Origin of the sequence: Chryseobacterium daeguense DSM 19388 (genome assembly GCF_000430825.1) — a bacterium.
Classification (GTDB): domain Bacteria; phylum Bacteroidota; class Bacteroidia; order Flavobacteriales; family Weeksellaceae; genus Chryseobacterium; species Chryseobacterium daeguense.
Genome location: NZ_AUMT01000004.1, coordinates 287,870 through 345,540, shown reverse-complemented (window position 1 = coordinate 345,540; position 57,671 = coordinate 287,870). Strand labels below are relative to the sequence as shown.

49 protein-coding genes (1 of these 49 cut by a window edge) are annotated in these 57,671 nt (G+C 37.8%); 23 read left to right on the top strand and 26 right to left on the bottom strand.

The genetic code is table 11. The annotated features are described in order from the left end of the window. Positions 1–376 precede the first annotated feature (376 nt). The 7 genes from H560_RS0108205 to H560_RS0108175 form a co-directional block, all read right to left on the bottom strand. A complete protein-coding gene (locus H560_RS0108205) occupies positions 377–1,831 on the bottom strand; it encodes a sigma 54-interacting transcriptional regulator (protein ID WP_027379596.1) in 1,455 nt (484 codons plus the stop codon). Positions 1,832–1,951: 120 nt separating this feature from the next. Further along, positions 1,952–3,094 carry a vWA domain-containing protein gene (locus tag H560_RS0108200; protein ID WP_027379595.1) on the bottom strand — a complete coding sequence of 381 codons (1,143 nt, stop codon included), beginning with the start codon at positions 3,092–3,094 and terminating at the stop codon, positions 1,952–1,954. A gap of 210 nt (positions 3,095–3,304) precedes the next feature. Beyond that, positions 3,305–4,153 (bottom strand): cyanophycinase, encoded by an 849-nt coding sequence (locus H560_RS21310; RefSeq protein ID WP_034752398.1) that lies wholly within the window; start codon positions 4,151–4,153, stop codon positions 3,305–3,307. Positions 4,154–4,185: 32 nt separating this feature from the next. Then, positions 4,186–4,386, bottom strand: a complete 201-nt coding sequence (locus H560_RS0108190; protein ID WP_027379594.1) for a hypothetical protein — start codon at positions 4,384–4,386, stop codon at positions 4,186–4,188. Positions 4,387–4,497: 111 nt separating this feature from the next. Further along, complete coding sequence (locus H560_RS0108185; protein WP_027379593.1) at positions 4,498–5,100, bottom strand: DNA-3-methyladenine glycosylase; 603 nt, start codon at positions 5,098–5,100, stop codon at positions 4,498–4,500. A 36-nt stretch (positions 5,101–5,136) separates the two neighbouring features. Further along, on the bottom strand, positions 5,137–5,910 hold the full coding sequence (xth, locus tag H560_RS0108180; RefSeq protein WP_027379592.1) for an exodeoxyribonuclease III: 774 nt from the start codon (positions 5,908–5,910) through the stop codon (positions 5,137–5,139). Between the two features lie 15 nt (positions 5,911–5,925). Then, positions 5,926–6,330 (bottom strand): hypothetical protein, encoded by a 405-nt coding sequence (locus tag H560_RS0108175; protein ID WP_027379591.1) that lies wholly within the window; start codon positions 6,328–6,330, stop codon positions 5,926–5,928. Between the two features lie 498 nt (positions 6,331–6,828). On the opposite strand from H560_RS0108175, the gene H560_RS0108170 reads away from it, so the two are divergent. Genes H560_RS0108170 through H560_RS0108145 form a run of 6 tightly spaced genes read left to right on the top strand, consistent with a single transcriptional unit; the run spans position 6,829 to position 14,115 of the window. Further along, positions 6,829–8,304, top strand: a complete 1,476-nt coding sequence (locus H560_RS0108170) for a hybrid sensor histidine kinase/response regulator (RefSeq protein WP_027379590.1) — start codon at positions 6,829–6,831, stop codon at positions 8,302–8,304. Positions 8,305–8,309: 5 nt separating this feature from the next. Beyond that, positions 8,310–11,921, top strand: coding sequence for a response regulator (locus tag H560_RS0108165; protein WP_027379589.1), 3,612 nt, complete (start codon positions 8,310–8,312; stop codon positions 11,919–11,921). 35 nt (positions 11,922–11,956) lie between these two features. Continuing rightward, positions 11,957–12,301 (top strand): response regulator, encoded by a 345-nt coding sequence (locus H560_RS0108160; RefSeq protein ID WP_316929359.1) that lies wholly within the window; start codon positions 11,957–11,959, stop codon positions 12,299–12,301. Further along, complete coding sequence (locus H560_RS0108155; RefSeq protein ID WP_027379587.1) at positions 12,301–13,131, top strand: CheR family methyltransferase; 831 nt, start codon at positions 12,301–12,303, stop codon at positions 13,129–13,131. Before H560_RS0108160 ends, H560_RS0108155 begins: the two co-directional genes overlap by 1 nt. 14 nt (positions 13,132–13,145) lie before the next feature. Continuing rightward, a complete protein-coding gene (locus H560_RS0108150) occupies positions 13,146–13,718 on the top strand; it encodes a chemotaxis protein CheB (protein ID WP_027379586.1) in 573 nt (190 codons plus the stop codon). A 28-nt stretch (positions 13,719–13,746) separates the two neighbouring features. Then, positions 13,747–14,115, top strand: a complete 369-nt coding sequence (locus tag H560_RS0108145) for a response regulator (RefSeq protein WP_027379585.1) — start codon at positions 13,747–13,749, stop codon at positions 14,113–14,115. A gap of 56 nt (positions 14,116–14,171) precedes the next feature. Here the strand turns inward: H560_RS0108145 and H560_RS0108140 are convergent, their stop codons facing one another. Then, the gene (locus H560_RS0108140; protein ID WP_027379584.1) at positions 14,172–14,474 is read right to left on the bottom strand and encodes a hypothetical protein; all 303 of its coding nucleotides are present in this window, start codon (positions 14,472–14,474) and stop codon (positions 14,172–14,174) included. Positions 14,475–14,694: 220 nt separating this feature from the next. Between H560_RS0108140 and H560_RS0108135 the strand changes: the two genes are divergently transcribed. Together H560_RS0108135 and pelA are read left to right on the top strand one after the other, a co-directional pair. Continuing rightward, on the top strand, positions 14,695–15,879 hold the full coding sequence (locus H560_RS0108135) for a DUF4861 family protein (protein ID WP_034752396.1): 1,185 nt from the start codon (positions 14,695–14,697) through the stop codon (positions 15,877–15,879). A 3-nt stretch (positions 15,880–15,882) separates the two neighbouring features. Then, positions 15,883–16,902 (top strand): pectate lyase, encoded by a 1,020-nt coding sequence (gene pelA, locus H560_RS0108130; RefSeq protein ID WP_027379582.1) that lies wholly within the window; start codon positions 15,883–15,885, stop codon positions 16,900–16,902. 183 nt (positions 16,903–17,085) lie between these two features. On the opposite strand, the gene H560_RS0108125 is transcribed toward pelA, so the two are convergent. From H560_RS0108125 to H560_RS0108060, 15 genes are all read right to left on the bottom strand, one after another. Continuing rightward, positions 17,086–19,563: a glycoside hydrolase family 95 protein gene (locus H560_RS0108125; RefSeq protein WP_027379581.1), complete on the bottom strand. Its 2,478-nt coding sequence runs from the start codon at positions 19,561–19,563 to the stop codon at positions 17,086–17,088. A gap of 184 nt (positions 19,564–19,747) precedes the next feature. Next, entirely contained in the window at positions 19,748–20,650 is a 903-nt protein-coding gene (locus H560_RS0108120) for an alpha/beta hydrolase (RefSeq protein ID WP_027379580.1), read from the bottom strand. 84 nt (positions 20,651–20,734) lie between these two features. Continuing rightward, on the bottom strand, positions 20,735–21,076 hold the full coding sequence (locus H560_RS0108115; protein ID WP_027379579.1) for a cupin domain-containing protein: 342 nt from the start codon (positions 21,074–21,076) through the stop codon (positions 20,735–20,737). Between the two features lie 142 nt (positions 21,077–21,218). Beyond that, positions 21,219–21,953, bottom strand: coding sequence for a rhamnogalacturonan acetylesterase (locus H560_RS0108110; protein WP_027379578.1), 735 nt, complete (start codon positions 21,951–21,953; stop codon positions 21,219–21,221). A 142-nt stretch (positions 21,954–22,095) separates the two neighbouring features. Then, a complete protein-coding gene (locus tag H560_RS0108105; RefSeq protein ID WP_027379577.1) occupies positions 22,096–23,064 on the bottom strand; it encodes a pectinesterase family protein in 969 nt (322 codons plus the stop codon). A gap of 186 nt (positions 23,065–23,250) precedes the next feature. After that, the gene (locus H560_RS0108100; protein WP_027379576.1) at positions 23,251–24,162 is read right to left on the bottom strand and encodes an alpha/beta hydrolase; all 912 of its coding nucleotides are present in this window, start codon (positions 24,160–24,162) and stop codon (positions 23,251–23,253) included. Between the two features lie 223 nt (positions 24,163–24,385). Continuing rightward, positions 24,386–26,053 (bottom strand): glycoside hydrolase family 28 protein, encoded by a 1,668-nt coding sequence (locus tag H560_RS0108095; RefSeq protein ID WP_027379575.1) that lies wholly within the window; start codon positions 26,051–26,053, stop codon positions 24,386–24,388. Between the two features lie 167 nt (positions 26,054–26,220). Next, positions 26,221–27,861, bottom strand: coding sequence for a glycoside hydrolase family 43 protein (locus H560_RS0108090; protein ID WP_027379574.1), 1,641 nt, complete (start codon positions 27,859–27,861; stop codon positions 26,221–26,223). Between the two features lie 250 nt (positions 27,862–28,111). Continuing rightward, positions 28,112–29,371: a glycoside hydrolase family 88/105 protein gene (locus H560_RS0108085; protein WP_027379573.1), complete on the bottom strand. Its 1,260-nt coding sequence runs from the start codon at positions 29,369–29,371 to the stop codon at positions 28,112–28,114. A gap of 11 nt (positions 29,372–29,382) precedes the next feature. Further along, positions 29,383–30,378 (bottom strand): DUF4861 family protein, encoded by a 996-nt coding sequence (locus H560_RS0108080; RefSeq protein WP_027379572.1) that lies wholly within the window; start codon positions 30,376–30,378, stop codon positions 29,383–29,385. A 46-nt stretch (positions 30,379–30,424) separates the two neighbouring features. Beyond that, positions 30,425–30,931, bottom strand: coding sequence for a hypothetical protein (locus H560_RS23305; RefSeq protein ID WP_228372444.1), 507 nt, complete (start codon positions 30,929–30,931; stop codon positions 30,425–30,427). Further along, entirely contained in the window at positions 30,871–31,839 is a 969-nt protein-coding gene (locus tag H560_RS21305) for a pectate lyase family protein (protein ID WP_228372443.1), read from the bottom strand. Before H560_RS21305 ends, H560_RS23305 begins: the two co-directional genes overlap by 61 nt. A 41-nt stretch (positions 31,840–31,880) precedes the next feature. After that, complete coding sequence (locus tag H560_RS0108070; RefSeq protein ID WP_027379571.1) at positions 31,881–32,903, bottom strand: pectinesterase family protein; 1,023 nt, start codon at positions 32,901–32,903, stop codon at positions 31,881–31,883. An 83-nt stretch (positions 32,904–32,986) separates the two neighbouring features. Further along, positions 32,987–34,810, bottom strand: coding sequence for a RagB/SusD family nutrient uptake outer membrane protein (locus tag H560_RS0108065; RefSeq protein ID WP_027379570.1), 1,824 nt, complete (start codon positions 34,808–34,810; stop codon positions 32,987–32,989). A 10-nt stretch (positions 34,811–34,820) separates the two neighbouring features. Next, positions 34,821–37,835, bottom strand: a complete 3,015-nt coding sequence (locus H560_RS0108060) for a SusC/RagA family TonB-linked outer membrane protein (protein ID WP_027379569.1) — start codon at positions 37,833–37,835, stop codon at positions 34,821–34,823. 879 nt (positions 37,836–38,714) lie between these two features. Here H560_RS0108060 and kduI point away from each other — a divergent pair. The 9 genes from kduI (at position 38,715) to H560_RS0108010 (ending at position 49,845) form a co-directional block, all read left to right on the top strand. After that, positions 38,715–39,551, top strand: a complete 837-nt coding sequence (kduI, locus tag H560_RS0108050; RefSeq protein ID WP_027379568.1) for a 5-dehydro-4-deoxy-D-glucuronate isomerase — start codon at positions 38,715–38,717, stop codon at positions 39,549–39,551. 8 nt (positions 39,552–39,559) lie between these two features. Next, positions 39,560–40,342: a gluconate 5-dehydrogenase gene (locus H560_RS0108045; RefSeq protein WP_027379567.1), complete on the top strand. Its 783-nt coding sequence runs from the start codon at positions 39,560–39,562 to the stop codon at positions 40,340–40,342. Between the two features lie 18 nt (positions 40,343–40,360). After that, on the top strand, positions 40,361–41,758 hold the full coding sequence (uxaC, locus tag H560_RS0108040; protein WP_027379566.1) for a glucuronate isomerase: 1,398 nt from the start codon (positions 40,361–40,363) through the stop codon (positions 41,756–41,758). A 303-nt stretch (positions 41,759–42,061) separates the two neighbouring features. Then, a complete protein-coding gene (locus H560_RS0108035) occupies positions 42,062–43,069 on the top strand; it encodes a sugar kinase (protein ID WP_027379565.1) in 1,008 nt (335 codons plus the stop codon). 201 nt (positions 43,070–43,270) lie between these two features. Continuing rightward, entirely contained in the window at positions 43,271–43,930 is a 660-nt protein-coding gene (locus tag H560_RS0108030; protein WP_027379564.1) for a beta/alpha barrel domain-containing protein, read from the top strand. Between the two features lie 164 nt (positions 43,931–44,094). Next, positions 44,095–45,621, top strand: a complete 1,527-nt coding sequence (locus H560_RS0108025; protein WP_027379563.1) for an MFS transporter — start codon at positions 44,095–44,097, stop codon at positions 45,619–45,621. A 174-nt stretch (positions 45,622–45,795) separates the two neighbouring features. Further along, the gene (locus H560_RS0108020) at positions 45,796–47,259 is read left to right on the top strand and encodes a tagaturonate reductase (protein WP_027379562.1); all 1,464 of its coding nucleotides are present in this window, start codon (positions 45,796–45,798) and stop codon (positions 47,257–47,259) included. Between the two features lie 6 nt (positions 47,260–47,265). Next, on the top strand, positions 47,266–48,885 hold the full coding sequence (locus H560_RS0108015) for a UxaA family hydrolase (RefSeq protein ID WP_027379561.1): 1,620 nt from the start codon (positions 47,266–47,268) through the stop codon (positions 48,883–48,885). Positions 48,886–49,242: 357 nt separating this feature from the next. After that, the gene (locus H560_RS0108010; protein ID WP_027379560.1) at positions 49,243–49,845 is read left to right on the top strand and encodes a dual specificity protein phosphatase family protein; all 603 of its coding nucleotides are present in this window, start codon (positions 49,243–49,245) and stop codon (positions 49,843–49,845) included. 313 nt (positions 49,846–50,158) lie between these two features. Here the strand turns inward: H560_RS0108010 and H560_RS0108005 are convergent, their stop codons facing one another. After that, complete coding sequence (locus H560_RS0108005; protein ID WP_027379559.1) at positions 50,159–51,187, bottom strand: LacI family DNA-binding transcriptional regulator; 1,029 nt, start codon at positions 51,185–51,187, stop codon at positions 50,159–50,161. Between the two features lie 293 nt (positions 51,188–51,480). Then, positions 51,481–52,065, bottom strand: coding sequence for a YciE/YciF ferroxidase family protein (locus H560_RS0108000; protein ID WP_027379558.1), 585 nt, complete (start codon positions 52,063–52,065; stop codon positions 51,481–51,483). A 222-nt stretch (positions 52,066–52,287) separates the two neighbouring features. Between H560_RS0108000 and H560_RS21300 the strand changes: the two genes are divergently transcribed. The 4 genes from H560_RS21300 to H560_RS0107980 are packed head-to-tail and all read left to right on the top strand — an operon-like array spanning position 52,288 to position 55,574. Further along, complete coding sequence (locus tag H560_RS21300; protein WP_051289218.1) at positions 52,288–52,797, top strand: CinA family protein; 510 nt, start codon at positions 52,288–52,290, stop codon at positions 52,795–52,797. A 33-nt stretch (positions 52,798–52,830) separates the two neighbouring features. Then, positions 52,831–53,583, top strand: coding sequence for an SDR family oxidoreductase (locus tag H560_RS0107990; RefSeq protein ID WP_027379557.1), 753 nt, complete (start codon positions 52,831–52,833; stop codon positions 53,581–53,583). A 7-nt stretch (positions 53,584–53,590) separates the two neighbouring features. Beyond that, the gene (locus H560_RS0107985) at positions 53,591–55,060 is read left to right on the top strand and encodes an alpha-amylase (RefSeq protein WP_081413948.1); all 1,470 of its coding nucleotides are present in this window, start codon (positions 53,591–53,593) and stop codon (positions 55,058–55,060) included. Between the two features lie 52 nt (positions 55,061–55,112). Further along, positions 55,113–55,574 (top strand): NUDIX hydrolase, encoded by a 462-nt coding sequence (locus H560_RS0107980; RefSeq protein ID WP_027379555.1) that lies wholly within the window; start codon positions 55,113–55,115, stop codon positions 55,572–55,574. Positions 55,575–55,578: 4 nt separating this feature from the next. Here the strand turns inward: H560_RS0107980 and H560_RS0107975 are convergent, their stop codons facing one another. After that, positions 55,579–55,821: a hypothetical protein gene (locus H560_RS0107975; RefSeq protein WP_027379554.1), complete on the bottom strand. Its 243-nt coding sequence runs from the start codon at positions 55,819–55,821 to the stop codon at positions 55,579–55,581. A 131-nt stretch (positions 55,822–55,952) separates the two neighbouring features. Here H560_RS0107975 and H560_RS0107970 point away from each other — a divergent pair, with 131 nt between their 5' ends. Next, a complete protein-coding gene (locus tag H560_RS0107970; protein ID WP_027379553.1) occupies positions 55,953–56,564 on the top strand; it encodes an alpha-ketoglutarate-dependent dioxygenase AlkB family protein in 612 nt (203 codons plus the stop codon). Positions 56,565–56,622: 58 nt separating this feature from the next. Continuing rightward, positions 56,623–57,671 carry the 5' portion of a cytochrome-c peroxidase gene (locus H560_RS21295; RefSeq protein WP_081413943.1) on the top strand. It continues 118 nt past the right edge of the window, so the window shows 1,049 of its 1,167 coding nt (coding positions 1–1,049); the start codon lies at positions 56,623–56,625; the stop codon falls past the right edge of the window.

Below are 57,671 nucleotides of genomic sequence, written 5' to 3'. Positions count from 1 at the left end.
TGTTATAGGCTTGGTAATCGGTTTGGCAGCATTGTTTTATCTGAACACAATTTATGATACTATTTCAAATAAATTACTTTTAATATTGGTCTTGTTTTCATTATCAATAGTAGCATTAAATGTACTGAAGAATTTCATTAGTGTAGAAAACAATAAATTGTTAAGTAATAATGGTGATTTTAGAATCAATTATGAAAATACTAAAAGAGTAATTTTTTTCAAAAATAGTACATGGAATGATTTTTCTATATCAGCTGCTGCTTATATGGATACCTGCATTATTTGAAAAATTGACACACGGAAACTAAAAATAGTTTTTCCATAAAAAAAGAGACTGCTATACAACAGTCTCTTTTTTAGTTTGTTTTAAAAAATCTCAATTCCTCAAATACTGCCCGATCCCCGCAGAATCAAAAGTAAAAGCATTCTGATTTTCAGATTTATCCAGTTTTTTGCTTATCGTTAATGCCCAAAGCACCAGTTCTTTACAGAAATTCTGGTCTTCAATGCTGAAATCGGATACATTTTCTTCTACCACGGTTACCAGTGGGGTGATGCTGTTAAGCTTTTTATAGAATTCCTCGTCTGAATCATTGTAGTTGAGCTCAAGATGATTTTTGTTGAACCACTTGATTAAGTCTGTGTAAGGCGTTTTGATTCCTTCTTTTTCCAGTTTCGAGATGCGTGGGAAGAGGCTTTCAAACTGTGTCATTACCGCTTTGTCGATTAATAATTTGGCTACATAATCGGCGCCTTCCTGTTCTCCTTCATATACAAGCTCTATTTTCCCTGTTATTGAAGGGATTACAGACATAAAATCAATCAGGCGGACTGTTGTTTTATCCGCACCGGATTCTATCAGGCGTAGTTTTGCTCCCGCCATTAAATTTTCCATGGCGCTGATGGTGAGACGGGCGCTCACACCGCTTTTTGCATCTACATATTCACTGTCACGGGCTGCAAAGGCTACTTCTTCCAAAAGGTCTTTTGCTAAATCCGGAACCTGTATTTTTGATTTATCCTCATTTGAAATCACTGCTTCCTGTTCCGTAATCTGTCTCGCAAGAGCGATGGTTTTTGGATAATGGGTGAAAATCTGGGAACCGATTCTGTCTTTCAAAGGGGTTACGATGCTTCCTCTGTTTGTGTAATCTTCAGGATTTGCGGTGAATACAAACTGTATGTCCAAAGGCATTCTTAATTGGAATCCGCGGATCTGGATATCACCCTCCTGCAAAATATTGAACAAAGAAACCTGAATCCTCGCCTGCAAATCAGGAAGCTCATTCAGGACAAAAATACAGCGGTTGGCACGCGGAATCATTCCGTAGTGTAAAACGCGCTCGTCAGAATAGGGAAGCTTGAGGGTTGCTGCTTTTATAGGGTCGATATCACCGATAAGGTCAGCTACATTTACATCCGGCGTGGCCAGTTTTTCAAAGAAACGGTTTGAGCGGTGAACCCAAGAAATCGGGGTTTCATCACCAAGCTCAGCAATAAGATCTCTGGCATATTTTGAAATGGGATGAAAAGGACTGTCGTTGATTTCAGAGCCCTTTACAATCGGCATATATTCATCGAGAAGGCTTACCATGCTTCTGGCAATCCTTGTTTTGGCCTGTCCGCGCAAGCCGAGAAGGTTAATATGATGACCCGCAAGAATGGCTTTCTTTAATTGAGGCACCACAGAATCTTCGTAGCCCCAAAGTCCTTCAAATACAGGCTCTTTAGCTTTAATTTTTGCAATTAAATTAGATTTGATTTCTTCATTAATCGTTTGATCAACATAACCGGAATTTTTTAATTCCTTAAATGTAATATCGTTTTTCATTTTAAATTTTATTATTTCTAATGGTTGAATAGTGGATCGTTAATCCAATTCCATATAATTATTTGAATTTATCTGATCTGATCTGATCTGATCTGAACAGCACCCAGTTTCCAGCTTTTTCTAAATCCTTTTGATCCTGTTTCTTTCGTAATCTTCAAAAATCATTTCTCCCAATCCGGAAAGCCCTGTCAAAAAGGCTTTTCCTTTATTTTGAGCGGTAAAAGCATTCACAAATTGTCTTAAATAAGGATCCTGCGCAATCATAAAAGTAGTGATCGGGATTTTAAGCTTTCTGGCCTGTGCTGCTTTATTAAGACATTGGGATACAATGGTTTGATCCAGTCCTACACTGTTCATATAATATTCTCCGTTGGGAAGCTTGATGCAGCTGGGTTTACCGTCGGTGATCATGAAAATCTGCTTGTTGGTATTTCTTTTTCTCCGGAGGATATCCATTGCGAGTTCCAGCCCGGCCACTGTATTGGTATGATAAGGCCCAACCTGGAGATAGGGAAGGTCTTTGATTTTAATAGGCCATGCTTCGTTCCCGAAAACAATAATATCTATGGAGTCTTTTGGATATTTCCTGTTGATTAATTCCACCAATGCCATGGCCACTTTTTTAGCCGGCGTAATACGGTCTTCACCGTACAGGATCATGGAGTGGCTGATGTCGATCATCAGAACGGTGCTCATCTGGGCTTTGTGCTTGGTTTCTTCTACAATCAGGTCTTCTTCTGTGAGCCGAAGGTCGGAAATCCCGTTATTGATCTGGGCATTTTTCAGACTTTCGGTCATATTGACGGCTGAAAGGTCGTCACCATATTGGAAATTTCGGTTTTCACCGTCCCTTTCATCCCCGATTCCTGTTTTTGATGTGCGGTGATTTCCTGTTCCGCTTTTTTTAAGCTTCCCGAAAATCTGGTCCAGGGCATATTCTCTCAAAGTAGCTTCCAGTTTGGGTGTCAGCACATTTCTGCCTTTCCCTGTTCCTGAATTTCCGTCCTCGGAATCTTTTTCTTCCCGAATATAACCGCGTTTTTTAAGGTCTTCTTCAAAATCTTCAAGGGTATACTCATCACTAAAGATATTGTATTCCTTATCCAGTACGTCCAGCCACTCGAAGGCTTCTTCAATATCGCCGGAAGTATGGGTGAGAAGGTCTTTAAAAACATCGAAAACCCGGTCGAAATGTGATATTTCTTCCGGGATATGCTTGCTGAATGTAAAGCCTTTTTGAAAATTAATATCTTTATTTTTCATAAAATGATCTCGCTATTTCTTTAGTTGGTTTAAACAATAATCTGATCAGGTTTAGTATCTTTTGTATAAGATTTAAACATGATATTATTAGATTTTGTTTAAAGCATACAAGTTAGGAAAATATCATTTCACGACCACCTTATTAAAAATAGAAAAAACTAATTGCATCAATACAAATCAGCATATAATGATTAAGTGTTGTAATGATTATTAACTCTCGGATTCATCACTTCCTGTAAATATATTTTTGCTGAGATCAATCTTGCATTTGTCTGTCAAAATATGGACTTTAAGGTTTTCTGCGTAGATGGGATGACCTTTTTCTACGGTTTTAATATTGGTTTGCCTGATTTCCGACCCGTTCAGAAGCCATACCATCCCGGAACCGTGACAGGTAGCTTTATTTCCTTCCTCGATAAGAAGCGCGGTATCTTCACCTAATCCGATTCCCCAGCAATTTTCGTGTAGAATAACGGCATGAGCCAGCCTCCCGAATCTTGCACGGTGTACAAAATGGGTATCAACAATACAGTTATCAATAAAGCCAAGGCCGGTACCCAGATCAATATCATGTTCCAGCATGGCTTCGCCGTTTTCTGCTTCCAGGATTACAATTTCCGGCATGCACATAGCTCCTGCACTTGTTCCTGCGATGGTGAAACCTTCTTCATTCCGGTATTTTTCCATTAAAAGTTTTCTTACAACAGATTCTTTCAAAACTTCGCAGATCCGCTTCTGATCGCCGCCTGTAAAAAAGACAGCCCTGGCTTCTGAAATTCTTTTGAGATGAAAATCGCTGTGCACCTGCTCATCACATACATCCAGAAAATCAAAATTGGTATATCCTATTTCGTTGAATGTTTTAGTGTAGGTTTCGCGCATCTCTTCAGGTTCGGAGCTTGCGGTGGTAATGACTTCTATCCGGTCATCTTTTGAGGCTGTCAGGAGCTTGAGGATTTCATGTGGTGAAAAATCATGGTTTTTTTCTTTCATTTCTATTTGGTTGTCGTCCCTGTCTTCTTTGCCGCCAATAATTAATAATCTGCCTTTTGGGTTCATTAATTTAATTTTAATACTAATTTTAGCAATAACTATTCATTATCTGTTTTTACATCTGTACTGTCACCCTTTATCCTGAGGGTGTCTGATATTTCATTTAAAGGTTTTATGGTATCTGAAGCTCTGTCATTTACCGTTTCCCTTTTGTTTTCTTTGTCGCGGTATTGTGTTTCAGATTTTGTACAGGCTGTGAGCACGCACAGAAGAAGTGTGCTGGAATAGATGATTTTCATAATTTAAATAATTTGGTTACTCAAACTTAGCAAACAGAAAATATTTTCTTTATGAGGCAAATCACATTGATAAGAGATGGTAGTATATAATATCAAAAAAGCAAAAGAAAACTATAACCTCGGTTTACTTACATATGTATTGCCCTTAACAAAAAAACGAAAGGGCAGAAGCGCATCTTCCTGCGCATACGCAACCCCAATACGCGGACTAGACACAATTTCATTTTCCGAATACTGGATGCCGACATCTTCAATCCAGATTTCTTCGCTGCTCAGATCTTTTTTATTAAAGGCAGCATCTATTCCTAATGCTTTTGCGGCTGAGCCCGGCCCGGATGATATGGATGGCTTTTCCGCGGGCATATTCCGTCTTATCTGTATCGCTTCTTTTCCATGAAAGGGTTCAACTGCGCGGATAAGGACAGCATGAGGATCATCTTCCACAGAAGTTACGACATTGAATAAATAATGAATTCCATAGCATAGATACACATAAGAAACACCGCCTTCGCTGTACAAAGTTTCTGTCCGGCCGGTCCGGCGGTTTCCATAAGCATGAGAAGCTTTATCACCGGCGCCCAGATAGGCTTCCGTTTCTACTATTATCCCGGAGGTTATGACATTATTGATGTTCGTAAATAATACTTTGCCAAGAAGGTCCTTAGCTAAGAAAAGGGTATCAGGATTTCGATAATAGGATAAAGGAAGCTTCAATTTTTTTAGTTTAAATTTAATACTAATTTCTTAAACCTACCTTTCAAGTTCGATCCATGCAGGCGCATGATCACTGCTTTTTTCCCAGCCCCGAACATGCTTGTCCACACCACCGGACTTCAGTGATGGAGAAAGATAAGGGCTCAGGAGGATGTGATCCAGTCGAATTCCTGCATCACGCTGATAGGCTTTGTATAAATAATCCCAGAATGTATAGATTTTTTCATCAGAAAACAGGGTCCTGATAGAATCAAGCCAGCCTTTCTTTAATAAAGTCTGATATGCTTTTCTTACCTCAATTCTGTATAAGGCATCATTTTCCCAACGTTCCGGCTTATGAACATCCAGCGGAGTCGGGATGATATTAAAATCACCGATGACTATAGCGGGAAGTTCCATTTTAATCAGCTCATTCATTCTTTTTTGAAGACGTTTAATCCAGGCCAGCTTATAATCGAATTTTGGCCCTGGGTAAGGATTTCCGTTGGGAAGGTAGAGACAGCAGATCACCATTTGGTTTATAATAGCTTCAATATACCTGCTCTGTACATCTTCATCATCTCCGGGCAGGCTGCGCTGTACTTCCACTATTTCATGACCTCTGGATAGGATGGCCACGCCGTTCCAGCTTTTCTGACCTTTCCAGATTGCCTGATATCCTGCATCACGAATCGCTTCAATGGGAAAACGTTCCTGCGGTGCTTTCAGCTCCTGAAGACAGACAACGTCGGGCTGAGCTTCTTCAAGCCACCGAAGAAGTACCGGAAGCCGGCCGTTGACACCATTTACATTGTAGGTAGCGATTTTCATGGGATGAATTTGCTGTTATGTTCCTGTATTTCTGTAGTGGTTGTTTGATGCGCTGATCCAGTGGAAATTATTGTAGGTATAAAGATCTTTAAAATAAATATCATTGTCAAGATCATAATTTTCCTGTAGAAATGGTTCTGCATACGTATCTGCAGTTTCATGAATGAATTTAGCGGTTTGTGGCGCTGCTTTCTTGATGCAATGACAGTAAGCGTGGTCATTTTTCATGTGCTCATCCAGATTCAGAGTTCGCAATTCTGTGTTTTCTTGGTTTACGGATTCTTCAAATGTATCATGATCCAGTGCGAACCAAGGCTCACCGTGATAAAAGAAATGATCAATGATATCCGGATGACTGCAGTATTTTTTTTCTGAAGGCGTGGCACAAGAATAGCCGTTACATGTGGTGCAAAAAGCCACTTTGATTTGATCGACATAATATTTTGATTTAAGAGTGTGTGTTGGCTATATCAGAAGTTGTGCCATTAGTGCTGGATGTGGTGTATAATTTTCTTTTTCATATTAAAAAGTGGAAAAAGTAAAAATTAAACAGAAGCTAAAAATAAATTAAAATAAAACAAGTAACCCCTGCAAAAAGAGGGGTTACAATTGGAAAAATATATATTTAAGTGAAAAAGTGTTGTCATTCTCTATTCAAACACTATGCCGAGAATCCCGATATATAAGGAAAATTTTCATTAAACATATTTTAAAATAGAAAATATTAAAGCTAAAACCTTGAACTGGTGGGAGAAAAGAGGTTGAAAAATTTATGTTTAAATTTTTCTCACTTATAATTGAAAAACTTTATAAATGTGGTATGTAAGCAGAAATGGTTAAAATATTACTGTTTTTCGGAATTTTGTAAGTAATTTTGAAAGATTTGTAAGTTTAAAATAATTATTGATTTTACGTTTTATGATCCTAATTGTTGATGATAATCAAAGCAACCTTTATTCATTAAAGAAGTTGCTTGAATCCAAAGATTTTCAGGTAGATACCGCAGATTCCGGTGAAAAGGCACTGGGAAAAGCATTGAAAAATGATTATGCTTTAATAATTCTGGATGTTCAGATGCCGGATATGGATGGGTTTGAGGTGGCGGAAACACTGGCCGGCTATAGCAAAACGAAAGAAGTTCCCATTATATTTTTGTCTGCTGTAAATACAGAGAAAAAATTCATAGCCAAAGGCTATGCTTCCGGTGGTATGGACTATGTTACCAAGCCGGTAGACCCGGAAATCCTGCTGCTGAAAGTGAAAACCTTCTACAACCTGCAGGAGCAGAATCTCGCGATGAAAAAAACGCAGCAAAGCCTGGAACTGGAGGTGAAAGGAAGAAGGGAATCCCAGGTGACCATGAAATCCCAGATCGATCATTTTCACCTGATGCTGGAATCTCTGCCCCAAATAGCTTTTACATTAAATGAAAAAGGAGAGGTAGACTTTGTAAACAGGAAATGGTACGAATATTCTAAGTCTGAAAAAGATTTTCCCGAAACGCATCCGGATGATCTCAATATAAAAGAAGAGCTGGAGCGCAGCAAAAAAAAAGGAAATGCTCTTGATCTGGAAATAAGGATCAAAAATCTGGAATCAGGAGAATTCCGTTATCATCTTTTGCGTGTAACTCCAGTACAACATGGAAATGCCATTAAAAACTGGGTAGGAAGTTTTACAGATATAGATGACCAGAAGAAAGTAGAAAAGGAAAAGGACGAATTCCTGAGCATCGCCAGCCATGAGCTGAAAACTCCTCTTACAAGCATTAAAGCCTACATTCAGCTGCTGGACAGAAAACTGAAGCTGGACAAAGAAACCATGGAGGCAAGCTTTGTCATGAAAGCTCAGGATCAGATCGAGAAGCTGAACAGCTTAATTACAGATCTTCTTGATGTTTCCAAAATAGAAAACGGAAAACTGAAAATCAATAAAAAGCCTACCAATCTGGAACATGTGATTCAGAATGCCATTGAAACCATTCTACAGACCCACGACGAAAATAAAGTAAGAATAGAAAGACACGGAATAAAACCCGATATTCTTATTCCTTTGGACGAAATCCGCATAGAGCAGGTGCTCATCAATTTTCTTACCAACGCTATCAAATATTCACCCCAAAATAATCAGGTAATTGTTACCACCTTCGTAGATGAAGAAGAGCAGGAAGTAAAGGTAAATGTTACTGATTTTGGCATCGGTATTCCGGATTTCAAGCAGGATGCCGTTTTCAGGAAATTCTACCGTGTGGAAGAATCTTCACTGCAGTTTCATGGAATGGGGATCGGCCTGTTCATCTGTTCGGAAATCATAAAACAACATCACGGGAACATAGGAGTTTCTAGTAAAGTAGATGAGGGATCTACATTTTATTTCACCTTACCTTTAAATTAATTTCCATGCCTAAAAAAATTATAAGAAACCTTCAATTTGGAGTCGGATTATCTCTGATGATCCTTATCGCAAGCTCGATAGCATCTTATGTAAGCATCCAGAATCAGATGCAGCACCGGGAAAGTCTTTCAAAAAGCAGACGGTCTATCACCGCGGTAAAAGATGTTTTAATTTCGCTGCTGGATGCAGAAACGGGAAACAGGGGCTATCAGCTTACAGGAAGAGAAAGCTTTCTGGAACCTTACAACCGCAGCTTAGAAGAATACCCAAAAGCCATTGAAAGGGCAAAAGCTTTGGATATAACAGATAAAAATCAGCTTGACAGGCTGAATGTTCTGGAACAAAATGTTAACAGCAATATCAATAACCTGCGACAGCTCGTCGAAAACAGAAGAAAAGGCACTGTAATGACCCAGCAGCAGATCCTGCTGAGTAAAATGTACATGGACAAATGCAGGCAGATTGTTCGAGATTTTGTGCAGTATGAAGAAAACCAGCTGGATATTAAGAATAAAGATCTTAATAATTCTTCACGTACTACCGTTTTATTCATCATTTTCTCATCACTGGCAGCTATTGTGGTGACTACATTTTTTTACATAAAATTACGCTCAGACCTTATCCGCAGAGATAAGCTTGAAAAACAGCTGACAGCAAAAGATCTGGAGATCAGCAGACGTGTAAGCGCAATTCAGCAGGTGGCAAACAGGGTAGCCAATGGTGATTACAGTCAGAAAATGATTGATAATGCCCAGGATGACCTGGGAGATGTGGTAGAGTCATTAAATCACATGACAGAGTCCCTGAAAAACTCTTTTGACAAGATTAATAAAAGCGACTGGCGCCAGAAAGGCCTTGCATTGCTGAACGAATCTTTAGTTGGAAATAAATCTGTAAAAGAAGTAGCAGACCAGTCCCTGAATCAGCTGATCAGCTATGGAAACTGTATCAATGGGGCAATGTATCTTTTTGACGAAGGATTATTAAAGCTCAATGCTTCTTTCGGACTGGAACAGAATATGAAAAAGTATTTTGAGCCGGGCGAAGGCATGGTAGGACAGGTTTTTGTAAATGAAGATTTACAGGTTTTTAATGATATAAACCAAGATCACTTTGTAGTAACATTTGCCAGCAGCACCATAAAGATTAATGCATTGCTTTTACTTCCTATTTTGTTTGACGGGCATTGCATCGGGGTAATGGAATTGGGGTCAGCCTATGATTTTGATCAGGATAAAATTGATTATTTTGAAGAGTGTTGCAGGAATATTGGGATTGCGTTAAGTGCCGCTAAAGGCCGCGAAAAAGAACAGCAGCTGCTGGAAGAAACCCAGGCGCAGTCTGAAGAACTTCAGGTACAGCATTCTGAGCTGGAAAATCTAAATACAGAACTTGAAGCGCAGACCCAAAAACTTCAGGCTTCGGAAGAAGAGCTGAAAGTGCAGCAGGAAGAGCTAATGCAGGCTAATGCAGAGCTGGAAGAACGTTCCAGATTATTGGAAGAGAAAAACCACTTAATTGCCGAGCGCAACAATGAAATTCAGAAGAAAGTAGAAGAGCTGGCTTTAAGCACGAAGTACAAATCTGAGTTCCTTGCAAATATGTCCCATGAATTGAGAACTCCATTGAATTCAATTCTGCTTCTTTCCCGTTTAATGGCGGAAAATCCTGATGAAAATTTAAGTGAAGACCAGATAGAATCTGCAAAAGTGATTCAAACCTCGGGAAGCAGTTTATTGACTTTAATTGATGAGATTTTAGATCTTGCAAAAATAGAGTCCGGAAAAATGACACTGGATTATCAGAATATTGCAATTGATGAGGTTCTAAAGGATTTGAAGAGTTTATTTAATCCTTTAATAAAAGAAAAAGGGATAGAATTTAATATTAAAGTAGATGACGATGTAGAAAAGATCATCGAGACAGATCGTCTGCGTGTGGATCAGGTCTTGAGAAACTTATTATCTAATGCGGTGAAATTTACAACAGAAGGAGGTATTGACCTTAGCATTAAAAAAGACATTAAAAATAAAGATTTCATTATTTTCTCGGTAAAAGATACCGGAATAGGAATTGCAGAAGACAAGCAGAAAATTATTTTCGAAGCCTTCCAGCAGGCGGATGGTTCCACAAGAAGAAAATTCGGGGGAACAGGCCTAGGATTATCCATCAGCAGGGAGATCGCGAGATTACTAGGTGGAGAACTGATCCTTCAGAGTAAATTAAATGAAGGCAGTGAGTTCAGCTTCATTATCCCTGTAAAAAAGGCAGTTGCAGAAACGGAAAAGCCGGGAACAGACCAGAAGCTTGTAGAAATTATTCATAAAGATGTGGAAGAGATTCAGCATATTCTGGAAGAAGGCAATCCTGCGTCTCTGCCTGTCAATACGCTTGAAATTCCAGATAATATTGATGATGATAAGAATAATATTACGAAAGATGATGACGTCATTCTGATCATTGAAGATGATACCAATTTTGCTAAGGCTTTATTGAAATATGCCCACCTGCAGAACTATAAAGCCGTTGTAGAAGTGCGCGGAGACCATGCTTTGCCCGCCGCCCTTCAATATCACCCGAAAGCAATTCTGCTGGATGTCCAATTGCCTGTAAAAGACGGATGGCAGGTTATGGATGAGCTTAAATCTAATCCTGAAACAAGACATATCCCTGTTCACATGATGTCTGTGCTTCATGTAAAGGAAGAAAGTCTTATGAAAGGAGCTATTGATTTTATCAACAAGCCTGTAGCACTGGATCAGATGACGGATGTGTTCAAAAAAATAGAGGAAGCACTTCGTAAATCTCCGCAAAAAGTTTTAATTGTTGAAGAAAATGCGAAGCATGCAAGCGCATTGTCATATTTTTTAAGCAATTTTAATATTACATTAGCAGTAGAAAATAATGTGGAAGACAGTGTAAAAGCTTTAACAACAGGCCATGTAGACTGTGTAATCCTGGATGTGGGAGCTTCCAAAGGGAATGAATACCAGATTGTAGAATCTATCAAAAGCTATGACGGACTGGAAAATCTGCCTATCATTATCTTCACAGAAAAAAATTTAACCAAATCTGAAGAGCTTAAAATCAAGCAGTACGCAGATTCTATTGTTGTTAAAACGGCTCATTCTTACCAGAGAATCTTGGATGAGGTTGGCCTGTTTTTGCATCTGGTTGAAGAAAAAAACAGTTCCGTAGAAACAGTCAGAAATAAAGTGTTGGGTTCTTTAACGGAAGTTTTGAGCGGTAAAAAAATTCTTATTACTGATGATGATGTGAGAAATATTTTCTCATTGACGAAAGCTCTGGAAAAGTACAAAGTGGAAGTAGTAGTTGCCATGGATGGTAAGCATGCATTGCAGCAGATCAAGGAGCATCCTGATGTAGATGTTATTTTAATGGATATGATGATGCCGGAAATGGACGGGTATGAATCCATTAAAGAAATCAGGAAAATGCCGATGTTTAAAAGACTTCCGATCATTGCAATCACTGCAAAATCCATGATAGGGGAGCGTGAAAAATGCATTACCGCAGGCGCTTCGGATTATATTTCAAAACCGGTGGATATAGATCAGTTATTATCATTACTTCGTGTATGGTTGTATGAAAGTTAAACAGCTGGAATCTGATGAATAAGAAAATTTTAATAGTGGACGATGATCCGCGTAACATATTTGCACTGAAGCTCACCCTAAAAGCACGTGGTTATCAGATAGAAAGCTGCGCAATGGCTCAGGAAGCTATTGATATCCTCCTGAAGGATACCAGCATCAGTGTTGTTTTAATGGATATGATGATGCCTGAAATGGACGGTTACCAGGCGCTGAAAATCATAAGAAATACACCGTCTATAGCTCATGTACCGGTAGTGGCAGTCACCGCACAGGCCATGCCGGAAGACCGCCAGAAATGCCTGGATGCTGGTGCACAGGATTATGTTTCAAAGCCTATAGATGTCGATCTTTTAATAACCGCCATAGAAAAACTTACCTGATGCTGGAACCAAGTATTGTAAAAGATGAAGAGGTAGAATTCCTGATTAAAGATGTGTATGACATGTACGGCTATGATTTTTCCGAATACAGCAGGGCATCATTTAAACGAAGGGTAAACAGGATCTGTCTCATCGACAGGTTTACAAGCTTTGCAGAGCTGAGGTACACCATTCTCAATGAGCCGGATTATCTGAAGCGCTTCATTGAGGAGATTACGGTAAACGTCACGGAAATGTTTCGTGATCCGCAGTTTTTTAAGGTTTTAAGGGAAACTATTTTACCACAGCTGGGAACATACCCTTTGATAAGAGTCTGGGTAGCAGGCTGTTCAACTGGGGAAGAAGCGTATTCTATGGCGATACTGCTGAAGGAAGCCAATCTGTACCACAAATCACTGATATACGGTACAGATCTTAATCCGTCGGTGCTGGAAACGGCAAGGTCAGGGGTTTTTCCGCTGCAGCAGATGAAACTGTACTCGGAGAACTATATTCAGTCTGGGGGTAAGAAAGATTTTTCAGATTATTATACGGCCAATTATGACAGTGCAAGATTTGATAAAAGCTTACAGGAAAAATTAATATTATCAACCCATAATCTGGTTTCAGACAGCTCATTCAACAGCTTTCAGCTGATTATATGCCGAAATGTGCTGATCTATTTTGACCGTGGTCTCCAGGAAAGGGTTTTTAAGCTTTTTGATAACAGTCTTGAGAACTTGGGTTTTTTGGCTTTAGGAGCAAAAGAAACTTTAAGATTTTCAAAATTAGGAAAGAATTATCAGCTGGTAAGCGACCAGAAAATCTGGAAAAAAGTGGATCATAATTAATTTTAAACAGGTAAATGGAAATTCAAAACACAAGTACAGAACTGGTAGTTATCGGGGGCTCTGCAGGAAGCCTTCAGGTAATTCTTGAAATGATAAAAAACTTAAAGGAAGACATGGCTTTCCCTATTTTGCTGGTCATGCACCGAAAGGCTCATTCCAACAATATTCTGCAGACGCTGCTGCAGCAGTTTTCCTCTGCAGAAGTGATAGAAATAGAAGATAAAACGGAAATAGAAAACAATAAAATATATATTACACCGGCAGATTATCATTTGCTTTTTGAAGATAAGAAAATCATGTCGCTGGACAGTTCGGAGAAGATGAATTATTCCCGGCCGTCAATAGATGTCACCTTCAAATCTGCAGCTGAAACTTTCGGTGAGAATCTGATAGGCGTTTTACTTTCCGGAGCCAATGCAGATGGGGTGGAAGGCCTTTCTTATATCAAAAAAAATGATGGAAAAGTCTGGATCCAGGATCCGGAAACGGCAGAAGTAGATTATATGCCGAAACATGCAGCAGAAGAAATAGCTTATGATCTTATCATTAAGCCTAATAATTTAGCGAAATATATTAATCAATTATAAATAAAGAAAAGAACAAATACATCCTTATATGAGTAAAAAGAAAATTTTGATTTTTGATGATGATACTACAATTCTGGAAGTGATCACCATCATTTTTGAAGAGAATGGTTATCAGGTCGAAATTTCGGAAACCTCCCATGATATTTTAGAAAGAGTTTCACAGTTTCAGCCGGATGTAATCCTGATGGACAACTGGATCCCGAAGATAGGAGGTGTAGAGGCTACCAGACTTCTGAAAAATCATGAAGAATTTAAAAATATTCCGGTTATCTATGTGACAGCCAACAATGATATTGTAGCATTAGCAGAGCAGGCGCAGGCTGATGATTATGTTGCAAAGCCTTTTAACCTGGAAGACCTGGAAGATAAAGTGGCCAAATATCTCCAGGAAGCCTGAAATTATAACTTTTAACGTAAAAAAATCCCTGCAGTTTTTCTGTGGGGATCTCTATTTCATATGATTTCTTCCATCTGCCCGGAACTTGGTTCCTGCAGGTTGTTGATCTGGTACTGCATAAATTCTGCTGTACAGTGTCCGTTATTGATTTCTGCAATCATTGAAGTAAGAAATAATTTGATTTTTGGATGGCTGATCATCTGTTCGGAGAAGGTAGTCGCTATGATTGGCTTTCCCGAAACCAGATTTTGTGTAAATGTATATTCGTCTTTAAGATTTACATCAAAATTAAATTGCTGTTTAACGCTAAGCTCCAAATATCTGTTAATTAAATCTCTGTTTTCTAGCAAATTTTCCATCTTTATGTTTTTAATTTCTTTATATACAATAATTATTATGCCATCATTCACTTTCTGAGGACTAAATTTTAAATAGTTTTTGATTAATTTATTATTCAGATTCTTAAAGGGTCATTTAAATCCAAAAATTGTGTTATAATTATGCTAAATACACATTTTTTTAGGTTTAATTTAAATATATTTTTTACTTTTGAAACATTAACTCAATGAATCAAAAATTATGGTCAGTGTTAAAAAATCTTTTTTTGGATTGGTGTGCGCAATCGGTTGCGCAGGTGGAAATTTATTGCAGGCTCAACAGACAATTGAGGTTACCAATACATTGGATTTCCCAAGAGCAGAAGTGGCTTCTCTTTCTTTGACGGCCCTGAAGCCAATCCTTAAGAAAGTAAGAGAGGCAGATCTCAGGATCAAAGACGAAGATAACAAAAATATCCCAATCCAATGGATTGATTATGATAACGATGGCAAAAAAGATGAGCTTCTTTTTTATGTAACCATAGATCCTAAAAAATCAAAAACCTATAAAGTTTTATCAGACAGCAAGTCTCCGCTTGCGGAAACCAAAGCTAAAACATACTCCAGGCTGGTTCCTGAAAGAGTAGACGATTACGCATGGGAAAATGACAAGGTTGCATTCCGTGTTTACGGCCCGAAAGGACAAAAAGAAGCGGAAGAAGGTATTAAAGGCAGCACACTTTCCAGCGGAGTGGATATCTGGCTGAAAAGAACAGAGAATCTGGTGATTAATAACTGGTACAAAGGATACCTTACGGATCCCCTTTATTATCATAAAGATACAAGAGGCGAGGGCTATGATCCTTACCACGTGGGAAACAGCCGCGGAACGGGAGGTGTCGGGATCTGGGAAAATGAAAAGCTTCAGGTTTCAAAGAATTTTATTGCATCCAGAACCATTGCGGAAGGGCCTTTAAGAACTGTTTTTGAACTTACTTATCTTCCCTGGAGCAATTATAAAGTTCAGGAAACCAAGCGTATTTCTCTTGATATAGGCTCAAACTTTTCGAAATTTGAATCAAATTTTAAAGCTGAAAAACCGGCACCAAACTATACAATCGGGATCAGCCTGCATAAAAATGAGGGCCTTACAAAACTTAACGACAGGAAAGGATTTTACCTTCACTGGGAAAAAATTGATGATGCCTACGTAGGAGAAGGAATTGTAGTAAACCCAAATATTGTGGAAAAATCAGTTTCATTCAGAACAGAAGCCCCGGATGAGAGTAATTTGTTGGTGATCACAACGCCACAACCGAAACTTACCTATTATGCAGGATTTGCATGGCAGAAAAGCGGACAGGTACAGACAATGGATGATTGGGAGAAAATGCTGGACAGACAGTCGCAGATTGTAGCTAATCCTCTAACGATTAAGATTAAATAATTGATGAAAATAAAAATATATTCATTAGCTTTTGGGTTAGTGACCATCGCTGCATCAGCTCAGGTAAAAGACTCTATAGCCGAAAAAATGCTGCTGTATCAGCTGCCGAACGGTGGCTGGGGAAAACATACAAGCGATAAAAAGAACGTAGATTACACTTTACCGGTTGACCAAAAATTAATGAAGATAATCAAGGCAGGAAATAATGACCTTGCTACGATTGATAACAACGCGACGTCAAAGGAAATTAACGGCTTAATACATTCCTACCAGTCCACAAAAAATCCCGAATATCTGAAATCTGCTGAAAAAGGAATTGAATACCTGCTTTCCATGCAGTATGAAAACGGTGGTTTCCCTCAGTATTTCCCAAATTCTGCGATTTACAGAAAACAGATAACGTACAACGACAATGCAATGATTAATGCATTGACGGTTTTATATAATGTTGCAGAGGGTAAAAATGGTTTTGAAGCGGTTGATTTAAAATTAAAAGAAAGATCAAAGACTGCCGTACAAAAAGGAATTCAATGCATCCTGAAAACACAGGTTGTACAAAACGGAAATCCTGCAATCTGGGCAGATCAGTACAATGAAATAACACTTCAGCCTGATAAAGCAAGGGCTTTCGAGCCAATTTCTTTAGCAACTGGAGAATCCGTTGGGATTGTACGGTTTTTAATGATGCAGCCTGTTACCCCTGAAATAGAAAAATCTGTAAAATCTGCAGTCAACTGGTTTAAACAAAATAAAATAGAAGGTTACAGCTATAGTGTTTCCAAAGTAAACGGAAAAGCTGTCCGGACTTTAAAGGAAGAAAAAAACTCTGTGATCTGGGCAAGGTTCTATGACATCAAGACTAATAAACCGATTTTCGGGGATCGTGATGGAAGTGTAAAATATAATTATAATGAAGTTTCCGAAGAACGAAGAAACGGCTACAGCTGGTACGGTGATTTTGCAGAAAAGCTGATCAATAAAGAATATCCAAAATGGATAGAGAAGAATAAAATTGGAAGCTAAGTTTTAGAGTTTAGGAGTGAGAGAGTCTTAATCGTAATAATTTTAAAATTGAATTTAAAATATATAAATTCCCACAGATTTCACAGATAGATACCTATGAATTTAAAAGATATAAATCACACTTTACACAAACATCTGTGAAAATCTGTGAAATCTGTGGTAAAACAACACTATTTAAATAACTTATTTCACCACAGAAAAAGTATAAATCCCACCTTTTTCAGTATTAAAATCAAATAAATGAGTTTCCGGAACGGCAAATCCTTTTAACTGTGCCTGCTCTGAAATTAAAGGAGTTTTAACTGAATTCACCTGATAATATTCATTCGGATTTTCCCCTTTTGCCAATTGTAAATTTACTTTAGTTTTAATTTGAGAATTTCTTGCAATTCTGATTCTCGCGTTTCCGCCTAAAGTGGATTTTACAACCAGTTTCGTCAGTTTAGAATTTTTCCAATCGATATCTATTTCAAAACCGCCTCTCGCTTTTAATCCTTTCACAGAACCATTCGGTAAAGAATCCGGAAGGGCCGGCAAAATATAAATACAGCCGTCATAGCTTTGCAGAAGCATTTCCGCAATTCCTGAAGTACATCCAAAATTTCCGTCGATTTGAAAGGGTGGATGTGCATCAAGCAGATTAGGGTAAGTACCTCCGGATTCTCCCTTATTATCGATAGGAGCAGGAGATAATTGATCTGAAATTAATTTAAAAGCCCTGTTTCCATCCAGCAATCTTGCCCACCAGTTCACTTTCCAGCCCATCGACCAGCCTGTGGATTTATCACCGCGATAGGTCATTGAATTTTTTGTAGCTTCTGTTAGATCAGGATTTCTGAAAGGAGAAATTTGCCCTGATGGGAAAAGCCCGTATAAATGCGAGATATGTCTGTGCTTATCATCGGTTCTGTCCATGTCTTTCAGCCATTCCTGCAATTGGGCGTGCTGACCGATTTGCATCGGCGGAAGTTTACTTAAAGCCATTTTTACTTCATCCGAAAGATTTATATCTTCATTTAAAATTTTTGAAGCATTAATGAAATTATTGAAAACATCAAAAACCAGCTGATTATCCATCGTGGTTCCGGCAGTAATTCCTACACTTCTCATGTACGTATTTTCCGGCGACATGGAAGGCGAAACCACAAGATATTTTTTGGAAGGATCTTGTTGAAGAACATCCAGATAAAATAAAGCAGAACCTTTCAAAGCAGGATAATATTTTTTCAAAAATCCTTTATCTCCGGTGTACAGATAATGATTCCAAAGGTGCTGTGTAAGCCACGCGCCACCCATTGGCCACATTCCGTAAAAGCCGCCATCTACGATTCCTGTAATTCTCCACAAATCTGTGTTGTGATGTGTATTCCAGCCTCTTGCATGATACATTTCTTTGGCAGATTCCTGTCCGGTCACCGATAAATCCTGAATCATATCGAATAAAGGCTCGTGCATTTCACTTAAATTCGTATTTTCAGCGGGCCAGTAATTCATTTCTGTATTGATGTTTACTGTGTATTTGCTGTCCCAGGCGGGATTCAGCTGATAATTCCAGATTCCTTGTAAATTGGCTGGCTGCGTTCCCGGCTGTGAAGAGGATATTAAAAGATAGCGCCCAAACTGAAAATATAAAGCCACCAAATCCGGATCTTTTGAAGTGGCAAACTCTTTTATTCTGACGTCGGTTGTTTTCTTTGCCTGTTCTGTTGTTCCTAAATCCAGACTGACGCGCTTGAAATATCTCTGGTACTTTTCGATATGAGCTTTTAATTCAATATCATACTTTTTATGTAAAGCAGATTGTAAATATTCCGAAACTCTCGCATCCGGATTTCCCGAAATATCGTTATACTTTTTAAAATTCGTAGCAATGGAAACATAAATTACCACTTCATCCGCTCCGGAAATTTCAAGTCGATCTTGAGTCGAGGTTAATTTTCCACCTTTTAAAACAGGAACCGCAACGGTTTTGAAATTGATTTTCCCGATTTTATTATCAACCGAACCACTCGTTCCGGTAATCATCAATTGATTTTTCTCCGTAAAAATTGATTTCTTCAAATGTGGAGTAGAAGCATTAATAGAAAAATTCAGGCTTCCTTTTTTGCTTGAAGACAATTTAATGATGATGACATTATCAACAAAAGAAGAAAAAATCTCACGCCTGAAAGTCACGCCATTTACTTCGTAAGAAACGGTGCTTAAAGCTTTTTCAATATCTAAAGTCCGGGTATAATTTTTAAAATTTTCATGACCTTTAAAATCCAGGAAAAGATCGCCCATTGTCTGGTAAGGCATTCCATAATTCAGGCCTTTTGGAGCTTGTCTGGGGTAGGTTTTATTGGAAAGATTTTGAGCGTCTTCAAACTTATTCTCATTCAACAGTTTTCTGATTTTCCGGATGCTGTCGAATGTATCTTTCGGGACATTATTTCCCGGTTCTCCCGCCCAGATTGTTTCTTCATTAAGCTGAAGATGTTCCTGAGAAGCTCCGCCAAAAATCATAGCTCCTAATTTCCCGTTTCCAATCGGTAAAGCTTCGTTCCAGTTTTCTGCGGGTTTGTTATAAATCAGTTTTAAATTCTGCTGAGCATGAACAGAAACGGAAATAACTGCTCCGCAAGCCAGCAAAAATATTTTATGTTGAATGGTTTTTAGCATTTTTATATTTTGTTAAAAAGATTTTATTATGTTGGAAAAACGCAAAGGTGCAAAAGTTTTAATTGTATAAATGCTTTAAGGGGCAAGGATTTTATCTACGATAAAATTTTACAATGAATATTTAAAAAAGTAGGATTTTATTAGCCTTGCGATTATCTAACAATATTTAATTACTTATTACCCATTACTTATTACCCATAGTTTTAAGCCAGTCAGAACAAAGTTTTTTCCAGTTATCCGTCAGTTCAGATTTATTGGTAATCCCGATTTTATGCTCACCTTCAGGGAAAATAAATAGGGCGCCTTTTACTTTGTTTTTTACCATTTCCTGATAGTATAAAATACTGTTGATTACGGGAACTGTTTTATCATTTTGAGCATGAAATAAAATTGTGGGCGGCGTTTTTTCCGTTACACGATTCTGCATCGAATATTCTTTAATTTTTTCCGGGGAAGCATTTTCACCAAGCAAACTGTTTCGGCTTCCGACATGAGCGAATTCTCCCAAATCAATCACCGGCGAAACAAGAATCGCGAAATTGGGAACCGTAGGAATTGACGCCCAATCCCCTTTTAATTCGGTATAATCTGTAGAAATATTGCTCACCGATGCAGCTAGATGTCCGCCCGCAGAAGTTCCGATGACACCAATCTGTTCCGGTGAAATGCCGTACTGTTCAGCATTTTTTCTGAGATATTTTATGGCTGCCTGAATATCCTGTAACGGAGCGATCTCTTTTTGCTTCAAATCTGGAGAAGTCGGCAGGCGATAATTTAAAACAAATGCGGAAATTCCCTGGGTATTGAACCATTTTGCAATTTGATAACCGCCTAAATCGTAAGTAAGTTTGTAATATCCACCACCTGGAATAACGATGACAGCCATCTGTTTTCTTTCTTCTTTTGGAGGTAAAAAAGCAAAGAGTTCGGTTTCCTTTATCTGTATGATTCTTCCGTCTTTTTCTTCGGTTTTTAACGGTAATCCTTTGGAATTAGGCATTTGTCCTTTTGGCCAGACCATTATTTTTTCCTGAGCGGATAAATGAGCCAAAAGTGAAATTAATACTATTAAAACAGCTTTTTTCATTGCTTGTTAATTTGTGATTATAGTAAAAGTAAGTTTGCTAACCCTTCAAGATTTTTGAAACCTTGAAGGGTTGAATTTTTAGAATTAATCTTTAAGAAAATCCTCTCTAAAAGGTGTAAAAGCATCAATCAATTGTCCTGCTTCCAGACATTTCACGCCATGAAAAATATTCGGCTGCGCAAAAAATCCGTCACCTTGCTGTAAAACTTTAACTTCACCATTAACCGTCACTTCAAACTTTCCCGAAGCAACATAGGTGATCTGTGAATGAAAATGCTGATGCAAAGCTCCAATCGCATCTTTTTCAAATTTTACAATCACCATCATCACCTGAGAATTGTATCCAACGAATTGTCTTGATACTCCATCTCCTAAATCTTCCCACCCGGAATTGCCATCGAAGAATGGTTCTTTTTTGAAATTCATTTTTTGTATGTTTTTATTTTAAGATAATTATTTAACGTATTGTCATTCTGAACGAAACAAAGTGTAGTGAAGAATCTATTTTATGAATAGAGATTCTTCCTTCGTCAGAATGACAAACTCATTGTCTAAGTGTTAATTAAGACTATTTAATATATTTCTCCAAACCTATTTTTAAACTTTTCAAATCTTTCAAAGCCAATTTAGCGACCGTCTCTGCTCCTAATTTAGACAGGTGAGTGTCGTCTGCTTTATCTTTTTCATAATAAGTATTTTCTCCTGCTTTGAAGTGAAGATGCAGCAGCTTTGATTTTTCCGGTCCATAGGCGATTTCCATTTGCTCTGTCAGTAATTGCATATCTACGAAAGGGACCTTCATATCATCAGCTACCAATCGTACTACTAGAGGATATTCTTTATGTGTATCAACCAAAACCCCGTTTTCATTGAAATTTCTTCGGGTAATGGAAGTCATTAAAATAGGTGTAGCACCTTTTTCTCTGGTTTCTCTGACATATCTTTCCAGATTGGCTCTGTATTGGGTATACGGATTGGTAAATTTCGTAGAATCTTTCAATTTTTGATCGTTATGCCCAAACTGGATGATCACAAAATCTCCTTTTTTCAACTGTTTTTCAACATTGTCCCATCTTCCCTCCGTTCTGAAACTTTTTGAGCTTCTGCCGTTCATCGCATGATTCTGGATTTCAATTCCTGTTGTTAAAAACTGCGGCAAAACCTGTCCCCAGCCGTGTTCCGGGTTTTTATCAGGATTGTCTTTATTTGACATTGTAGAGTCACCGATTAAAAATAAGGTAGGTTTTTGTGCAAATGTTAGTATTGACAAAAATAAAAACAGTATACTAAGTTTTTTATTCATTTTTAAATTTATTTTTATTAAGTTTTTATAGATGCTTCGACTTCGCTCAGCATGACACCTCTAATACCAACTGTTTCTTTTAACAGTATTTTGTAGCGTTGTTATGCTGAGCGAAGTCGAAGCATCTCAATAATTTATTTCGTTATTTATTTGGGTTCCAGCCATCAAAAATCTTTTCAATAGTATAATTTTTCAAATCTTTTCTTGTCAATTGATGTGACCAGCTTACACGATTTGTTGCGTTTCCGCCGTCGCCTTTGCTTCCGAATTCTGCGTAATAGGCGGTTTTTTCTTTATCTGGAAACATTTTGTCGCCTTTCCAGGGATTCCAGCCTTCGGGAAGGATGTGTTTTCCCATTTCGGTATTGATGAATACCGTTTTGGCGTGAGGTCTCCACGGTCTTCCCAAATATACTTTTGTGATACCTTCTTTCGCGATTAATTGACAATCAAAAAAGACAAAACCGTATTTTCTATCGGCTTCTGTTGCGGCTGCGGTAATATAAGAATCGGCTAAACTTTTAATGTTACAATTTTTAAAAACAACCGTTGCCTGCCCGAAAATAAAATCAGTCGTTCCTTCAATATAACAGTTTTCAAAGTACTGTCTGCTGTGATTTGTCGCGGAATAAATAGTGTCCTGACAACCTATAATATTTGAATTTTTAATCACAAAACGGTCACCTTCCACATGGAGAGAAACCGCCTGTCCTTCGTTGCAAGAACTGTTTTGAATCGTCAGGTTGCTGATTTTAATATCATCACCCATCACAAGGAAAGTGTGGGAATTAAATGTTGTCATCTTTTCATTAAACGAATCCAATTTTCCTGAGAAATCATTATTAGTGATGATGGTATTGTCTTTATTTTCGCCTTCCAAAGTGATTTTATGTTTTGAAGAAGGAATTACCACTTTTTCATGATATGTCCCTGATTTAATATAAATTAACGCTTCCGCGGGGCCTAAATCTCTGATAGAATTAATCGCCTTCTGAATTGTGGTAAAATCTCCGCTACCATCTTTTGCAACGGTAATTTTGACGTAAGGATCATTTCCTGCAAAGAGAAAATTTGCCATTGAAATGAGAAGAATTAAAAATATTTTTTTCATATACTGAATTATTTTTTAACGCAAAATTTATTTTCATGAAACTTAAATATTTAGAGAGCAAAGGCAAATAAATTTGCTTCGCGAAGCTTTGACGATAACTTAATCAAATCAACTTGTTGATTCATCTTTGCTTCCTATAATATTCATTAGATTAAAATAAATCTTCGTTTAAAATCATAATTAATATTATTTCAAAACCTTATCTAAAAAGTTAACCGTTAAATTCAATGTTTCTGTAAACCAAGGCTCTGCCGACCAGAATGAATGCGGTGTGTCCTTAATTTCATGAAACTCAGTCGGGATATTATAACTCTTTAATTTTTTTATCATATCGTCTCTTCCTGCATGAAAACGGGGTTGAGAACTGTTGATGAAAAGGGTAGGAGGTGTATTTTTATCCACATATTCCAAAGGTGAAGCCTCTTTCCAGATTTTCGGATTGTCTTTTTGCTGATAACCCAGCCAATAGGCATCGTAAGTCCCTTCTTTTCCGGATTCTTCATGAACAAAAGAAACAACGCCGTCTACATTCACGATTGCCTGCAATTTTACCTTTTTCCTGACACCGACTAATGTGGCAATTTGTGCTCCGGCAGATTCACCCAAAACCACCATTTTCTTTTTATCTAAAGAATATTTTTGATAATTTTTCTTTAACCATTGGATTCCAGTTTCAATATCTTCAACTCCGGCAGGATATTTTGCGACATCAGCCAATCGGTATCCTATTGCAATGACCACATAGCCTTTTGAAGCCAGCTCCATCGCCATAAATTTTTCATTCTCTTTACTTCCTGAAATCCATCCGCCACCGTGAACCATCGCTATACCCGGATATTTTTTTGACTGGTCTGAAGGATAATATACATCTGCCTTTAAAGAAATTCCATTGACATTGGTATATTCTACATCATTATCAATTTTGATATTGTCCGGAACAGGTCTGTCAATCGGTGTGATGAACGGATATTTTTTCTGAAATTTTTCAAAAGTACCTTCATTGGTGTAAGGAGTGGCATTCGGTCTTTTTACCTGCCCGAATGCCATTGTCCCCACAAAAAAAATAGAAATATAAGTATGTTTTCTGTTAAAAATCATGTTGTTAATTTTTAAACTTTGATCTATTAAAGGTTGAAAGAGGTAAGCTTTCTTTACATTATCCCGCCCTGTCAGGGCTGAATTACCTCTGCGTTTTTATTCATCGGGCTTCACCCGATGCTGTTGTTATTTCACCGCTTCGCGGCTGATTCTTCTAAAATTCTCAATGACAGGTAATGTTTTAACAACTTAATTTACTCTAATGGTTTAAATAATTGATACACTATTTAACTGCATTTTTCGCCACATCTGTCCCGATAGACAATAAGTTTTTATCAGACGTTACCTCTTTTGGCAACAAAACTGCTCCCGTTTTATTTCCTAAAACCTTTACGTATGGTTTGTTTGCAGATTCAAACTTTACTGTGGGTAGATTAATATTCTTACTGTTGTAAATTGTTGCACCCGTTCCTTCAGAATATTTCAGTTTTACATTTTTCAGCTGAATTCCGTCTGCATCTACAATTGTTAAAGCTTTTCTCGTTTCAAACTGAGAATCTTCAATGACGATATTTTTAAGATTCATTTCGGTTAAGCCAAATAAAGTGATCGCTTCATCAGAATTAACAGCATTGATGTTTTTAAAGAAAATATTTCTGAAAATTGGTGTTTCTTCTGTAACAGGATAGGCTTTTTCCGGCGCTTTGTTTCCTTCTTTTTTCTGTCCGTCCTCTAATACCGGAGAAGCTCCTTCGTAAAACATATTGAATCCAATAACCTGTGTTGGTATGTTGATCATATCAATATTTTTAATGTAAATATTTTCAACAATTCCGCCTCTTCCGCGCGTTGTTTTGAAACGGAGACCAATATCTGTTCCGATGAAGGTACAGTCGGAAACGTGGATATTTCTCGCTCCGCCGGACATTTCACTTCCGATCACAAAACCTCCGTGACCGTGGTACACAACATTGTTTTTGATGATCACATTTTCAGTCGGTATTCCTCTTTTTCTGCTATCTTTATCTTTTCCTGATTTAATACAAATCGCATCATCGCCCACATCAAAAGTATTATCGTAAATCAGAACATTTTTACATGATTCCAGATCTACACCGTCTCCGTTTTGAGAAAACCATGGATTTCTAACTGTAAGATTTCTTAAAATAACGTTGGTACACATCAACGGATGAAGGTTCCATGCCGGAGAATTCTGGAAAGTGGGTCCGTCCAGCAGCACTTTATCGCAGCCTACAAGACTTACCATTACCGGACGAAGAAAATCTTTAACCGTTATCAATTCATCTTTAGAAATTTTATCAGGAACATTGAAACTTGAGCTGCTTTCAAATCCTTTTTTATAGCTTTCCGAAGGATACCAGTTCTTTCCGTCCGCAGATAAAATTCCGCCGGATTTTACGATATTTTTCCATTCAGATTCTGAAACTTTGCTTTTTTTAATGGCTCTCCACGCGTCACCGCTTCCATCAATCACTCCTTTTCCTGTGATGGCAATATTGGTTGCATTTCTAGCTGAAATAGGAGACTGGCATCGGATGGTATTTAGTCCTTCAAAACTTACGTCTACCAAAGGATAATCGGCTTTGTCTTTACTGAAAACGATGAAAGCGCCTTCTTCTACGTGAAGATTGATATTGCTTTTTAATTCGATAGGACCTGTCAGCCACATTCCACGGGGAACGACTAATTTTCCACCGCCTTTTTTACTTAAGTCTTCGATTGCTTTTTTGAAAGCTTCTGTATTTTTTACATTTCCGCCTGCTACGCCGCCATATTGTGTAATGGAAACGGTGTTGGCTGCAAATGAAGTTTCTGCAACCTGAGGCATTTTAAACTCAATGCTTTTATAAATATCCAGATTCTGAGCATAGATCTGCCCTGAAAACATCATGGCTGCTGCTAAACCGATAACTTTAAGAGTCTTCTTCATTTTATTTGTTTTGAGTTTTAATTTTTTGATTTTATTTCAAAATCGGATGTTATTTTTTTTCCACAGATTACACAGATTTTCACAGATGTTTATGTACTTGTATTTGTAAGTTTAAAAATCTATGCACAATCATCTGTACAGATTTGTGTAATCTGTGGTTTAGAAAATTAATTTTTAGTAATTCTAAACCAATCAAAATCAGCATATCCACCGCGAGGTGCCTTGGTTGTGCTTATACTGTATAAACCGACTTTGGCACCAATCCATTTTCCGGGTTTCGCTTGGAAAACATCGCCCACTTTTGTGAAATTTTTTCCGTTTTCGCTGTAACTGAATCGACATAAACCATTCGGTTCGTTCACATTTACTTTTAAATAAGCTTCATTTCCTTTTAATTTTGTTTCAAACAAAACCTTTTCTTCACCGGCTTTATCTGCTTTTTCAGCTCTTCTTAATTGCAAATAAAATCCGTCGGGCTTGTTGGTGATTACAATTGATTCATGATCTAGACCCATCACTAATAAACCTGCTGTTTTTCCTTCTTTGGCATCTTCGGGCGTTAATTTAACTTTAGTAGAAGCCGCAAAATTTGGAGCCGGGAATTTTTGAGTTAATAAATTCGGGACATTCCATAGATTTTTTTCACCTTCAGGAACTTTTATGGAGAATAATCGTAAAAACTTCTGTCCCGGAAGCTTGGATGACCAGACAATATTTTCATTCGCACTCCATTGCCATTGCAAACCTAATTTTTCGCCGTCAAATTCATCGGTTTCTGGTGGCGTAACGATAGAGTAGGATTGTCCTACGTTTGGTTTTTTATAGGTTAAAACCGGTTCGCCGATTCCGTTTTTATTATTATCAATTCCGATGACAGGCCAGTCTTTTTTCCACTTCATAGGCTGTAAGTGAACGATTCTTCCGCCCGCATCCACATCCTGAAAATGATAGAACCAATCTTCACCCGAAGGCGTATCCACCCAGGCTCCCTGATGCGGCCCGTTGATTTTCGTTGATCCTTGTTCCAGTACCACTTTTTCCTCGTAAGGACCGTAAATATTTTTTGATCTTAAAACCAATTGCCAACCAGTCGCAACACCGCCAGCAGGAGCAAAAATGTAGTAGTAACCGTTTCTTTTATACATTTTGGGACCTTCTACGGTTGGATGAGCATCATGGCCGTCGAAAACATGGACGCCTTTATCCAAAACTTTAGTTCCTTCGGGATTCATTTTATTCAATGTTAAAATACTTTTCACCCCGGCACGGCTTCCCGCCCAGCCATGGACTAAATAAGCGTTTCCGTCCTCATCCCAAAACGGACACGAATCAATCAAGCCTTTTCCTTCCATGACCAAAACAGGCTTTTCCCAGGTTCCCAGAGGATCTTTGGTTTTAATCATATAAATTCCGAAATCGGGATCACCCCAATAAATATAGAACTCCCCTTTATGAAATCTGATGCTTGGTGCCCAAACTCCGTCACCTCTTTTTGGGGTGGAGAAATGTTCAGTCGGAAGAACGTCAGGAAGTGCGTAATTCACTAATTTCCAGTTGACCATATCCTTTGAATGAAGAATCGGCAGTCCCGGAGCTTCATTGAAGCTTGAAGCTGTCATATAATAATTTTCACCAACACGAATAGCATCGGGATCAGAATAATCTGCGTAGAGGATCGGATTTCTGTAATTCTTTCCCTGATCGGCAGTCCATACTTCAGAAACGTAGTTTTTTTCCTGTGCGTGGAGATATGTTGAAGCAATTGAAAATAATGTGATGGTTGCTATGTTTAAAATTTGTTTCTTCATAAATCCAAATTCATTTGTTTTTAACGCAAAGAGCGTAAAGTTTTTTTTGAAATGTTTGAAAATATTTTTCGTTCGCGAGGGCGTTTCACTCAGCAAGGTTAATGTCCTTAAATTGAATTTTTATTTAAACATTAAGGAATTAAGAAGGAAGCTTTTATTTATAATTTGAGAAATCATTATCATTGATTTTTGGTTAAGCTACATTAAGCAGCATCTCTAATAAAACTTAACTTCTGAATGTTTAAATAAATTACTTTTCAAATTCTAAACTTGCCAGGATAAATGGTCCGGTTCCTTTGGCATCGTTGGAGCGGATTTCCTCATTTACATAATATTCGTAAGAACCGTCTCTGTAAGGTTTTCCGCCTAATCCGGCTACTGCACAGCATTTATTTAAATTTACCACTCCGTTTTCATCAACTGTAATTAATTTTTTGATGATTCCGTCGTAGCCTTTTTTAGCGTAAGATTTATAAGTTTTAGGTAAATAACCTTTGTTGACGGATTTAATCATTGTATAAACAAACATCGCCGAAGCCGTAGCTTCCTCGTAATTACCGTTTGCTAATGGCTTATCCAAAACCTGATACCAAAGCCCGCTTTCTTTGTCCTGAACTTTAATAATGGCATCTGCATACGATTTGATATAAGAAATTAACCTTGCCCTTCCCGGATGATGTTGAGGTAAATAATCCAGCACATCTACCATGGCCATTCCGTACCAGCCCATTGCTCTTCCCCAGAAATTAGGTGAAAGTCCGGTTTGTTTATCTGCCCAGGCCTGTTCCCTGCTTTCATCCCAGGCGTGGTAAAGAAGCCCTGTTTTTTTGTCTAACAGGTTTTTCTGAACAGAATCAAACTGGAAAACGATATCATCATACGCTTTTGCTGCCTCTGATCCTTTTACAAAATCTCTGGTGTAGTGCGTGTAGAAAGGCATTCCCATGTACAAACCATCCAGCCATACCTGGTATGGATATATTTTTTTGTGCCAGAAAGAACCTTCTTTTGTTCTTGGCTGTCCGTCGATTTGCTTACGAAGCGTTTGTAAAGCGGTAAGATATTTTTCTTTTTTCTCTTTTTCGTATAAATAAAGAAGGACGTTTCCGCTGTTTAGCATGTCGATATTGTACTTATCAAGGTCGTAGGTAGCGATGGTTCCGTCTTCTTTGATCAGTTTTTCACCGAAATCACTGATGTAATTGTAATATTTTTTTTTGCCCGTTTTTGCGTAAAGCTGTTCGGCTGCATCCAAAACGATTGCTGATGGATAGGTCCATTTCGGGCTTTTGCTGAAATCCAGCATCCATGATTCCGGAAAGCGGTGCATTTCTGAAAGCATCATTCTTTCAGACCATTTAAGATTGGCAGGGATTACTTTTCCTGATATAGATTTTGAAGTTTCGGTTTTTGGGTGGCTGACAGCTTTTGACTGGACGCAAGCCAAAAATACTCCTGATCCGAAAACGGCCAAAGCCAATACTTTTATATTTTGATTGATGAAATTCATTTTTTTAAACTTTAAAGTTGATTATTTTTATCTAAAATGTCCAGTTTTTTATCCAGATCCTGATAGAAAGCTTCTTCTGTTGTGATGCCGTTTGGTTCCTGAGACCATGCTCCCATGAAGTAATACGAAACATTTTTTGTCTTCTTGAAAACTACAGTATGTGTGGATTTTGTCTTTACATATTTATCAAAATTTTCAAGAGGGTAGAACACCGCCATTCCCAGATTGTCGTCTTTTTTTGCTAAAGTCTGCTGCCCGTAAGTGGCAATATACCCCCATTTTTTATTTTTACTGATTCCCTGTTTTAGCGGAATATTTTTAATGGCAACAATTCCTGTGCATAATCCGGAAAGGGTATTGTTTAAGTTTAAATCAACTTTTACGAAACGGTCTTTATTAAAAATCGTCAGTTTCGACTGCAGGTCTGTCGGCTCACCCCAGGTTTTCCAGCCTTTGTAACCAATGACTGCGTACGACTGGTCTTTTTCGTTGACCACTTTTACCGCCGTATTTTTTACGATTTTAAAAGTTTCGACAAAATCATTCTGCTCATCATATCTTCCGTAAGAACCGATGCCTATGGTGCGGCCGGAACTTAAAATATCCTGTCCCCACGGCGCATCGTGATGATAAGACTCAAAGCCGTCCTGACCCACTTCCGGTAATACCAAAGTGTTTACCTTCTTACCGAAAATATCCGTTGCGTTTCTCCAGTCAAGATATAATCTGTAAGCTATTTGATTGTTTTCCAGTCCGATACCTTCATATCTAATGTCGAAAGAATGGTCGGTATGCTGTGCCGGAAGCTCAAACTCTGTAACGTTTTTAAAAGTTCCTCCAATGTATTTGCTGCCTTCCCATTTTCCACCTTCTTTTACGGAAAGTTCTGCATAAGAGAAGGGTGTTTTTGGGTTTTTCTTAATTTTTTCGATCACAGAAGTCTGCGCCGAAAAATTTGAACTGATAAATGCTCCTGCAATTAATATTTTAACTAAACTGATCTTCATAATATTTTTCATTTAATAGCCGAATTTTAACAAAGAGTTTTCATGGTTATTGGTTTTGTTTTTCGGTTATTCCTTTTACAATGTCATTAAAATAGACTTCTATATTATCGTAATTTTTATCTAAATCTCTTCCGTTTGCGTTTGCCTTTTTCGGATTTAATTTATTTTTAATTTCCCATTCATCGGGCATTCCGTCGTTATCAGAATCGGGGAGGGGTATCCCTGTTTTTAAACTTGGAAATCCGCCAACATCATTTTGTGAATCAATAATTCCGTTGGTGCTGCCTTTTGAACCTTTGTAAGTGAAGTTTCCGCTTTTTACATCTTTCAATATATGTACATCAACTGCATCCCGCACCAGGCTTGCTCCGCCGATCTGCAGGATCTTTTCATATGCCTCTTTTGCAGTATGCGTTTTTACATTATTTTGAATATCATGCGGCTGACTAATTTTTATGGCATTTTTATCCCTGTCTATAAGATTGTAAGATTTCATCTGCTCAAAAACGCCTTCTGTCCAATTGTCTTTTGTGACTTCCGGGCTTCCTTCCATAACATTTCCGGTGATGTAATATTTTCCCCAGATGTTATAAACTTCCGTTTCTGGTTTTTTGTTTTTATCAATAGCGGCAATCCGTTTTTTGTGATGGTTGCAGGTCCGGGTTTGTAATAATTATTCACGATGTTTACATTCATTCCTTCACCTCCGTAAATACTGTTGTGCCCCCAATTGTAGATAACATTATTTCTGAAATCCGTTAGGTCTGTGAGCGCAAATTTGCTTCCTGCATATTCTCCCAAACGAGGATTCCTGCTATCGTTGTGAGCATACATGTTGTGATGAAATGAGGCAAATTTTCCACCTGCAATTCCTCCGTAGCCATGTTCACCTTTTTCGTGTGCGGAATTTCTGAGGCTTTCAGCAATCATGCACCACTGAAGGGTGGTATTTTCATTGACATAAATGGAAACCGTCTCATCTGTAGACCAGCTCATCGAACAATGGTCAACTATCAGATTTTTGATAAATCTTGCACCTAAAGCATCCCCCTGGAATTTTTTCCGGTCACCCATGCGGAATCTCATATAGCGGATAACCACATTATCTGCAGCTACAAAAGTTTCGTAGTTTGCAATGGTAATTCCATCTCCTGGAGCGGTCTGTCCGGCAATTGTCACGTTTCCTTCCTTTATTTTTAATGGAGATTCCAGATAAATGGTTCCACCGGTTTTAAAGACAATATATCTCGGGCCTTTCTGGCTTAATGCATATCTCAAAGTTCCTTCCGAACCGTCATCCGCAAGCTTTGTCACAAAATATACTTTTCCACCACGCCCGCCTGTTGTGTATCTTCCAAAGCCTTCTGCGCCGGGAAAGCTTACCACATTCTGAGCTTCAGCAAAAAATGAAATGCCGCATAAAATGCCTGTCGTCAGTATTTTGGTGAAGTGTTTTTTCATGACTGAAAATTCTTTTGCGGTCTTAGTGATTTGATTAAAATTTATTTTAAACTTTTACTTGCGTTCCAGTTATCTTTTCCTTTGAGAATATTGTTTATTGTGTATTTTTTTCTTTCTTCTTTTGTTAATTGATGCGACCATAAAACCCTTTTAGAACTATTGGCTCCTGCACCTTTTGAATTGGATTCTGCATAGAAAGTGGTTTTTTCCGCATCGGGTTTGTTCCAATTATGCCAGCCTTCCGGTTTTATGGTCGAATTAATCTCGCAATCTATATAAACAGTTTTTGCAAAAGGCCTCCATGGTCTTCCTAAATAGACTGAATTTTCCTTTGCATTTCCAATGATTTTAGATTGAATAAAAACAAATCCGAATTCATTTTCCTGTGGAGTAGAGGCGGCTGTAACATAGCTTGCCGTTTCTTTGGAGTAAATCGTGCAATGTTCAAAAACGGCAGTTCCGGCTCCGAAAATATAATCGGTGGTACCTTCAATGTAGCAGTTTTTGAAGTAATTTCTTGAAGGTTTTGTTTTGTCCGTTAAATCCTGTGCTCCTTTTAAATATAAAGTGTCCTGATTTCCGAGGAACCTGCAGTTTTCAAATGCAATTCTGTCGCCGGAAGTCAAAACAGCAACGGCTTGTCCTACTTTTCCTGAGCTGTTTTCAAATGAAATATTTTTCGCGGTAAAATCATTTGAATAAATAAAAATCGTGGAAGAGCCCGTTGTTCCGATATCTTTTCCTTCCGAATTCTTTTTTGAAGCAAAATCATCATAAGTAATAATTGTATTCAAAGGATCTTCTCCTTCCATGAAAATGGATCCTTTGTTCTCCGGAACGGTAATTTTTTCTTTATAAACTCCGGCTTTAATAAAAATTTTTGTTCTTACGGAAGAACCGTCTTCAGCTGCATCAATAGCCTGTTGTACTGTGGTAAAATTTCCTTTTCCGTCTTTTGAAACCACGAATATTTTATCGCTGGCTTTAAAAGAAAGAAGGCTGAGCACTACTATCGAAAAGATGAAAGAAAAACTTAAATTTTTAAGGAAAGTGGAAGTTTTCATTAAATATTTTTTGAGTTAAAATACAGACTGTCTCTTTTGAGGGAGAAAGCCTGTATTTCTGATATGAATGTGAAACTTTTTATCTAATAACCGTAATCTTGTGTAAGAGCCGGATTGTTTTGAATAAATTCAAAATAAATAGGTAATAATTCTCTTTTATTAGGTTCAAAATACTGTGCATACCCTGCAGATGGATCATTTACATAGGTAGGCAATATGCCTGATCTCCAGGCAATTTTCTTATAACCTGCCGGAATTGTAGCCGATTGCGTTGGTAAATAAAACACTTCAGATTTATCTGTTCCTATTGTATAAACGTCTATCGCACTTATGTTTTGCTGAGCCGTTTTTGTAGGGTCATACACTGACGGTTTGTAGTAAATATCGGAAGGAACATTGGCATAAGCGCCTACACCATTGATAAAATCCGTAAGCTTCTGCTTTGTTTCCGCGATTTTTGATGCGATAAGGTTCCATCTGATCAGGTCATATTTTCTGATGCCTTCAGACCCAAGCTCAAGCATTCTTTCCTTAACGATATAATTAAAGAACCCTACTTTATCGGTAGGTATTGTTCCCATCTGTGCTAAATTCCCTGCATACGCTCTGCTTCTTACAGCTCTTACTGCATTGATGGCTGCCTGCGAAGGTCCTCCGTGAAGCTCATTATCTGCTTCCGAAAACATCAGCATTACATCAGAAAGCCTTAATAAAGGCCAGTCAACGGCAAGGGTTTGAGAAGGTCCTGTAATACTGGTCCAGGATTTTCTGTATTTAGAGTCTGTCCATACGTTGGAAGCTACCAATTCTGCCTGATTGGAATTATTAACTTTAAAAATACCAACATTCATGTCTCTTCTAACGTCATATTTAGTAAATTCATAGAAATAGACAGGTAAGGCATTGATACCGCCGCCGCCTTTCCAGTTGGAGTTGTCATCATGCTTTAGACCGTTGTAATATCCTATTTTTGAATCTGTTCTGGTTCCTCCTCCGAAAGCTCCTACTGCAAAGATCACTTCGTTTGTAGCATCCTGGGAGTTTGTATGTAAAGCCTTGAAAACGTTTTCATAGCTGGGATTCAGAGCGTGCTCGCCGGTATGATTCATGATGTCCAGACATTCATCGTAAGCAATCTGATAATACTTTGCTGGATTAGATCCCTGCGCCATTACCTGAGGGCTTCTTCTTAAGGACCATCCGGCTCTTGCCAAAGCGATTCTTGCTCTAAGGCCCTTTACTGCGCCTTTAGAAATCCTGTTGCTCGTAGTACCTCCTTCTGATCTCCACGGAACTAAAGCTGAAGCTTTTGCCAGATCTTCAATAATCTGTTCGTAGATTACATCGCGATCGGTTTTAGGCTGATTCTGTTCTGCAACATCGGAAGCAGGAACAAGGTAGAATGGAATATCACCCCAGTTTCTGATCAGCTCATAATAATATTGTGCTCTCAGCGTAAGCGCTTCTCCCAAATATCTGTCCATTAATTTTTTATCATCTGCGGTTCCGTTCTGGTAAACAGGGGATAAAGGAATGTTTTTGATTACAAGATTTGCCCTTTCAATTCCTGTATATAATTTAGCAAAAGGATTGTTTAATTCTGTATTGGTAGGGCATGCTCCAAAAGTTGCCACACCTCTTCTGTCATTACAGTTATAGCTTCCCGAAGTTCTGAAATCGTCTCCGGATTGAGGGATAATTAAAGATAATCGCTGTCCGTACCCGTCATCACCACCAAGCTGGGAATAAACACCCACTAAGGCTGAAAACGTATCTGCCGTACTGTCAAACTGCTGAGTTTCGGAAATGCTGGAAAGGTTTTCCGGATTCAGAAAATCGCTGCAGGAAGTAAAAAAAAGTGCTCCTGCCAGACATGTTAAAATAAGTATTGATTTGTTCTTTTTCATGTTTAATTTTTTAGAAAGTGATATCTACTCCTGTTACAAAGAATCTGCTTCTTGGGTAAGCTGCATAGTCTACACCCGGAGTCAGAGGATTTCTTCTGGTACTTGCTTCAGGATCATAACCTGAGTAACCGGTAATTACAAAAAGGTTGTTTACCGTTGCATATAATCTGAAGTTTTTCACGCTGATCATTTCTAGAGAGCCTTTAGGAAGGGTATATCCTATGGTAACGTTGTTTAATCTTAAGAAAGATCCGTCTTCAATTCCGTAAGAATGAAGAATATACTGGCCTGTAGGCGGTGTCCACATGGTTGTATTGGCATTCAGTGCAGCTAAAGCTGTGGGATCATTTACTTTCACCCCGTTACTGTCAAACCACCTCCATCGGTCTGCCACTTCTGCGGCCATGTTATTGTCTCTGTAAAGATATTGAGTTGTATTTTCTATTTTATTGGCATTGTATACTTTGTTTCCGACTGAGAAATTGAAGAACAGGCTCATGTCAAAATTTCTGTATCTGAAAGTCTGGTTAAAACCTCCGTAGAATTTCGGCTGAGCGCTTCCAAGCTCTTTTCTGTCGGCATCAGTGATCTGTCCGTCACCGTTTAGATCGCTTAGCTTAAGATCTCCCGGCTGTACGGCTTTAGCACCCAAGGCAATGGCGCTGCTGCTTGGTACACCTGCTTTTAAAGTATATACCTGGGTGGTAGGATTATAATCAAAATCTGATATTTCGTATCTGCCTTCGGTTACATATCCGTAATAAGTTCCTACCGGGCTTCCTACTTTAGCGATAAAGTCGAAACCTCCGATTCCTCCGGACTGTACAAGGTAAGAATCTACTCCTTCACGTACGCTGCTTCCAAGGCTTAAGATTGTATTTCTGTTCGTGGAAATGTTGGCATCCATTTTCCAGCTGAAGTTTTCTTTGTTTACAATGATACCTCCCATGGTAAATTCCAGACCTTTGTTTCTTGTTTTACCTGAGTTTTGAAACTGGTTCGAATATCCGGGAAACGGAACTTTAGCCAAAACTAAAAGATCTTTGGTATCTGTAATATATCCGTCTGCACTACCATACAGCCTGCCGTTGAAAAATTCGAAGTCAATCCCTGCATTTTTTGAAATGGTGGCTTCCCATTTTACATTAGGATTGGCCTGTGTGGTTGAGATTGCGGCTCCCGGTGTCACGGAAGTTCCGAAAACATAGCCGTTATTGGCATGAACATTATAAAAATTTGCCCAAAGATATGATGTGATTCTGTTGTTTCCTGAAAGACCATAACCTACACGAAGCTTTAATTCATCAAGCCAGTTCACTTCCTTCAGGAATTTTTCTTCTTTAAGTTTCCATGCCAGTGATGCGGCAGGGAAGTATCCCCATTGGTTTCCTTTCATGAAAACATTGGATCCGTCGGCTCTTACTGAGGCTGTAACAATATATTTATTAGCAAAAATATAGTTTACCCTTCCGAAGAATGATGCTAAACGATCCGGAGCCATCACAGCTGTTCTGGCTGCATCCTGAATCAATCCGGCCGGTGGAGTAGCAGCACCGATGTTGGCAAATGCTTCTTCGGGAAGAATAGATTTCGGGAACCATTTTACATACGTGTTGCTGGATTCCCCGTCTGTCTGCACAATTTCCTGACCTAATAAAACATCAAGCTTGTGCTGACCGAATTTTTTAGTATAATTTAAAGTATTGGTATTGGTAATTCTCCTGGTTTGAGACCTGTCCAGCTGCACAATCGGCATATCGGCATTAGCTCTTGCCTGGGAAGTTACCGTTCCCCAAAACTGGTTGGTAGAGATGTCTCTCTGTACATATCCTACAACACTTCGGAATGTAAGGTCTTTTGTAATGTTATAATTGATGTAGGCATTTAATAACAGGTCGTTGATTCTGTGATCTCTTACCTCATTATCATTTAAAATAAGAGGGTTAACAAGATTGGTATTTGTAGCGTAGCTAGGGTCAAACTCATCAATCGGAACATTGGAGCCGCCCTCAAAAGGCTGATATCTTACCGAATTTCTTAATCTGTTATTACTTTGTGATCCTGAGCTTGAAGTTCCCACACCGGTTGTTAAAGAACGTCCGTATCTTGCATTTACCCCGAATTTAAGCTTCTTGCTGATGTCATAATCATACTTAAAGTTGGCCATGCTTCTTTTAAAGCCGGAGCCAAGCATAATTCCGTCTTCATCCACATGATTTAAAGTAAAAGCAAAAGCAGACTTATCAGAACCTCCGTTCACCGAAAGATTGTGTGTAAAGTTGAACGCTTCCTGACCGAAAAGCTCGTCCTGCCAGTCTCTTTTCTGAATGGTTTTATACTTGTCCAGTTCCTGAAATGTGCTTCCGTATCTTTGATCAAAAGCATCGATATCAGTTTGTATACCATTCTTTTTATATAATTCGTACTGGTACATTACAAATTCATAAGGGTCGAGTACAGGAAGTGTATTCATGATTTTTCTTACTCCTGTAAAACCGTTATAATTAATGGTTGTAACTGCTTTTTTTCTTCCGCTTTTGGTGGTAATCAAAACAACACCATTCGCTCCACGTGAACCGTAAATTGATGTAGAAGAGGCATCTTTCAAAACCTCGATAGATTCAATTTCCTTTGGCGAAAGAATGGTCAATGCGTTGTCCATCTGTATTCCGTCTACGATGTAGAGTGGGGCGTTGCTTCCTGTAATGGAGGTCCCGCCTCGTATGGTGATATCTACATCACCGCCGGGCTTTCCCTCGCTAGACAGAACCTGTACTCCTGCAAGCCTTCCCTGGATGGCTTCTGCTGCAGAGTTTACCGGCATATCCTTTAGTGCTTCTCCTTTTACAGATGATACAGCGTTGGTAACATCCTTTTTAGAAACCTTATTGTAACCTACCAACACAACCTCGTCGATATTGGTTTCTTTATCCTTTTTTGTTTCTGTTTCTTGAGCCATTGCAAGGACAGGAAGAAGAAAGACAGTTAAATATAACCACTTTATTGATTGTACTCTTTTATCCATTTTTGTATCCTTATAGTTTTAATTTTTGGTTGAAAGTTTTTTCAATCTTTGTTTTTGTGTGGATTTTTAAGTATTCTACTGCTTTTTTTAGTGGTCCAATTTTCAAAAAAATTTTACGCATTTTAAAGTGCAATCGATTGCGTAAGTTTTCATAAAAAATATATTGGCTTCTAAACTAATATTATTTTCCAATATGCAAAGAAAAAAATGTTATTTTTTCATTAATTAGACTGTTTGAGTTATTAATTTGCTAAAAATTTTGAGATTTGCATATAATATAATTTGTTGATAATCAATTTTTTATTTTAAATAAAATAAATAGAATCAAATATTAAAAAATTGTGATATTTTTTGTAATTCAGTCGTTAAAAAATTAAAATTTTCTTAAAATTGCTATGATTTTGACCGGAAAAAATCCCTGAATTGATGCTTAAGATTAAATTATTTGTCCTTTTCCTGATTTTTGTCAGCTTTTTCAATTAATATTTTCAATCATATTTTCTACTTTACAATGATTGAACTTAATATCTATAATATATAGAGTGATACTTGGTTATTCTTGTTGAATTGATATCCTAAGTTTTACTATTTTGTTTGGCATGATTTTATATTTTTAAATAGGCTGAGTATTAATTTTGGTTAATATTTTGTACCTTTTTATTCTTAAAATCGCCTATTTTATACCTGAAATTTGGAATTTATTTATTTGTTTTTCAGTAATTTATAAATTAAAATTAATTTTTTGTTAACTAATTGAAGAATAATTATATATTTAACCCATAAGTATTTCTACAAAATTTTGGTGTAATTTTATGCAATCGATTACGCAATGTTTAACAGGTTTTGATAAAACCGCAAAAAGAAAAAAGTAAAAGAAGTATGTCACAATCAGAATTTCGTTACGCCCATCATCCCGAAGATGTAAAAAAGTATACCACTGAAGATCTTAGGAGGGAGTTTCTAATCAATGATTTATTTAATGAAGATAAGATAAAATTAGTCTACTCTATGTACGACAGGCTTATTGTAGGAGGAATTATGCCTTCTACACAGGCTTTGAAGCTGGAACCTACAGACGATCTGAAAGCTCAGCATTTCCTAGACAGGAGAGAGTTGGGAATGATCAACGTCGGAGGTGCCGGAAGAGTAACGGTAGACGGTGAAGTATATGAGCTCGGGAACAAAGAAGCTTTATACATCGGTAAAGGTGCTAAGGAAGTAATTTTTGAAAAATCGGGTGTTGCACAACCTTATTTTTACATCAACTCTGCTCCGGCGCATCACACTTATCCAACTAAGAAAATCACGAAAAACGAAGCCGAAATCGTAGAATTAGGTGAAGAGAAATATGCAAACAAGCGTACTATCAACAAGCTAATTGTAAATTCTGTATTGGAAACATGCCAGCTTCAGATGGGAATGACGGAACTTCATCCGGGAAGTGTCTGGAATACAATGCCGGCGCACACCCACACCAGAAGAATGGAAGCGTATTTCTATTTTGATCTGGAAGAAGGACAGACGGTAAGTCATTTCATGGGACAACCACACGAAACACGTCATATTTTTATGACGAACAGACAGGCGGTATTATCTCCGGAATGGTCTATCCACTCAGGAGTTGGAACTTCTAATTATACTTTTATCTGGGGAATGGCCGGGGAAAATATGGACTACGGCGATATGGACGGAATCAAAACTAACGAACTAAAGTAATTTTTCTAATGAATTTATTTGATTTATCCGGCAAAGTAGCCGTTGTTACAGGCGGTACTCACGGATTAGGAATGGCAATGGCAGAAGGTCTTGCCCAGGCAGGTGCTGAACTGGCAATCACAAGTACAACACCATCAAAATTAGAGGAAGCTTTAGACTATTATCACTCCAAAGCATATAAAGCAACCGGTTATCTTTTTGATGTGACAGACGAGCTGGAAGCCGCTCAGAAAGTAGCGCTTATGGAAGCTACTCATGGAAAAATAGACATCCTTGTCAACAACGCAGGAATCATTAAACGCATTCCGGCGATTGATATGGAAGTGGAAGACTTTAGAAAAGTAATTGATGTGGATCTTACAGGACCTTTTATCATGTCGAAATTAGTTGGAAAATACATGATCAAAAGAAAATCCGGAAAGATCATCAACATCTGCTCGATGATGAGTGAGCTTGGCCGAGATAATGTAGTGGCATACGCTTCTGCAAAAGGCGGCTTGAAAATGCTTACCAAAAATCTGGCGACGGAATGGGCAAAACACAATATTCAGGTGAACGGAATCGGTCCCGGATATTTTGCAACTTCCCAGACAGAGCCAATCCGGGTGGATGGACATCCTTTTAACGATTTTATTATTAGTAGAACCCCGGAAGGAAGATGGGGAAACCCCGAAGACCTTGCTGGAACGGCTATTTTCCTTGCTTCGGATGCAAGCAGGTTCATCAACGGACAGATTATTTACGTGGATGGAGGAATTTTGGCGACGATCGGGAAACCGGCTAATGAGTAACAACAGAATTAGATTAGAATGAAACCTTTTATTACAGATCAATTTTTATTACAAAATAAATACGCTGAAGAATTATATTTCAAATACGCAGAAAAACAACCTATTATTGATTATCACAATCATTTGATTCCCAAAGATATCGCCGAAGACACAGTTTTCGAAAATATCTCAAAAGTTTGGATTGCCGGTGACCATTACAAATGGAGAGCCATGCGTACCTTGGGCGTGAACGAGAAATTCATCACGGGAGATGCTTCAGATAAAGAAAAATTTGAGGCTTGGGCAAAAACTGTTCCTTATACATTGAGAAATCCTCTGTATCATTGGACACATTTAGAATTGAAAAGATACTTCGGAATTGATGAATTGTTAAACGAAAGCAATGCATCAGAAATTTACGAAAACATCACCGCTCAGCTTCAGACGCCTGAAAAATCGACAAGAGGTTTATTAAAAATGATGAATGTAGAATCTCTGTGCACCACGGAAGATCCTACAGATCTATTGAATTATCACCAAGATTTAGCGAAAAGCGATTTCTCTATTAAAGTAAGCACCGCTTTCCGTCCTGATAAAGCAATTTTAATTGAAAACCACAATTTTGCAGATTACATTTCAAAATTAGGCGAATCTGCCGGAATTGAGATTAATTCTTACCAGACATTATGCGATGCTTTAATTAAAAGAATTGAATATTTCCACGAAAATGGATGCAGATTGTGCGACCACGGATTGAACAATATTTCTTTCGAAGAATTTACAGAAGCGGAAGTAAACACGATTTTCAATGATAAACTATCAGGAAAAGTGATTGCTGAAAAGCAGGTAAATCAATTCAAAACAGCCATTTTATTGTTCTTAGGCGAGGCTTACCACAAATATGGTTGGGTTCAGCAGTTTCATTTGGGAGCTTTGAGAAATAATAACGAAAGAATGCACAGAATTTTAGGTCCGGATACGGGCTGGGATTCTATCGGTGATTTTGTTCAGGCTGAAACTTTGTCTAAATTGTTAAATGCTTTAGACGGAAAAGATAAATTAACAAAGACCATTTTATATAATTTAAATCCAGCCGACAATGAGATTTTCGCTACAATGATTGGGAATTTCAATGACGGAAGCATCAAAGGAAAAGTACAGTTCGGCTCCGGATGGTGGTTCCTTGACCAGAAAGACGGAATGATCAAGCAGATGAATGCCCTTTCAAACATGGGATTGATCAGCTGTTTCGTTGGAATGCTGACGGATTCCAGAAGTTTCCTTTCTTACCCGAGACACGAATATTTCAGAAGAGTATTGTGTAATCTTTTCGGTGAAGAAATGAAAAATGGTGAATTACCTGATGATATTGAGCATATTGGAAAAATAATTTCTGATATTTGTTATCATAATGCTAAAAATTATTTTGATTTTTAAATTTGGAATCAAATAAATATAATTGACACAATTTTAAACCATTAAGTAGAATTAAGAAGTTAAGTTTTAATTAAGTAAAATCAAATTGATTTTAAAAGCTTAAGGCAAAGCCCAACTTAACTTTTCTAAACTCCTTAAATAAATCTTAATGGTTAAAAAATAAATATCTGTAATAAACAGTCTTTGAGATCTTAGCTAAGTGAAACGCCTTTGCGAACTTAAAAATATGAATTAAGTTTAAAAAAGAGAATCTTTTCGCTCTTTGCGTTTAAAACAGATATACATAAGAACATTTGTAAAAAAATGAGCAACAAAATAGTCACTTTCGGTGAAATTATCATGCGACTTTCGCCACCCGGAAACAGAACCATGAAGCAAAGCCACGAAATGGAATTCTTTTTTGGTGGAACAGAGCTTAATGTAGCATCTTCATTAGCAACAATGGGTTGTGACGTAAGACATATCAGCTGTGTTTCTGATGATTTTGTGGGTGAATCGGCGGTTTCTTTCATTAAAAGTTTTGGGATTGACACAGCTTTTATTAGTAAAAATGAACATCCTTTGGGATTATATTTTTTGGAGGTAGGTTCATCAGTTCGTGCCAGCAGAATTGCTTACAACAGATTAAACGGTTCTTTTGCAAACATTCAGCCCGAAAATATAGATTGGAAAAAAGCCCTTGAAGGCTGCAAATATTTTCACTGGACAGGTATCAGCCCGGGAATATCAAAAACGGCTTATGAAGCTTTGAAGCAAGGTTTACAAACAGCCCGTGAACTGGGAATTGAAGTTACCACTGATCCCGCTTACCGCTCAAACCTTTGGAAATACGGTAAAAACGGAAACGAAGTGTTGAAAGAATTGGTTTCTTTATCAACGATTTTCATCGGTGGAGTAAATGAAATAAATGAGGTTCTGGGAAAGCAGTTTTCATCAGATAAAGAAGGTTTTATCGAAGCCTGTGATGAATTGAAAAAACAATGCCCTTCCATTCATAAGATTTTCGACAAAATAAGAATCGGCGTTACGGCAAGTTCTCAGCAGACACAGGGAAGAGCTTTGATCGATGGAAATTATTTTGAAACGGAACTTTTGGAAGTGAATCATGTAGTCGACAGAATCGGGACAGGTGATGCTTTTGCAGCAGGTTTAATTTATGGTTTAATCAATTTCGATGACGAAAAAGCCCTGAATTTTGCCAATGCAGCCTGCGCCATAAAACACACCATTTTAGGTGATATCAATTACAGCAGCGCAGAAGATATTTTGGAAGTGATGAATGGAGATTCAGGCGGAAGGATCAAAAGGTAGGTGGCGATTAGCTTTTAGCACATTGCTTAGAATCAAAATTAAAACCTTTGTGGTCTTATTTAAGTGAAACGCCTTTGCGAACTTAAAAATATGCATGAAGTTTTAAAAGAAAATCTTTGCGCACTTTGCGTTAAAAAAATACAGCATACTAAAGGATGGATTTAATCCTATCAAAGATTATTTTAACAAATAATTAAAAAAATGACAAAAATTCAAACAGTTACAAATGCCATTATCAAGCAGGGAGTTTTACCTCTGTATTATAATGCTGATGAAACGGTAACTATAGAAATATTGAGATCACTCTACCAAGCAGGAATCCGTGCGGTAGAATATACAAGCCGGGGCGAATCAGCGTTGAGAAATTTTACTAAAATGGTTGAAGTTCGCAATGCAGAAATGCCGGAAATGCTTTTGGGGATCGGGACAATAAAAAATGTGCAGCAAGCTGAAGAATACTACAGAGCGGGTGCAGATTTTTTTATCAGTCCGGGTTTTGTAAAGGAAGTGGCGGAATTTTTAATTCCAAAAGATATATTGTACAGTCCGGGTTGTATGACTCCCACGGAAATTATTGAAGCTGAAAATTCCGGGGTAACTTTCGTTAAATTATTTCCCGGAAACGCTTTAGGAACCGGATTTATGAGTGCGATTAAAGATGTATTCCCAAATCTGAAATTTATGCCGACCGGTGGAGTAGATACTACGAAAGAAAGCATTGAAAGCTGGTTCAAAGCCGGAGTTTCTGCGGTGGGAATGGGAAGCAAACTGGTAAGCAAAGAATTGATGCTTGCTAAAGACTATGCAACGATAGAAAACGAAACAAAAAATGTACTGGAAATTATCCAAACTTTAAAATAATAATGATTAAATAAACTAAAACATTTTGTGGTCTTAGTTAAGTGAAACGCCTTTGCGAACTTAAAAATATACATTAAGTTTTAAAATAAATCTTCGCGGACTTTGCGTTTAAAAAAAATCATTATTAAAAAATATTCAAAAACTAACTAATTCTAAAAACTAATATGAGTTCAGTTAAATCTAAACCAACGAATTTCAGATGGACAATCTGCGTTTTGCTGTTCATTGCAACAACGATCAATTATCTGGACCGTCAGGTTTTATCATTAACGTGGAAAGATTTTATTGCTCCGGAATTCCACTGGAACAATAACGATTACGGAAATATTACGGCTTTATTTTCCATATTTTATGCAGTAGGAATGCTTTTCGCCGGAAAGTTTGTAGATTGGATGGATACCAAAAAAGGATTCCTTTGGGCTATCGGAATTTGGTCTGTCGGTGCGGTTTTACATGCATTTTGCGGAATTGCAACCTCGGGAATTCTTACCGGAAACTGGTTAGCAGGTTTTCATGGATCTAAAGAATTGATTTCTACAGTTTCCAATACCTCTGCGATCATCAGTACGAGTGTTACACTGTTCATTTTTGCACGTTTCGTATTGGCCATCGGTGAAGCAGGAAATTTCCCGGCAGCAATCAAAACTACCGCAGAATATTTCCCTAAAAAAGACAGGGCATTTTCTACAAGTATATGGAATGCGGGGGCCACGGTTGGAGCTTTAGCAGCTCCTATTACAATTCCTTTCATCGCGAAATCAATGGGCTGGGAATGGGCATTTATTATTATCGGTGCATTAGGATTTGTCTGGATGGGACTTTGGGTATTTTATTACAAAAAGCCTCATTTACATCATAAAGTTAATGAACATGAGCTCACTTATATTAATCAGGATCAGGATGATGCACCTCGTGAAGACCTAACGGTTCCTGAGAAAAAATTCACGTTCAGAGAGTGTTTCAGCTATAGACAGACCTGGGCTTTTGCCTTTGGAAAATTCATGACGGACGGTGTTTGGTGGTTCTTTTTATTCTGGACACCGGCATATTTAAGTTCTGTGTACGGAATGGATTCCACACAAAGTGCATTCCCGTTATTTGTTTTGTATATGATTACGTTATTCTCCATTATCGGAGGGTGGCTTCCCAAATATTTTGTGGAAAAGAAAGGAATGAACGCTTATACCGGGAGAATGAAAGCTATGCTTATTTTCGCATTTTTCCCTCTACTGGCTCTTTTAGCGCAGCCTTTAGGTTCTGTAACCTATTGGATTCCCGTATTGATTATCGGGGTTGCGGGAGCAGCGCACCAGGCCTGGTCAGCAAATATCTTCTCCACTGTAGGGGATATGTTTCCTAAAAAAGCCATTGCAACCATTACAGGAATTGGCGGAATGGCAGGCGGAATAGGTTCATTTTTAATCAATAAATCGTCTGGGTTGCTATTTGACCACGCTCATAAAGCCTGGTCAACCGTTAACGGGGTTCCATTGTTGGAAAAATATCCTCAGTATATCAACGAACGTTTGCCGGAAGGGTTTTTTGAGCAATTAGAAAAGTCCGGAGCAGTAGTTGTAGACGGAATTGATAAAGGATACATGATCATTTTTTCCATCTGTGCGGTTGCTTATCTGATCGCATGGGTTGTAATGAAATCACTGGTTCCGAAATATAAAGTGATAAGTAAATAATTAAACAAATATATAGTCTAAACCCTTCAAGGTTTGATTAAACGAAAAATAGATCCAAAGATTTGTAGAGTGGTCTTAGCTGAGTGAAACACCTTTGCGAACGAAAAATAAACGGCATTTCAAGCAAAAAATCTTTGCGGACTTTGCGTTAAAAATAAAATCATCAATAGAAAGATGGAAAATCAGATAAAACAAAAATTAAATCGTGAATTAACAGGTTCTCAAGAAAAGCTACCCATTAAAATTGTACAGTTTGGGGGAGGCAATTTCATGAGAGGATTCACAGATTATGTGATTGATAAATTAAATAAAGAAGCAGGATTCAATGCCGGAATAGTAAATGTACAGCCAACTCAGGGCGGTTCGGTTCATAAGCTGGAAGAGCAGGATAATTTATATACGCTTTTTACAAGAGGAATTAAAAAAGGAGAAATTATCGACCAAAAGCAGATTATTTCTGCAATTCAGAAGTCAATCAATCCTTATACAGATTATGATGAATTCCTGACTTTAGCAAAAGAAGAAGAACTGGAATTTATCTTTTCCAATACCACAGAAACAGGAATAGCTTACGATGAAACTGAAAATAATTATCAGGGGCCGCACAAAAATTTCCCTGCGAAATTAACCGTTTTATTGTACGAAAGATTTAAACATTTCAATGGAGCGTCAGATAAGGGAGTAAGAATTATTCCTTGCGAATTAATTGAAGATAATGCGTTTGCTTTAAAAAATATCATCATTAAATATGCACAGTTGTGGAATTTAGAAGATCAATTTGTGCAATGGATTGAACAGAATAATTATTTCCATAACACACTGGTTGATAGGATAGTTCCAGGTTACCCGAAAGATGATGTGGAATCGTATGAAGATCAGCTGGATTATGAAGATCAAATGATGGTCGTTTCTGAAACATTCCTGCTTTGGGTGATTCAGGATGCCGGAAATTTAAAGGAAAGAATCCCTTTTGCTCAAATTAATGAGCAGATTTTAGTGGTTGATGATATTCAGCCGTACCGTTTAAGAAAAGTTAGAATTTTGAATGGAGGACATACTTTAATGTTGGCTCCTGCAGTTCTATCGGGTAAAGAAACGGTAAAAGAATCTATTGATGATACATTTATCGGTAAATTTTTAATCGAAACCATTTATAACGAAGTCAACCCGACTTTAGGTTTAGATGAGACAGAACTGAAAGATTTTGCGGAAGAAGTTTTCGACAGGTTCAGAAATCCTTTTATTAAGCATTATCAGGCGAGTATTGCACTGTATTTTGTTTCTAAATTCAAGGTAAGAATTCTTCCGAGCTTGTTAGGTTATGTTGAAATCAACAAAAAACTACCGTTGAATCTGGTGTTTTCTCTGGCAGGTTTAATCAGGTTCTATCAGGGAAATTTTGACGGAAAAGTTTTACCTTTAGATGATGAAGAGATAATTGTTAATAGATTTAAAGAAATCTGGGAAAATAAGGATTACGAAAAAGTAGCCGGACTGGCTCTTTCCGAAATCTCCTTCTGGGATACAGACCTTACCCGGGTGGAAGGCTTAAAAGCAGCAGTGGCGAAAGCATTGTACGAAATCGACCACAATGACATTGAAACTGCATATAACAATTTTGTACAATTCAATTCTTAAGAAATCATGCAAAAGAAAGTACTGAAAGTAAATCCCAAAGACAACGTTATCGTAGCGCTGGTGGATTTACCTGCCGGAGAATCGGTACATCTTGACGGTACAGATTACACGATTCTGAAGGACACTAAAGCAAAGCATAAATTTGCCGCCGTAAACTTTGAAGATGGAGATCACATCATTATGTATGGTGTAATTGTAGGAAAAGCCAATCAATCCATCAAAAAAGGCGAAGTAATTACCACTGAAAATGTAAAGCATCAAAGTGCAAAAGTAGAAGGAAAAACGGCTACATTAAGCTGGACTCCACCCAATGTTGACAAATGGAAAGACCGCACTTTTATGGGATATCACCGCGAAGACGGGCAGGTAGGAACAGAAAACGTTTGGTTATTTTTCCCGTTGGTATTCTGTGAAAACAAGAATATTGAAACGCTTAAAGATATTTTTGAGAAAGAATTGCTTCACGATAAAGCCAGTAAGCATCAGCTTTTGTTAAGATCATTGTTAAATGGCGGAACAGATTCTGAGGTAGCGGTAGAAGAGGAAGAAGTGGATACCAGAGTTTTTAAAAATATTGACGTAAGATTCATCACACATCAGGGCGGCTGTGGCGGAATTCGTCAGGATGCAGAAGCATTGGGAAGGCTGTTTGCCGGATATGTCAACAATCCTAACGTTGCGGGTGCTACAGTTCTAAGCCTGGGATGTCAGAATCTTCAGGTTCAGATTTTTATGGATGCACTTCACGCATTGGCTCCAAATAGCAAAAAACCAATTGTCGTTTACGAACAGCAGAAATCCGGAACTATCGACGCGATGCTAACGGGCGTAATTAAAGATTCTTATGAAGGAATTAAAAAAGCCAATGAAATCGAAAGAAAACCGGCCCCTATCACAAAACTGAACATTGGTTTGGAATGTGGTGGATCTGACGGCTTCTCAGGAATTTCTGCCAACCCTGTTTTAGGTGAAGTTTCAGATATTATGGCGGCTGTGGGAGGAACAACCATGCTCGCCGAATTCCCTGAATTGTGTGGGGTAGAGCAGGAATTGGTGAATCGTTGCATCAATGATGAAGACGGAGTAAAGTTCCTTCAGCTGATGAAAGATTTTGAAAAATCTGTAGTGGCGGCAGGATCAGGTTTTGATATGAATCCTTCTCCTGGAAATATCAAAGACGGTTTAATTACCGATGCCATGAAATCTGCTGGAGCGGCTAAAAAAGGCGGTGCTGCACCTATCGTAGAGGTTCTGGATTTCACTGAATATGCTACAAAACCTGGTCTTAACCTTCTTTGTACTCCTGGAAATGATGCCGAATGTACAACAGCATTGGTAGGTTCTGGAGCTACAGTTGTTCTTTTCACAACGGGCCTTGGTACGCCAATGGGGAATCCGATTTCTCCGGTTGTAAAAATATCTTCCAATTCTGTTTTAGCAGAAAGAATGCCGGATATTATTGATTTTAATGCCGGAACGGTTATCAGCGGTGAAAAAACGATACCGGAAGCGGCAGATGAGCTTCTTGAGCTTATCATTAAAGTGGCAAGCGGAGAGGTCAAAACCAAAGCAGATTTACTTAATCAAAACGACTTTATTCCGTGGAGACGGGGTGTAAGCTTGTAAATTAATTTAATAATTATTGTTTTAATTATATAAATATTAGGGTTGAAAATGCTTTCTACATTTGTAGGGGGCATTTTCTTTTTTTTAACAAACACAAAGGACACTAATTTTTCACAAATAACACAAAATAATAATATTTAAAGTTTTTTGCATCAATAGGAACGGGCTTTAGCCCGTTTAACAGGGAAAATCTTTCAATTGGCTTTAGCCAAATCAATTAATGATTTCATTAATTGAAATCTTACTCAAATTATATAACAATTAATAATTTATCGAAAATCAAATATTTTTATTCTTATCTAAAAAGGTGTAGCTTCGCAGAATTAAAATTCATCAGAAAATTTTATGAACTTAAGTTTGAAAAATAATAAGGTAAGCATGTTGATTTTCTTGTTTATTATCGCTGTATTGATTCTTGCATTTGTATTTTACCAGAAAAAAGTACGTTATAATCTGGTAACTATTTCTGAAAATAAAGTATATAATTCAGGTGCTGTTCCACCGGAAAAGCTGGCGGATTTTGTTCGTGACCACAAAATAAAAACCATTGTTGATTTGCGCGACGGCCTGGTTCAGACCGCATTGAATCCGGAAACAAAAAAACAGGTGAATGCAGAAGAATATGCGGCAGACAAAATTGCGGGTCTTCATTATTTTAATTTACCTACGGATCAAATACCTGAGGACAGCACGGTGCAAAAGTTTTTGAAAGTAATGGATGATCCGAAGAACTACCCGGTTCTTATCCACTGTCATCACGGAGTCGGCCGTTCACGTTTGTTCAGCTCTATTTATAGAATTGAATATGAGAATTTCAGCAATGAAAAAGCCAGAGCCAATGCGCGTCTGTTTTGGGAACTAGGAACCAATTTTTCAAAAGATTCTGAGAAGGGAATTTACCTTACTAATTATAAGAAAAGGGAGTTTGAGAAACTTTCCAATGATAAAACTGCAAAATGATCAATAGAACGGGCTTTAGCCCGCTTTTACAAATAATTAAAATCAATCGGCTTTAGCCAAAGCTTAAATCTAAAACTATGCTTAGATTCTTCCTCCTACATGTTGAGTTTTTAAGAAAACTGTAGCATTATGAAAATTAAACCATTAAAAATTCCACTGTCTGAAGTGCGGTACAAATTTAAACCCAAGAACAAACATTAAATTCGCACAAGTTTTTGAGAATGTTAGGATTAAACTTTAATTTTTAGTGTAAAGTTTCCAAGTCTTGAATTTTTATTTATTTTATTTCAAGACAAAAGAAAATCATAAAAACTTACTTTCTTTTCGAAGACCTTCTAATATAAAGCTGCGGGGCCAAAACCACTTTCTTCTCAGTAGAAATACCCGAACCATTCTCTTTTACACCTTCCAGGAAAACCTGTCCGGCCATTTTCCCCATTGTAACAGGAGTCTGGTCTACGGAACTCATCGGAAGCTCCATAAACTGGGTAAAAGGTTCATTGGAAAAACCGATCACGGCTACTTCATCAGGAATTTTAATATTACGTTTTTTAAGTTCCTGACAAGCTCCCAATGCAGCAAAATCACTCGAAGAAAATATAGCATCAGGAATAGATTTTCTGTCCCAAAGCTTTTTAATGGCCTCAATTCCGGCATCGATAGAGCTTCCGGTAGTGATGATGTTTTCTTCTTTTACAGGCAAATGATGATCTGTTAAAGCTTGTTTATAACCATTGAGACGGTTTTGATAAATCTCAAGATTCAGGTCTCCGGAAAAATGACAGATATTTTTATACCCTTCTTTAATCAGATGTTCAGTGGCAATATAGCCACCCCTGTAGTCATCAATAACCACCGTGCTGATCCCCGGAATATCCTTTTTTCTGTCGAAAAATATGATGGGTGTATTGGTAGTGTCTAAAATACTTTGAATATGTTCCGTATCAATCGTCGTCTTTGAAACCGACATAAAAATACCGTCCACCTGAGCATTAAGTAAGGTGTTCAGATGCCTTTTCTCGATATTTACATCTTCATGACTCTGGCAGATAATTACATGATAACCAAACGGAGAAAGCTCTTCCTCAATACCGCGGATCACGGAAGAAAAGAAATTGGTATTCACAAAAGGTACGATGATTCCTACATTTTTTGTTTCCCCGCTTTTCAGAGCCTTGGCAAGATTATTTTGCTTGTAGTTCATTTCTTTGGCGGTTTTCTTCACCAAATCTTTCGTTGCCTGGCTTATTCTGGGATGATCGTTCAATGCTCTGGAAACAGTTGCCACACTTACGTTTAGCTTTTTTGAGATGTCATAAATTGTGGCATTTTTTTTATTCATATAAATTTTTTCTAAGTGTTTTCGTACTCAAAATGAAATACATTATTGACGTAAATTTAATCAAATTATGTCTATCAAAAAGGAAATATTAAGTATTTTATACAAGATTATGAGAGATTAAAATTATATTAAACATAAATCCGGTTTAATTGCTTAATTGTCTTTTATTTAGCTGAAAATTCATTTTAAATAATACGAATTAATTTAAATGAAAATATGATAAGCCTGTAAAATTTACGGCAAGAAAAAAGAGACCATTTGGCCTCTTTTATTTTAATTTAATGAAGATGAAATTACATTGCTTTACTGTTAAGCGTTGTATCTGCAACTTTCGTAAGAAGTTCATCACATTTTTTCTCTTCACTCAGGGTTGCTAATAAATTCTTCATACACTCATCTTCTTTCAATACTTTAGCATAAGCTGCCAGTGTTCCGTAAGTCGCGATTTCGTAGTGCTCTACTTTTTGCGCAGCTGCAATGATTCCTGCATCTCTTACCGCTCCCGGCTCTGTTTCTTCCATGATGCTTTTTCCTTCATCCAACAGTCCCTGCATGGCATCACATTTTTTTGCCTGGGCTTTTTTACCTAGAGCATTAAAACATTCCTCAAGTCTCTGAACATGAATTTCCGTTTCTTTAATGTGATTTTCTATTGCTGTTTTCAGCTTTTCGTCGGTAGCATTTTTCATCATGGCAGGCAAAGCTTTTACCAATGCTTTTTCTGCCCAATAAATATCTTTTAATGAATCTTCAAAAAGATCTTTCAGTTCTTTTGCAGCACCTTTTTTAGCCGGAGTTTTAGAAGCTGTCTTTGAGGCTGTTTTTGTAGTTGCTGGTTTTTTTGCGGTCGTTTTTTTTGTTGATGTTTTAGTTTCCATAATAATAAATATTTTAGTGATTGTTTTGAATTTGGTGTATAATGTGCAAGTATGAGACCATATTTGTAGAAAGAATTATTTTTTCTTCAAATGTGGTATCTAAAAGAGGTTAGAGACTTTTTAAATATTAAATTTTTATTGAAAATCGTTGATTACAATCATACTTTTTGTATTTTTTATTTGCGAAATTCGGGTTAACCATTTTCACAAATCACATATTTTATGAATATTCAGAAGGATTTACTGGATTTTTTAGGACAATATTTATGGGCTTCCGGAGAAACTATTTCTATCGCGGAAAGTGTCACATCAGGTTTTTTACAGTTTTCATTTTCTCAGATGAGAAACGCTTCGGAATTTTTCAAGGGCGGCATTACGGCTTATACGCTTGAAGAGAAAGTCAATCTTTTAGGCGTTGATGAAAAAGAAGCCAGGGAATCTGACTGTGTCTCGCAGCATATTGCAGAAACAATGGCTTTGAATGCTGCTAAAATGTTTAAAACAGACTGGTCAATTGCTGTTACGGGATATGCAACTCCTGTTGAAGAATCCGGATATCTTCTTTTTGCTTATTTTTCTTTTGCTTACAAAAATGAAATCATCCTTTCAAAGAAAATGGATCTTAATTCAAGAAAAGAATCTATTAATGCGCAGTTATGCTACAGCGAATTTATCCTCGAATGTCTTAAAGTAGAATTCGAAAAACATGCTTCACCTGAAACAGAAGCTTAAATGATTTTAATAAACACCAAATTATAAAATAACATGGAAAATTTACAATTGCAGAACAAAAATGTACTCATCAGCGGGGCAGACAGCGGGATAGGAAAGGCCGCAGCTTTACTTTTGGCCAGGGAAGGTGCAAATATTGCCTTTATTCATTATCATGACGAAGAAGATGCAGAAAAAACTAAAAAAGAAATCATGGAAACCGGCAGAAAAGCACTGGCTTTTGGCGGGGATGTTAATGATTCTAATTTTTGTAAAACCGTTGTGGAAAAAACAGTAGCGGAGCTTGGAGGAATTGATATTCTGATAAACAATGCCGGAACTCAGGTTCCCTGTGAAAGTATTGTAGATCTGGAAGAAGAAAATATCAGGAAAACATTTAATTCTAATATTATTGGATTGATTTTGCTTACCAAAGCTGCATTTCCCTATTTGAAGAAGGGCAGCTCAATTATAAATACTACTTCGGCAGTAGCATATCTCGGGCATGAAGAATTGCTGGATTATTCAGCGACAAAAGGTGCAATTGTTTCCTTCACCCGCTCCTTGGCTTTGCAGTCCAAACCTAAAGGAATTCGTGTAAATGCTGTAGCTCCGGGACCGGTGGCAACACCTCTGACTGAAAAAACTTTCGGTGAAGAAGAAGAGGATGAGAATAAGCCTCCATTGGAACGAAACGCAACCACAGAGGAAGTTGCTACCAGCTTTTTATTCCTTGCAACTGATGCTTCCGCACAGATTACGGGGCAGGTTCTGCATCCAAACGGTGGTTTAATTGTTAATGGTTAAATTAATTATGAACGGAGTTATTATTCAGTACTTTCACTGGTATCATTCAGGAAATTTATGGAACGAGTTTGCGGAAAAGGCAGAATATCTTAAAGACCTGGGATTTACCGCAGCCTGGCTTCCTCCCGCCAACAAATGCAGCCTGGGGAAAGAAGGAAGAGGATATGATGTTTATGATATGTATGATTTGGGCGAGTTCGACCAAAAAGGCGGAATTCCCACAAGATACGGAACAAAAGAAGAATATCTCAACGCCATCAAAAAAGCTCATGAGGCGGGTCTGTCGGTTTATGCAGACATTGTGCTTAATCACAGGATGGGAGGTGATGAAGATGAACAGATCACCGTACATCAGGTAGATGAAGACGATCGGAATAAGATTATTTCCGAACCCATGGAGGTTACGGCATGCACAAAGTTTACTTTTCCTGCGAGAAAAGGGAAATATTCAGATTTTATCTGGGACTTTCACTGTTTCAGCGGTATCGATATTGTCCGGAAAGACGGACAGAAAATGGAAGGGATTTTTAAAATCCACAATGAATACGGAACGGAATGGACTGATGCCGTAAGCCACCAATTCGGTAATTACGATTATCTGATGGGTGCTGATATAGAATACCGCAACCCTCACGTAATTCAGGAAATGAAAAACTGGATCAAATGGTATTTTGAAACCACCGGAGTGGACGGAATACGCCTGGATGCACTGAAACATCTTTCATCGGATTTTTTAAAGGAATGGATTACATATATTAAAACAGAATTAAATCCCGACTGCTATGTTCTCGGAGAATTCTGGAAAGATGAAGTAGAGAAAATTTCTTATTTTTCTGATAAGATGGATGATCTTATTTCATGTTTTGATGCGCCTTTGCACTATAATTTCTTTACCGCTTCCAAAGAAGGGAAAGATTATGACCTCACGCAGATTTTTAAAGGCAGTTTTCTTGAAAAAAAGCCTGTTTTCTCGGTTTCTTTTGTAGAAAATCACGATACGCAGCAGCTGCAGTCGCTGGAATCTGCGGTAAAAGATTGGTTCAAACCTCTGGCGTATGCCATTATCCTTCTGTCGGAGGATGCTTACCCGTGCGTATTTTACCCGGACCTTTTCGGAGCAGAATATACGGATGAAAAAGATGGCGAGCAGGTAAATATAGTAATGCCGAAGATTGAAGTTTTGCCTAAATTATTGGAAGCAAGGAAAAAATTCGCTTATGGAGATCAGGTTAATTATTTTGATCATCCCAATTGCATTGCATGGGTAAGGAAAGGTACGGAAAAAAATCAGGGATGCGTTACCATTATTTCCAATGGGGATGAAGGATGGAAAGAAATTGACCTGGGGAAAGAATATGCTGATTCCAGCTATGTGGATTTTCTGAATCAGAGAGATGATACCATCACCACAGATGAAAATGGAAAAGCCGTTTTCAGGGTTAATGCAGGCTCGGTAAGCGTTTGGGTCAAAGCTTAATGTATTGCTGAATGAAGATATGTTTTAATAATTTTATCTAAAATAAATTTACATGAAAACAAGTGCCGGTATTTTATTGTTTAAAAGAGAAAAGAAAATTTTTTATTACTTCCTGGTTCATCCGGGTGGACCCTTTTGGAAAAACAAAAATGCCGGCACCTGGTCTATTCCAAAAGGAGAGCCTCTTCCTGATGAAGATTTACTTGAACGTGCCCTGACCGAATTTTATGAAGAAACAGGAAAAACAATAGCCGGTGTATTTATAAAACTCTCTCCTGTAAAGCAAAAGTCAGGAAAAACTGTCCATGCATGGGCAGTAGAGGGAGAAATAGATTCTACGGGATTTACAAGCAATTTAATTCCTATTGAATGGCCTCCGAAATCCGGGAAAACGATAGAAATTCCCGAAGTAGATCAATGGAAATGGTTTGATTCTGATGAAGCAAAAAAACGAATCAACCCTGCACAGGCAGAATTGATTACGGAATTGGAAGGATTGTTAGGCAGGAAATAATAATCTATTGATCGCTTTCTGTTTCTTTTTCTTTTTTAAAGCTTACCACTTCATATTCATCATTTGAACAGTATTTTTTACAGCTTTCATCCGTGAAAGATTCTGGAGACCTTAGAAAATCTTCAATGTATTTTGCACTTTCATCCGTATCGGCCGGAACAATGATAATGTGAAAATTATTAACCACAGATTCATCGGCATTTTTTACGGAATCTTTTTTGTGTTGTAAGGCTTCGGTATAATTCATGTTGTTTATTTATTATATTAATGAATAAATTATGCCATGAAGCACTGTTTTATGAATTTTTATTTATTAATTAATTAAGCAGGGAGCTGGAAGACTTCCCATTCCCAGCTTCCTTATTAAATTTCTTACCTATGGATCAGCTAAGCTTGTTTAATTATGATGAATATTATGAGTTTCCAAAAGAATTATTGGAATACACCGAGCATTTTCTGTCGGAAGAAGAAGCTTCAGCACTTGAAAAAAAGCTTATGAAAACAGCTCCCTGGAAACAGAATACCCAGAAAATGTATGATAAAATAGTCCTTACACCGCGTTTGACAGCCTGGTATGGTGATGACAGCAAATTATATAATTTAGGTGGAAATGAGTTTAAGGTAAATCCGTGGCTCCCGGAATTGTTGGATTTAAAACAAAAAATAGAAAAGAAATCAGGTTATCAGTTTAATTCCGTTTTGCTGAATTTATATCGTGACGGTAATGATTCTGTGGCCTGGCACAGGGATAAGGAAAGTGAATTGGGAAACCGGCCTGTCATAGCTTCGGTGAGTCTCGGGCAGGTAAGAAATTTTGATTTCAGGAAAGTGGATGATCATAAGAATAAGTACAGTTTACCCTTACGGCACGGTTCATTATTGATTATGAAAGGAGATCTGCAGGTACACTGGGAACATCGGATCGCAAAATCTGTCAAGCGGATGAAGCCGAGAATTAATCTTACTTTTCGCCTGATCCGTGAAATATGATCTTTTAACATAAAAAATTAGTAATAATCCATATTTTTGCTGAAACTTCAATACACCCATGAAGAATGTATTAAGCTGGATTTTACTTTTGTTTTTAGCTGTTTCAGTTTTTAACAATTGCCTGAATAACAGTGTCAATAAAGAAATCAAACAAAAAACCGACTTTATTGCCAACCTGAGAAAACTTTATTCCTCAGGAGATTCTTCTAAATGGCCAAAACCAATTCTTGATCCTGAATCTGTATCATCTTTTTCCGAAATAGGACATTTGCCGAATGTTGTTTTTCCTGCTGAAAACCTTTATTCAGAGGAAAAAGCATTGTTGGGAAAGACTTTGTTTTTTGACCCAAGACTTTCAAAATCCAACCAGATTGCCTGTGCTTCCTGCCACGATCCGGAGCTGAGCTGGAGCGATAACCGTACTTTTTCTTTCGGACACGACCGGCATCCCGGCACAAGAAACGCCATGAGTATTCTGAATGTGGCTTATGCAAGATCTCTTTTTTGGGACGGTAGGGCTTCAAATCTGGAAGAACAGTCGCAAATCCCGATCCAGGATGAAAGGGAAATGGGTGAGCATATTGATATAGCAGCCGGAAAAATCGCAAAAATAAAAGGTTACGAAGTCTTATTCGAAAAGGCTTTTGGTGATAAAAAGGTTACAAAAGACCGGATTTCGCAGGCTATCGCAACCTTTGAAAGAACAATTACAAGCTCTCAAAGCAGATTCGACCAGTTTATCAGTGGAAAATCAGAGGTTTATAGTGATGATGAAGTTCTCGGGCTCCATCTTTTCAGGACGAAGGCACAATGTATGAATTGTCATAATTCCGGATATTTCTCAAACAATGCTTTTGAAAATGTGGGAACAGCCTTATTGGGTGAAAAAGGGGAGGATATTGGAAGATACAAGACAACAAAAAATATCTCGGATGCAGGTAAATTCCGTGTTCCCGGGCTTCGGGAAGTGGCTTCCACAGGCCCATGGATGCATAACGGATCCATGAAAACACTTACAGAAGTCATAGAGTTTTACAGCAAAGGGAATCCGGAACATGCACAAAAACGTTCAACGGTCTATGATGGTGTTACACTGCATTCAGAAAA

Excerpts from the sequence above, each read along its gene's own strand:
- H560_RS0108205 (WP_027379596.1), bottom strand. The coding sequence starts at position 1,831 with ATGAAAAACGATATTACATTTAAGGAATTAAAAAATTCCGGTTATGTT.
- H560_RS0108200 (WP_027379595.1), bottom strand. The coding sequence starts at position 3,094 with ATGAAAAATAAAGATATTAATTTTCAAAAAGGCTTTACATTCAGCAAG.
- H560_RS21310 (WP_034752398.1), bottom strand. The coding sequence starts at position 4,153 with ATGAACCCAAAAGGCAGATTATTAATTATTGGCGGCAAAGAAGACAGG.
- H560_RS0108190 (WP_027379594.1), bottom strand. The coding sequence starts at position 4,386 with ATGAAAATCATCTATTCCAGCACACTTCTTCTGTGCGTGCTCACAGCC.
- xth (WP_027379592.1), bottom strand. The coding sequence starts at position 5,910 with ATGAAAATCGCTACCTACAATGTAAATGGTGTCAACGGCCGGCTTCCG.
- H560_RS0108170 (WP_027379590.1), top strand. The coding sequence starts at position 6,829 with ATGATCCTAATTGTTGATGATAATCAAAGCAACCTTTATTCATTAAAG.
- H560_RS0108165 (WP_027379589.1), top strand. The coding sequence starts at position 8,310 with ATGCCTAAAAAAATTATAAGAAACCTTCAATTTGGAGTCGGATTATCT.
- H560_RS0108155 (WP_027379587.1), top strand. The coding sequence starts at position 12,301 with ATGCTGGAACCAAGTATTGTAAAAGATGAAGAGGTAGAATTCCTGATT.
- H560_RS0108150 (WP_027379586.1), top strand. The coding sequence starts at position 13,146 with ATGGAAATTCAAAACACAAGTACAGAACTGGTAGTTATCGGGGGCTCT.
- H560_RS0108145 (WP_027379585.1), top strand. The coding sequence starts at position 13,747 with ATGAGTAAAAAGAAAATTTTGATTTTTGATGATGATACTACAATTCTG.
- H560_RS0108140 (WP_027379584.1), bottom strand. The coding sequence starts at position 14,474 with ATGGAAAATTTGCTAGAAAACAGAGATTTAATTAACAGATATTTGGAG.
- H560_RS0108135 (WP_034752396.1), top strand. The coding sequence starts at position 14,695 with ATGGTCAGTGTTAAAAAATCTTTTTTTGGATTGGTGTGCGCAATCGGT.
- pelA (WP_027379582.1), top strand. The coding sequence starts at position 15,883 with ATGAAAATAAAAATATATTCATTAGCTTTTGGGTTAGTGACCATCGCT.
- H560_RS0108125 (WP_027379581.1), bottom strand. The coding sequence starts at position 19,563 with ATGCTAAAAACCATTCAACATAAAATATTTTTGCTGGCTTGCGGAGCA.
- H560_RS0108120 (WP_027379580.1), bottom strand. The coding sequence starts at position 20,650 with ATGAAAAAAGCTGTTTTAATAGTATTAATTTCACTTTTGGCTCATTTA.
- H560_RS0108115 (WP_027379579.1), bottom strand. The coding sequence starts at position 21,076 with ATGAATTTCAAAAAAGAACCATTCTTCGATGGCAATTCCGGGTGGGAA.
- H560_RS0108110 (WP_027379578.1), bottom strand. The coding sequence starts at position 21,953 with ATGAATAAAAAACTTAGTATACTGTTTTTATTTTTGTCAATACTAACA.
- H560_RS0108105 (WP_027379577.1), bottom strand. The coding sequence starts at position 23,064 with ATGAAAAAAATATTTTTAATTCTTCTCATTTCAATGGCAAATTTTCTC.
- H560_RS0108100 (WP_027379576.1), bottom strand. The coding sequence starts at position 24,162 with ATGATTTTTAACAGAAAACATACTTATATTTCTATTTTTTTTGTGGGG.
- H560_RS0108095 (WP_027379575.1), bottom strand. The coding sequence starts at position 26,053 with ATGAAGAAGACTCTTAAAGTTATCGGTTTAGCAGCAGCCATGATGTTT.
- H560_RS0108090 (WP_027379574.1), bottom strand. The coding sequence starts at position 27,861 with ATGAAGAAACAAATTTTAAACATAGCAACCATCACATTATTTTCAATT.
- H560_RS0108085 (WP_027379573.1), bottom strand. The coding sequence starts at position 29,371 with ATGAATTTCATCAATCAAAATATAAAAGTATTGGCTTTGGCCGTTTTC.
- H560_RS0108080 (WP_027379572.1), bottom strand. The coding sequence starts at position 30,378 with ATGAAGATCAGTTTAGTTAAAATATTAATTGCAGGAGCATTTATCAGT.
- H560_RS23305 (WP_228372444.1), bottom strand. The coding sequence starts at position 30,931 with ATGGAAGGAAGCCCGGAAGTCACAAAAGACAATTGGACAGAAGGCGTT.
- H560_RS21305 (WP_228372443.1), bottom strand. The coding sequence starts at position 31,839 with ATGAAAAAACACTTCACCAAAATACTGACGACAGGCATTTTATGCGGC.
- H560_RS0108070 (WP_027379571.1), bottom strand. The coding sequence starts at position 32,903 with ATGAAAACTTCCACTTTCCTTAAAAATTTAAGTTTTTCTTTCATCTTT.
- H560_RS0108065 (WP_027379570.1), bottom strand. The coding sequence starts at position 34,810 with ATGAAAAAGAACAAATCAATACTTATTTTAACATGTCTGGCAGGAGCA.
- H560_RS0108060 (WP_027379569.1), bottom strand. The coding sequence starts at position 37,835 with ATGGATAAAAGAGTACAATCAATAAAGTGGTTATATTTAACTGTCTTT.
- kduI (WP_027379568.1), top strand. The coding sequence starts at position 38,715 with ATGTCACAATCAGAATTTCGTTACGCCCATCATCCCGAAGATGTAAAA.
- H560_RS0108045 (WP_027379567.1), top strand. The coding sequence starts at position 39,560 with ATGAATTTATTTGATTTATCCGGCAAAGTAGCCGTTGTTACAGGCGGT.
- uxaC (WP_027379566.1), top strand. The coding sequence starts at position 40,361 with ATGAAACCTTTTATTACAGATCAATTTTTATTACAAAATAAATACGCT.
- H560_RS0108035 (WP_027379565.1), top strand. The coding sequence starts at position 42,062 with ATGAGCAACAAAATAGTCACTTTCGGTGAAATTATCATGCGACTTTCG.
- H560_RS0108030 (WP_027379564.1), top strand. The coding sequence starts at position 43,271 with ATGACAAAAATTCAAACAGTTACAAATGCCATTATCAAGCAGGGAGTT.
- H560_RS0108025 (WP_027379563.1), top strand. The coding sequence starts at position 44,095 with ATGAGTTCAGTTAAATCTAAACCAACGAATTTCAGATGGACAATCTGC.
- H560_RS0108020 (WP_027379562.1), top strand. The coding sequence starts at position 45,796 with ATGGAAAATCAGATAAAACAAAAATTAAATCGTGAATTAACAGGTTCT.
- H560_RS0108015 (WP_027379561.1), top strand. The coding sequence starts at position 47,266 with ATGCAAAAGAAAGTACTGAAAGTAAATCCCAAAGACAACGTTATCGTA.
- H560_RS0108005 (WP_027379559.1), bottom strand. The coding sequence starts at position 51,187 with ATGAATAAAAAAAATGCCACAATTTATGACATCTCAAAAAAGCTAAAC.
- H560_RS0108000 (WP_027379558.1), bottom strand. The coding sequence starts at position 52,065 with ATGGAAACTAAAACATCAACAAAAAAAACGACCGCAAAAAAACCAGCA.
- H560_RS21300 (WP_051289218.1), top strand. The coding sequence starts at position 52,288 with ATGAATATTCAGAAGGATTTACTGGATTTTTTAGGACAATATTTATGG.
- H560_RS0107990 (WP_027379557.1), top strand. The coding sequence starts at position 52,831 with ATGGAAAATTTACAATTGCAGAACAAAAATGTACTCATCAGCGGGGCA.
- H560_RS0107985 (WP_081413948.1), top strand. The coding sequence starts at position 53,591 with ATGAACGGAGTTATTATTCAGTACTTTCACTGGTATCATTCAGGAAAT.
- H560_RS0107980 (WP_027379555.1), top strand. The coding sequence starts at position 55,113 with ATGAAAACAAGTGCCGGTATTTTATTGTTTAAAAGAGAAAAGAAAATT.
- H560_RS0107975 (WP_027379554.1), bottom strand. The coding sequence starts at position 55,821 with ATGAATTATACCGAAGCCTTACAACACAAAAAAGATTCCGTAAAAAAT.
- H560_RS0107970 (WP_027379553.1), top strand. The coding sequence starts at position 55,953 with ATGGATCAGCTAAGCTTGTTTAATTATGATGAATATTATGAGTTTCCA.